Annotated in this window: 47 protein-coding genes (1 of these 47 running past the window's edge); 9 read left to right on the forward strand and 38 right to left on the reverse strand. The window is 69.6% G+C overall.

All coding sequences use genetic code 11. The features are described from left to right. Positions 1 to 463 precede the first annotated feature (463 nt). From tyrS to argC, 9 genes are all read right to left on the reverse strand, one after another. Entirely contained in the window at positions 464 to 1,729 is a 1,266-nt protein-coding gene (gene tyrS, locus Pka01_RS35710; RefSeq protein ID WP_203887476.1) for a tyrosine--tRNA ligase, read from the reverse strand. A 155-nt stretch (positions 1,730 to 1,884) separates the two neighbouring features. Beyond that, positions 1,885 to 2,583, reverse strand: a complete 699-nt coding sequence (locus tag Pka01_RS35715; protein ID WP_203887407.1) for a DNA-3-methyladenine glycosylase — start codon at positions 2,581 to 2,583, stop codon at positions 1,885 to 1,887. Next, positions 2,565 to 4,031, reverse strand: a complete 1,467-nt coding sequence (gene argH / locus Pka01_RS35720; RefSeq protein WP_203887408.1) for an argininosuccinate lyase — start codon at positions 4,029 to 4,031, stop codon at positions 2,565 to 2,567. The genes Pka01_RS35715 and argH overlap by 19 nt, the downstream gene beginning before the upstream one ends. A 383-nt stretch (positions 4,032 to 4,414) precedes the next feature. Continuing rightward, complete coding sequence (locus Pka01_RS35725; protein WP_203887477.1) at positions 4,415 to 4,939, reverse strand: arginine repressor; 525 nt, start codon at positions 4,937 to 4,939, stop codon at positions 4,415 to 4,417. Continuing rightward, complete coding sequence (gene argF / locus Pka01_RS35730; protein WP_203887409.1) at positions 4,936 to 5,883, reverse strand: ornithine carbamoyltransferase; 948 nt, start codon at positions 5,881 to 5,883, stop codon at positions 4,936 to 4,938. Before argF ends, Pka01_RS35725 begins: the two co-directional genes overlap by 4 nt. Next, the gene (locus Pka01_RS35735) at positions 5,880 to 7,067 is read right to left on the reverse strand and encodes an acetylornithine transaminase (RefSeq protein WP_203887410.1); all 1,188 of its coding nucleotides are present in this window, start codon (positions 7,065 to 7,067) and stop codon (positions 5,880 to 5,882) included. Before Pka01_RS35735 ends, argF begins: the two co-directional genes overlap by 4 nt. Then, positions 7,064 to 8,017, reverse strand: coding sequence for an acetylglutamate kinase (argB, locus tag Pka01_RS35740; RefSeq protein ID WP_203887411.1), 954 nt, complete (start codon positions 8,015 to 8,017; stop codon positions 7,064 to 7,066). Before argB ends, Pka01_RS35735 begins: the two co-directional genes overlap by 4 nt. After that, a complete protein-coding gene (argJ, locus tag Pka01_RS35745; RefSeq protein WP_203887412.1) occupies positions 8,014 to 9,168 on the reverse strand; it encodes a bifunctional glutamate N-acetyltransferase/amino-acid acetyltransferase ArgJ in 1,155 nt (384 codons plus the stop codon). Before argJ ends, argB begins: the two co-directional genes overlap by 4 nt. Positions 9,169 to 9,214: 46 nt before the next feature. Next, positions 9,215 to 10,234: an N-acetyl-gamma-glutamyl-phosphate reductase gene (gene argC, locus Pka01_RS35750; RefSeq protein WP_203887413.1), complete on the reverse strand. Its 1,020-nt coding sequence runs from the start codon at positions 10,232 to 10,234 to the stop codon at positions 9,215 to 9,217. 181 nt (positions 10,235 to 10,415) lie between these two features. Between argC and Pka01_RS35755 the strand changes: the two genes are divergently transcribed. The 5 genes from Pka01_RS35755 to Pka01_RS35775 all read left to right on the forward strand — a co-directional run bounded on the left by Pka01_RS35755 (position 10,416) and on the right by Pka01_RS35775 (position 17,719). Further along, on the forward strand, positions 10,416 to 12,068 hold the full coding sequence (locus Pka01_RS35755; protein WP_203887414.1) for a class I adenylate-forming enzyme family protein: 1,653 nt from the start codon (positions 10,416 to 10,418) through the stop codon (positions 12,066 to 12,068). 172 nt (positions 12,069 to 12,240) lie between these two features. Beyond that, entirely contained in the window at positions 12,241 to 12,606 is a 366-nt protein-coding gene (locus tag Pka01_RS35760) for a nuclear transport factor 2 family protein (RefSeq protein ID WP_203887415.1), read from the forward strand. Positions 12,607 to 12,671: 65 nt separating this feature from the next. Then, positions 12,672 to 13,979 carry an MFS transporter gene (locus tag Pka01_RS35765; RefSeq protein WP_239115920.1) on the forward strand — a complete coding sequence of 436 codons (1,308 nt, stop codon included), beginning with the start codon at positions 12,672 to 12,674 and terminating at the stop codon, positions 13,977 to 13,979. Positions 13,980 to 14,044: 65 nt separating this feature from the next. Then, positions 14,045 to 15,358 (forward strand): MFS transporter, encoded by a 1,314-nt coding sequence (locus tag Pka01_RS35770; RefSeq protein ID WP_239115922.1) that lies wholly within the window; start codon positions 14,045 to 14,047, stop codon positions 15,356 to 15,358. A 159-nt stretch (positions 15,359 to 15,517) separates the two neighbouring features. Then, positions 15,518 to 17,719, forward strand: a complete 2,202-nt coding sequence (locus Pka01_RS35775; protein ID WP_203887416.1) for a LamG-like jellyroll fold domain-containing protein — start codon at positions 15,518 to 15,520, stop codon at positions 17,717 to 17,719. A gap of 57 nt (positions 17,720 to 17,776) precedes the next feature. On the opposite strand, the gene Pka01_RS35780 is transcribed toward Pka01_RS35775, so the two are convergent. Next, positions 17,777 to 18,727 carry a hypothetical protein gene (locus Pka01_RS35780; protein ID WP_203887417.1) on the reverse strand — a complete coding sequence of 317 codons (951 nt, stop codon included), beginning with the start codon at positions 18,725 to 18,727 and terminating at the stop codon, positions 17,777 to 17,779. Between the two features lie 284 nt (positions 18,728 to 19,011). Between Pka01_RS35780 and Pka01_RS35785 the strand changes: the two genes are divergently transcribed. Continuing rightward, positions 19,012 to 22,188, forward strand: a complete 3,177-nt coding sequence (locus Pka01_RS35785) for a penicillin acylase family protein (protein ID WP_203887418.1) — start codon at positions 19,012 to 19,014, stop codon at positions 22,186 to 22,188. 507 nt (positions 22,189 to 22,695) lie between these two features. Here the strand turns inward: Pka01_RS35785 and Pka01_RS35790 are convergent. From Pka01_RS35790 to Pka01_RS35880, 19 genes are all read right to left on the reverse strand, one after another. Then, on the reverse strand, positions 22,696 to 25,266 hold the full coding sequence (locus tag Pka01_RS35790; protein WP_203887419.1) for a phenylalanine--tRNA ligase subunit beta: 2,571 nt from the start codon (positions 25,264 to 25,266) through the stop codon (positions 22,696 to 22,698). Continuing rightward, positions 25,266 to 26,366, reverse strand: coding sequence for a phenylalanine--tRNA ligase subunit alpha (gene pheS, locus Pka01_RS35795; protein WP_203887420.1), 1,101 nt, complete (start codon positions 26,364 to 26,366; stop codon positions 25,266 to 25,268). Before pheS ends, Pka01_RS35790 begins: the two co-directional genes overlap by 1 nt. A 116-nt stretch (positions 26,367 to 26,482) precedes the next feature. Next, the gene (locus Pka01_RS35800; protein ID WP_239115956.1) at positions 26,483 to 27,517 is read right to left on the reverse strand and encodes a sensor histidine kinase; all 1,035 of its coding nucleotides are present in this window, start codon (positions 27,515 to 27,517) and stop codon (positions 26,483 to 26,485) included. A 168-nt stretch (positions 27,518 to 27,685) separates the two neighbouring features. After that, on the reverse strand, positions 27,686 to 28,519 hold the full coding sequence (locus Pka01_RS35805; protein WP_203887422.1) for a TrmH family RNA methyltransferase: 834 nt from the start codon (positions 28,517 to 28,519) through the stop codon (positions 27,686 to 27,688). A 70-nt stretch (positions 28,520 to 28,589) separates the two neighbouring features. After that, the gene (rplT, locus tag Pka01_RS35810) at positions 28,590 to 28,973 is read right to left on the reverse strand and encodes a 50S ribosomal protein L20 (protein ID WP_203887423.1); all 384 of its coding nucleotides are present in this window, start codon (positions 28,971 to 28,973) and stop codon (positions 28,590 to 28,592) included. Positions 28,974 to 28,994: 21 nt separating this feature from the next. Beyond that, complete coding sequence (rpmI, locus tag Pka01_RS35815) at positions 28,995 to 29,189, reverse strand: 50S ribosomal protein L35 (RefSeq protein ID WP_203887424.1); 195 nt, start codon at positions 29,187 to 29,189, stop codon at positions 28,995 to 28,997. Between the two features lie 207 nt (positions 29,190 to 29,396). Continuing rightward, positions 29,397 to 30,074 (reverse strand): translation initiation factor IF-3, encoded by a 678-nt coding sequence (gene infC / locus Pka01_RS35820; protein WP_275414532.1) that lies wholly within the window; start codon positions 30,072 to 30,074, stop codon positions 29,397 to 29,399. Positions 30,075 to 30,299: 225 nt separating this feature from the next. Then, the gene (locus Pka01_RS35825) at positions 30,300 to 31,142 is read right to left on the reverse strand and encodes a shikimate dehydrogenase (protein WP_203887425.1); all 843 of its coding nucleotides are present in this window, start codon (positions 31,140 to 31,142) and stop codon (positions 30,300 to 30,302) included. Then, positions 31,139 to 32,275 (reverse strand): endolytic transglycosylase MltG, encoded by a 1,137-nt coding sequence (gene mltG / locus Pka01_RS35830; RefSeq protein WP_239115927.1) that lies wholly within the window; start codon positions 32,273 to 32,275, stop codon positions 31,139 to 31,141. Before mltG (Pka01_RS35830) ends, Pka01_RS35825 begins: the two co-directional genes overlap by 4 nt. A 189-nt stretch (positions 32,276 to 32,464) precedes the next feature. Beyond that, positions 32,465 to 33,499 carry an endolytic transglycosylase MltG gene (gene mltG / locus Pka01_RS35835; protein WP_203887427.1) on the reverse strand — a complete coding sequence of 345 codons (1,035 nt, stop codon included), beginning with the start codon at positions 33,497 to 33,499 and terminating at the stop codon, positions 32,465 to 32,467. Next, positions 33,496 to 33,993 carry a Holliday junction resolvase RuvX gene (gene ruvX / locus Pka01_RS35840; RefSeq protein ID WP_203887428.1) on the reverse strand — a complete coding sequence of 166 codons (498 nt, stop codon included), beginning with the start codon at positions 33,991 to 33,993 and terminating at the stop codon, positions 33,496 to 33,498. The genes mltG (Pka01_RS35835) and ruvX overlap by 4 nt, the downstream gene beginning before the upstream one ends. Before the next feature lie 28 nt (positions 33,994 to 34,021). Continuing rightward, positions 34,022 to 36,694, reverse strand: a complete 2,673-nt coding sequence (alaS, locus tag Pka01_RS35845) for an alanine--tRNA ligase (protein WP_203887429.1) — start codon at positions 36,692 to 36,694, stop codon at positions 34,022 to 34,024. Between the two features lies 1 nt (position 36,695). Further along, positions 36,696 to 36,956, reverse strand: coding sequence for a hypothetical protein (locus tag Pka01_RS35850; protein WP_203887430.1), 261 nt, complete (start codon positions 36,954 to 36,956; stop codon positions 36,696 to 36,698). Beyond that, positions 36,953 to 37,408, reverse strand: a complete 456-nt coding sequence (locus tag Pka01_RS35855; RefSeq protein WP_203887431.1) for a DUF948 domain-containing protein — start codon at positions 37,406 to 37,408, stop codon at positions 36,953 to 36,955. The genes Pka01_RS35850 and Pka01_RS35855 overlap by 4 nt, the downstream gene beginning before the upstream one ends. A 95-nt stretch (positions 37,409 to 37,503) precedes the next feature. Next, entirely contained in the window at positions 37,504 to 38,829 is a 1,326-nt protein-coding gene (locus Pka01_RS35860; protein ID WP_239115928.1) for a replication-associated recombination protein A, read from the reverse strand. Positions 38,830 to 38,845: 16 nt separating this feature from the next. Beyond that, positions 38,846 to 39,322, reverse strand: coding sequence for a DUF2231 domain-containing protein (locus tag Pka01_RS35865; protein WP_203887432.1), 477 nt, complete (start codon positions 39,320 to 39,322; stop codon positions 38,846 to 38,848). Between the two features lie 478 nt (positions 39,323 to 39,800). Further along, entirely contained in the window at positions 39,801 to 41,558 is a 1,758-nt protein-coding gene (aspS, locus tag Pka01_RS35870) for an aspartate--tRNA ligase (RefSeq protein ID WP_203887433.1), read from the reverse strand. After that, entirely contained in the window at positions 41,555 to 42,811 is a 1,257-nt protein-coding gene (hisS, locus tag Pka01_RS35875; RefSeq protein ID WP_203887434.1) for a histidine--tRNA ligase, read from the reverse strand. Before hisS ends, aspS begins: the two co-directional genes overlap by 4 nt. Beyond that, a complete protein-coding gene (locus Pka01_RS35880) occupies positions 42,811 to 43,512 on the reverse strand; it encodes an MBL fold metallo-hydrolase (RefSeq protein ID WP_203887435.1) in 702 nt (233 codons plus the stop codon). Before Pka01_RS35880 ends, hisS begins: the two co-directional genes overlap by 1 nt. 272 nt (positions 43,513 to 43,784) lie before the next feature. Here Pka01_RS35880 and Pka01_RS35885 point away from each other — a divergent pair, with 272 nt between their 5' ends. After that, positions 43,785 to 44,648, forward strand: a complete 864-nt coding sequence (locus Pka01_RS35885) for a peptidylprolyl isomerase (RefSeq protein ID WP_239115930.1) — start codon at positions 43,785 to 43,787, stop codon at positions 44,646 to 44,648. A 60-nt stretch (positions 44,649 to 44,708) separates the two neighbouring features. After that, positions 44,709 to 45,938 carry a DUF349 domain-containing protein gene (locus tag Pka01_RS35890; protein WP_203887436.1) on the forward strand — a complete coding sequence of 410 codons (1,230 nt, stop codon included), beginning with the start codon at positions 44,709 to 44,711 and terminating at the stop codon, positions 45,936 to 45,938. 368 nt (positions 45,939 to 46,306) lie between these two features. Here Pka01_RS35890 and Pka01_RS35895 read toward each other — a convergent pair whose 3' ends face one another. After that, positions 46,307 to 47,254 (reverse strand): helix-turn-helix domain-containing protein, encoded by a 948-nt coding sequence (locus Pka01_RS35895; protein ID WP_203887437.1) that lies wholly within the window; start codon positions 47,252 to 47,254, stop codon positions 46,307 to 46,309. Between the two features lie 236 nt (positions 47,255 to 47,490). On the opposite strand from Pka01_RS35895, the gene Pka01_RS35900 reads away from it, so the two are divergent. Beyond that, positions 47,491 to 48,501 (forward strand): alcohol dehydrogenase catalytic domain-containing protein, encoded by a 1,011-nt coding sequence (locus Pka01_RS35900; protein WP_203887438.1) that lies wholly within the window; start codon positions 47,491 to 47,493, stop codon positions 48,499 to 48,501. 212 nt (positions 48,502 to 48,713) lie between these two features. On the opposite strand, the gene Pka01_RS35905 is transcribed toward Pka01_RS35900, so the two are convergent. The 8 genes from Pka01_RS35905 to ruvC all read right to left on the reverse strand — a co-directional run. Continuing rightward, positions 48,714 to 50,894: a RelA/SpoT family protein gene (locus tag Pka01_RS35905; protein ID WP_239115934.1), complete on the reverse strand. Its 2,181-nt coding sequence runs from the start codon at positions 50,892 to 50,894 to the stop codon at positions 48,714 to 48,716. A 436-nt stretch (positions 50,895 to 51,330) separates the two neighbouring features. Then, a complete protein-coding gene (locus Pka01_RS35910) occupies positions 51,331 to 51,837 on the reverse strand; it encodes an adenine phosphoribosyltransferase (protein ID WP_239115936.1) in 507 nt (168 codons plus the stop codon). Between the two features lie 123 nt (positions 51,838 to 51,960). Continuing rightward, positions 51,961 to 53,073 (reverse strand): protein translocase subunit SecF, encoded by a 1,113-nt coding sequence (secF, locus tag Pka01_RS35915; protein WP_203887441.1) that lies wholly within the window; start codon positions 53,071 to 53,073, stop codon positions 51,961 to 51,963. Continuing rightward, positions 53,073 to 54,767 (reverse strand): protein translocase subunit SecD, encoded by a 1,695-nt coding sequence (gene secD / locus Pka01_RS35920; RefSeq protein ID WP_203887442.1) that lies wholly within the window; start codon positions 54,765 to 54,767, stop codon positions 53,073 to 53,075. The genes secF and secD overlap by 1 nt, the downstream gene beginning before the upstream one ends. A gap of 115 nt (positions 54,768 to 54,882) precedes the next feature. After that, positions 54,883 to 55,239, reverse strand: coding sequence for a preprotein translocase subunit YajC (yajC, locus tag Pka01_RS35925; RefSeq protein ID WP_203887443.1), 357 nt, complete (start codon positions 55,237 to 55,239; stop codon positions 54,883 to 54,885). Positions 55,240 to 55,545: 306 nt separating this feature from the next. Continuing rightward, positions 55,546 to 56,595: a Holliday junction branch migration DNA helicase RuvB gene (gene ruvB, locus Pka01_RS35930; protein WP_203887444.1), complete on the reverse strand. Its 1,050-nt coding sequence runs from the start codon at positions 56,593 to 56,595 to the stop codon at positions 55,546 to 55,548. 34 nt (positions 56,596 to 56,629) lie between these two features. Continuing rightward, on the reverse strand, positions 56,630 to 57,250 hold the full coding sequence (ruvA, locus tag Pka01_RS35935) for a Holliday junction branch migration protein RuvA (RefSeq protein ID WP_203887445.1): 621 nt from the start codon (positions 57,248 to 57,250) through the stop codon (positions 56,630 to 56,632). Positions 57,251 to 57,446: 196 nt separating this feature from the next. Next, positions 57,447 to 57,671 carry the final stretch of a crossover junction endodeoxyribonuclease RuvC gene (gene ruvC, locus Pka01_RS35940; protein WP_203887483.1) on the reverse strand. The gene runs 363 nt beyond the window's last position, so only the last 225 of its 588 coding nucleotides appear in the window; its start codon lies off the right edge, out of view — the gene reads right to left on this strand; the stop codon is at positions 57,447 to 57,449.

Here is a 57,671-nt window from a genome sequence, read left to right on the forward strand (position 1 = left end):
TTCCGCTTGTCCCATCCTCGAAGAGCCTGGCTCGACGGTGACCTACTCGGTCTCGCCGTACTTCGGCACCCTCTCAAGGAGGACCGCCCCGCTTCCGGGGCAACCATTCAAACTTACAGCGTCTCCCGCAACTTGTCAAAACCCGGAGGTTCCGCCGCATTACGATCAACCCGAGCTTGGCGATCAATCCGCACCCGGTTGCTTGTCTGAGTGGCTTGCCCTCTCGAGGTACGAGCCGCCTTGTCGGCGTCCCGTGTCCCTTGGGGCGAAGGAAACATTAGGCAACTCCCAGGCTTCCGTCAAATCACGGGCGGATGGCATGTTGTCGCAGGTCAGGAGCGTGATTTCGACCCGCGACACCCGGATGGCCATCAGACTGTTACCCCTGCCAAGAGGATTCTTGACCGCGAAAAAGGTGTCGCCCCGGGGCCGGTCGGCCCCGGGGCGACACCTGGCCCGCGGTTCAGACGACTTCGACGCCGCCGACGGTCCTCTTGCCACGGCGCAGCACGAGGTAACGGCCGTGAAGCAGGTCATCGGCCGACGGCACGTACTCCTCATCCGTGATCTTCACGTTGTTGAGGTACGCGCCACCCTCCTTGACCGCTCTGCGGGCCGCCGACTTGGACTCGACCAGGCCGCTTTCCCCCAGCAACTCGACGAAAGGCGCGCCCAGCGAGGTGACGGACGCCTTCGGGACCTCCGCGAGCGCGGATTCCAGCGTCTTCTCGTCGAGGTCGGACAACGATCCCTGGCCGAAGAGCGCCCGTGACGCCGCGACGACCCGCGCGAGTTCGTCGGCGCCGTGTACGAGGGTCGTCAGATCCTCGGCCAGCGCGCGCTGGGCCTCACGTGCGGCCGGCCGCTCCTTCGCTGACTGCTCGAGCTCAGCGATCTCTTCACGCGACCGGAAGGTGAACACCTTGAGGAAGCGCACCACATCGCGGTCGTCGGAGTTCAGCCAGTACTGGTAGAAGGCGTACGGCGAGGTCAGCGCCGGATCGAGCCACACGGCCCCGCCCGCCGTCTTGCCGAACTTCGTGCCGTCGGCCTTCGTGATCAGCTTGCCGGTCAGCGCGTGGACGTGGGCCCCTTCGACCCGGCGGATCAGGTCCACGCCCGCCGTGATGTTGCCCCACTGGTCGCTGCCACCGAGCTGCAGCGAGCACCCGTGCCGTCGGTACAGCTCCAGGTAGTCGTTGGCCTGGAGGATCTGGTAGCTGAACTCGGTGTAGCTGAGCCCTTCACCGCCCAGCCGCGCGGACACGGACTCCCTGGCCAGCATGCGGTTGACCGGGAAATGTTTGCCCACGTCGCGGAGGAACTCGATCGCCGACAGCTCGCCGGTCCAGTCGAGGTTGCTCACCAGCGTCGCCGCCGTCGGCCCCTCCTCGAATGAGAGGAATCTCTCGACCTGGACGCGGATCCGGGACAACCACTCGGCGACGATCTCCGTCGAGTTGAGCGTGCGTTCTGTGCTTCGCCCGCTCGGGTCGCCGATGAGCCCCGTCGCCCCGCCGACCAGGCCGATCGGCCGATGACCCGCCCGCTGGAACCGGGTGAGGATCAGCAGTGTGGCGAGGTTGCCCACGTGCAGCGACGGCGCCGTCGGGTCGAAGCCCGCATAGACCGTGATCGGCCCCTCGGACAGCGACGCGCGCAGCGCGTCGGCATCGGTGGTCTGCGCGATGATCTCGCGCCATTCCAGCTCGTCGAGGATGTCGGCGATCTCAGATGTCGGGATGAGATTGCCCGAAGATGCGGTCACGTTCCTGGCTCTCGCTCATCGATGGATGTACGGCACGGCGCCGCACTGGCTGCCTTTGATGTACGGCTCCGCTCGTACAAGCCTGCACGAGGCGAAACCCTATCGCCACTCATTACCTAGCCCGGCGGCCGCGTTCGCCTGCGCGGCGCGTGCGGCCGATAGGGCGACACGGTCGGGTCACCCTCGATCCAGAATCGCCACGGGGTCTCGGCTCCGGTGGACACACCCGTACGCGGCCCGGCGAGGATGAGCGCGGGATCCGGGGGTTCGCCGGCCAGCACGCCGATCGTCCCCCCGGAGCAGCAGTCGAGGCCGTTGTGCTCCCGTTCCAGCCCCAGGGCCACGGCGAGCCTCGCCGGTCCGCGGGCGAGGTCCCGGTCCGAGATCCGCTTCGTCCCGCCGCCGGATCCGCCGGCGGCGGCCGTACCCGGGGGGAAGCGCCTGGCCCGGGCGACCTCCGCTCCGGCGACCACCTCGCCCGCCCGCATCAGCACGGCGGAACCGACGCCTTCGGGCCGGCACACGAGATTGGCGCAGAAATGCATGCCGTACGTGAAGTAGACGTAGACATGCCCGGGCGGGCCGAACATGACGGCGTTCCTGGGGGTGAGCCCCCGATAGGTGTGCGCCGGAGGGTCCTGGCCGGGCTCGCCGTACGCCTCGACCTCGGTCAGCCGAACTGCCACGGGACCATGGACGATCACACGTCCGAGCAGGTCGGGCGCCACCTGCTCGGACGGGCGGTCGAAGAAGTCGCGGTCGAGCGCCGTCCCGGCGAGCGAAGACGACGGCCCGGTCAGCTGCCGCTCGCCCATGCCGCCTGGCCGTCGACGATCTCTCGCAGGCTGACGAGCTGGTCGCGCACCCGGTCGGGGGCCGTGCCGCCGAACGCGCTGCGCGCGGCGAGGGCGCCCTGGACGTTGAGCACGTCACGAACACCTGGCGTCCCGTCGGCCGAACCGGCGGGCTCCGCGGCGAAGTGCGGCGACACCTTGGCGAGCTCCTCGTCGGTGAGATCGCCGAGATCCTTGTCGTTGACCTGGCACCACACCACCAGGTGGCCGACCGCCTCGTGCGCGTCCCGGAAGGCGACGCCGCGCCGTACGAGCAGCTCGGCGAGGTCGGTCGCGAGCGCGAATCCCTCCGGGGCGCTGGCCGCGAGCTTGGCCGTGTTCACCCGCATCGTCGACACCATGCCCGACACCGCGGGGAGCACGAGGAGCAGGGTGTCGACGGCGTCGAACACGGGCTCCTTGTCCTCCTGCAGGTCGCGGTTATAGGTGAGCGGCAGGCCCTTCAAGGTCGTGAGCAGCGACATCAGCGACCCGATCAGCCGGCCGCTCTTGCCTCTGGCCAGCTCCGCGACGTCCGGGTTCTTCTTCTGCGGCATGATCGACGAGCCGGTGGAGTAGGCGTCGTCCACCTCGATCCACCTGAACTCCTGGGACGCCCACAGCACGATCTCCTCGCCGAGGCGCGAGAGGTGCACGCCGATCATGGCCGCGCAGAAGAGGAACTCGGCCGCGAAGTCGCGGTCGGCGACCGCGTCCATCGAGTTCGGCGCGGGGGCGTCGAAGCCGAGCTCGGCCGCGACCGCCGCGGGGTCGAGAGGCAGGGACGAGCCCGCCAGCGCGCCGGAGCCGAGGGGCGAAACGGCCGCCCGCCGGTCCCAGTCCCTCAGGCGGTCGACGTCCCGGGTCAGGGCGTGCACGTGGGCGAGCAACTGGTGGCCGAAGGACACCGGCTGCGCGTGCTGCAGGTGCGTCATGCCGGGCGCCGCGGTCGCCGCGTGCTCCTCGGCCTGGCTCATCAGCGCGGTCTCCAGCTCGACCAGCCGCGACACGATGGTCCGGACATGGTCGCGCAGGTAAAGCCGCAGGTCGGTGGCGACCTGGTCGTTGCGGCTGCGACCGGCGCGCAGCTTGCCGCCGAGCGAGCCGAGACGCTCGAGCAGCCCGCGCTCCAGAGCCGTGTGCACGTCCTCGTCGGCGACGGTCGGACGGAACTCGCCCCGCTTGCAGGCGCTCTCCAGCTCGTCGAGCGCACCGAGCATGCGCTCGAGCTCCTCCGCGGTCAGCAGCCCGGCACGGTTCAGGACGCGGGCGTGCGCGCGCGAGGCCAGCAGGTCGTACGGCGCGAGCCGCCAGTCGAACTGCACACTCACCGACAGGCGCGTGAGCGCGTCCGCGGGTCCCCCCTCGAACCTGCCGCCCCAGAGCCGCATCGGCTTGTTGTCCGCCACCGTGGTCCTCCTCGATTCCATCCTGCTGTGAGGGACCCGCATGCCGTACGGGCATTGCGGTCCCGGTATCGCCGCGGGCCGATCACTGCGGCGTGCACGGGCGCCTTCGCGTGCCGTACCTGCCGATAGTGACGCGTCGTGCGGCGTCGTGGCGCGTCAGGCCACGTCGGCTCATCCGCGACCTTAGCCGACGTATGCCCCCGTCCCACACGAGATCAGGGGCGTGCCGGAAAGTCTCAGTCCGCTCGGGCTTCCCGCGCGTCGGCGATCTTGCCGGGTAATGCGACCGTGCATGATCACCGACCGGGAAGTTCCAGGTCAGCGGGCATTTTCACGAATCTGTGCATGATCACACCCATGGGGGGCGGGGCAGGCAGGGCGGGGCGGGGCGGCGCGGGGGGTGATCATCCGTTCAGGCGGCGGGTGGTCAGGCTCAGCAGGGAGCCGGCCAGGGCGTCACCGCCTAAGGGGTCCCTGCTGATCACCAGGATCGTGTCGTCGCCCGCCACCGTGCCGAGGATCGACTCCCAGCCCGCATGGTCGATGGCCGACGCGAGGAACTGCGCCGCACCCGGCGGCGTACGGAGGATCACCAGGTTGGCGGACGCCTCCGCCGACACCAGGAGTTCCTCCGCGATCCTTCTCAGCCTGGCGTCCGGGTTCTCCGCCGAGCCGTTCACGTTGCCCGCCCGGTAGCGCGGGATCCGGCTGCCTCCCTCCCCCGGCAGGGCGTAGACCAGCGTCCCGTCGTCGGCCCGCAGCTTGAGCGCCCCCAGTTCGTCGAGGTCGCGCGACAACGTCGCCTGGGTCACCTCCACCCCGCTCTCCGCCAGGAGCTTGGCCAGCTCCGGCTGCGAGCGGACCTTGTGCCGGGTGAGCAGGTCGACGATGCGGGCGTGGCGCGCGGCCTTGGTCAGCGGAATGGTCACGACGACGCCCCGCTCCGCGACACCAGCCACTGCAGGAGCGCCTTCTGCGCGTGCAGCCGGTTCTCCGCCTGGTCCCACACCACGCTCCGCGGGCCGTCGATCACCTCGGCGGTGATCTCCAGGCCCCGGTAGGCCGGCAGGCAGTGCAGCACGATCGCGTCCGGCGCCGCCCCCGCCAGCAGCGCGGAGCCGACCTGGAACGGGCCGAACGCCGCGATCCGCTCCTCCTTGCCGTCCTGGCCCATGGACACCCAGGTGTCGGTCGCGACCACGTGGACGCCGTCGACGGCCGCCGCCGGGTCGCTCACCGCGGTGACCGAGCCGCCCGTCGACGCGGCGATCTCGGCGGCCCGGTCGAGGATCAGCGCGTCGGGCAGGTAACCGGGCGGCGCCCCGATCCGCACGTGCATCCCGGCGGTCGCCCCGCCGAGCAGGTAGGAGTGGGCCATGTTGTTGGCCCCGTCGCCCAGGTAGGCGAGAGTGACCCCGCGCAGCGCGCCCCGGTGCTCCCGGATCGTCTGCAGGTCGGCGAGGATCTGGCACGGGTGGAACTCGTCGGTCAGCGCGTTGACCACCGGGACGGCCGAGGCCGAGGCCATCTCCTCGATGCGCTCCTGGCCCGAGGTGCGCCAGACGATGGCCGCCACCTGGCGCGACAGCACCCGGGCGGTGTCCTCGATCGGCTCGCCCCTGCCCATCTGCGACGAGCCGCCATCGATGATCAGCGGGATGCCGCCCAGTTCGCCGATGCCGACCGCGAACGAGACGCGGGTCCGCGTCGACGGCTTGTCGAACAGCACCGCCACCGTCGCCGGTCCCTCGAACGGACGGTGGCCGTACCTGTCCTTCTTCATCGCCTCTGCGAGGTCGAGCACCTCGGCCTGCTCCGCGGGCGACAGGTCGTCGTCCCGCAGGAAGTGCCTGGGCCTTGCCTGGCTGTTCATCGGGCGGCCTCCAGAATGCCCGGGAGCGCGTCCAGGAAGGACTCGACCTCCGCCATGGTGATCACGAGTGGTGGCGCGAGCCGTACGGCGTCGGGCTGCAGGGCGTTGACCAGGAAGCCGGCCTCCTGCGCCGCCGCCTGGACCGTAGCCGAGCGGTCGGCGGTCAGCACGGCCGCCAGCCACAACCCGCGGCCACGCACCCCCGCGAGGAGCGGATGGTCGACGGCGGCGATGCCCTCCGCGAGCCTGCGGCCGACGGTCGTGACGTGCTCCAGCAGGCCGTCCCTTTCGATCGTCGCGAGCACCGCGAGCGCCGCCGCGCACGACACAGGATTGCCACCGAACGTCGACCCGTGGTCGCCCTTGTCGAAGATCGTTCCGGCCGGGCCGATCCCGACGCACGCCCCGATCGGCATGCCGCCGCCGAGGCCCTTGGCGAGAGTCAGGACGTCGGGGATGACGCCGTCCGCCTGATGGGCGAACCAGTGCCCGGTGCGCCCGATGGCCGACTGGATCTCGTCGGCGACCAGCAGTGCCCCGGTCGCCGAGCAGATCTCCCGGGCCGCGCGGAGGTAGCCGTCCGGGGGCGGCACCACCCCGGCCTCACCCTGCGTGGGCTCGAGGAAGACCGCGGCGCACTCCCCGGTGACCGCGTTCTTGAGCGCGTCCGCGTCGCCGTACGGCACGAACCTGACGTCGACGGGGAACGGGCCGAACTGGTCGCGGATCGCCGGCTTGCCGGTCAGCGACAGCGCGCCCATGGTCCGGCCGTGGAAGCCCATCTCGGCGGCGACGAAGTAGCTCTTCCCGTGGGCCTTGCCGTACTTGATGGCGAGCTTCAGCGCCGCCTCGTTGGCCTCGGTGCCGGAGTTGGCCAGGAACACGCGGGCGGGCGCGCGCAACAGGGCGGCCAGTCGTTCCGCGAGCTGGACCTCGGGCTCGTGCAGGAACAGGTTCGACGTGTGCGCCAGCGTCGCCACCTGCCGCGACACCGCCTCGACGAGGGCGGGGTGTCCGTGGCCGAGCGAGCTGACCGCGATGCCGCCGATCAGATCGAGGTAGCGCCTGCCGTCCACGTCCCACACCACACTGCCCTCGCCGCGCGCGATGGCGACGGGAGGCACACCGTAGTTGGGCATGAAGACCGATTCGAAGCGCTTGCGCAGCGCGTCGGAGTGGCTCACCGCGAATCCCTCCCCTCGAGCGCGTCGAGCGCTCCCGGGCCGGCGTCGGAGTCGGGGACGACCATGGTACCGATGCCCTCGTCCGTGAAGATCTCCAGCAGCAGTGCGTGCGGCACGCGCCCGTCGAGCACGTGGGCCTGGGGGACGCCGCCCTCGACGGCCGTGAGGCACGCCTCCATCTTGGGCACCATGCCGCTCGACAACGTCGGGAGGAGCTCGGCCAGGTCGGCCGCCTTGATCCGGCTGATCACCTCGTGCGCGGGAGCGTCCGGCCGCCAGTCGGCGTACAGCCCCTCGACGTCGGTCAGCACGATCAGCTTGCACGCCTTCAGCGCGACGGCGAGGGCGGCGGCGGCCGTGTCGGCGTTCACGTTGTAGACGCCGGTGCCGTCGGGACCGTCGTCACCGCGGGCGATCGACGACACGACCGGGATGCGCCCGTCGTCGAGCAGCGCCTGTACGGCTCCCGCGTCGACTTCGACGATCTCGCCCACCTGGCCGATGTCGATCTTCACTCCGTCGACGACGGCGTGCTTGCGCTCGGCGGTGAACAGGTGCGCGTCCTCCCCCGACATGCCGACGGCGAACGGGCCATGCCTGTTGATCAGGCCGACCACGTCCCGGTTGACCTGCCCGACGAGGACCATCCTGACGACCTGCATGGCCTCGGGGGTGGTGACCCGCAGCCCGGAGACGAAGTGACTGTCGATGCCCTGCAGGTCGAGCTGCGCCTGGATCTGGGGGCCGCCGCCGTGGACGATGACGGGCCGCAGCCCGGCGTACTTCAGGAACACGACGTCGTCGGCGAACTTCGCCCGCAGGTGCTCCTCGGTCATCGCGTTCCCGCCGTACTTGATGACGACGGTCGCGCCGTGGAAGCGCGCCAGCCAGGGCAGCGCCTCGATCAGCGTGTGCGCCTTGTCCAGGGCCCCGTTGGTTCTCACGTTCATGACGAGTACGCCGAGTTCTCGTGGACGTACGCCGCCGTGAGGTCCGTGGTGTGGACGGTCGCCGAGTGCGGCCCGGCGGACAGGTCGACGGTGATCGTCACGTCGCGCGGACGCAGGTCGACCTTGGACCGGTCGTCGCCGGCCGCGCCGCCGCGGCAGATCCAGATGCCGTTGATCGCCACGTTGAGCCGGTCGGGGTCGAACGCCGCGTCCGTGGTCCCGACGGCGCTGACGACCCGGCCCCAGTTGGGGTCCTCGCCGTGGATCGCGCACTTGAGCAGGTTCGACCGGGAGACCGCGCGGCCGACGGTCACGGCGTCCTCCTCGGACTCCGCGCCCACCACCTCGATCGCGATGGCCTTGCTCGCACCCTCGGCGTCGACCAGGAGCTGACGGGCGAGGTCGGCGCAGACCGTGGTGACCACCTTCTCGAAGCCCGCCAAGTCGGGCCGGACGCCGGAGGCGCCGCTGGCCAGCAGCAGCACGGTGTCGTTGGTCGACATGCATCCGTCGGAGTCGAGGCGGTCGAAGGTCACCGTGGTGGCGGCGCGCAGGACCCTGTCGAGGTCCTCGGAAGCGATGTCGGCGTCGGTGGTCAGCACGCAGAGCATGGTGGCCAGCGCGGGCGCGAGCATGCCCGCGCCCTTGGCCATGCCGCCGACCATGTAGCCGCCGTCCCCGCGACGGAAGGCGATCTTGCTGACGGTGTCGGTGGTCCTGATGGCGTCGGCCGCGGCCAGGCCTCCGTCGCGGGAGAGCTGGTCCGCCGCGGCGTCGACCCCGGACAGCAGCGCGTCCATGGGCAGCCGCTCACCGATCAGGCCGGTGGAGCACACGGCCACCTCGGCCGCGGAGTCGCCGATGACCTCGGCCACCTTCTCCGCCGTCGCGTGGGTGTCCTGGAAACCGAGCGGCCCGGTGCACGCGTTGGCTCCTCCGGAGTTCAGCACCACCGCTCCGACCCGGCCGCCGCTCAGGACCTGCGCCGACCAGAGCACCGGCGCGGCCTTGACACGGTTGCGGGTGAATACGCCCGCCGCCGCCCGCGACGGGCCGTCGTTGACCACCAGGGCCAGGTCGCGGTCGTCGCCGCGCTTGATGCCGGCGTCGACTCCCGCGGCGCGGAAGCCGAGAGGCGCGGTGACGCTCACGCGGGCTCTCCTCCTTCATGGATCGAGCTCATGGGGTGCATGGCGATCATGGGGCGACTCCGTTAAGGGGTAGACCGACTTCTTCCGCCAGGCCGAGGGCGAGGTTGACGCTCTGGATCGCGCCTCCCGCCGTGCCCTTGGTGAGGTTGTCGATGGCGACGACGGCGATCACCCGCCCCGCCCGCTCGTCGAGGGTGACCTGCAGTGCGGCCGTGTTGGCTCCCACCGTCATCGCGGTGGCGGGCCAGACCCCCTCGGGAAGCAGGCGCAGGAACGGCTCGTCCTTCACCGCCGCCTCGTACGCCTCCCGGAGCGCGGCGGCCGTGAGGCCGGGCGTGGCGGGAGCCGTACAGGTGGCCAGGATGCCGCGGCTCATCGGCGCGAGCGTGGGCGTGAAGGACACCCGCACCGGCCGGCCCGCGACCGCGGACAGGTTCTGCTCCATCTCGGGCGTGTGCCGGTGGACGCCGCCGACGCCGTACGCGCTCACCGATCCCGCCACCTCACTGGCCAGCAGGTGGACCTTGGGCGAGCGGCCCGCGCCGGACGTTCCGCTCGCGGCGACCACGACGACGTCGGGCTCGGCCAGCCCCGCGGCGAACGCCGGGAACAGCGCGAGCGAGACGGCGGTGGGGTAGCAGCCGGGGACGGCGATCCTGCGTGCGCCACGCAGCAGTTCTCGCTGCCCCGGCAGTTCGGGCAGGCCGTAGGGCCAGGTGCCGGCGTGCGTTCCGCCGTAGAACTCGGCCCAGTCGGCCGCGCGGGCGAGCCGGAAGTCCGCGCCGCAGTCGACCACCAGCGTGTTGTCGCCGAGCTCGGCGGCGACGGCCGCCGACTGCCCGTGCGGGAGGGCCAGGAAGACCACGTCGTGGCCGCTGAGCACCTCGGTCGTGGTGGGCTCGATGACCCGGTCCGCGAGAGCGGGCAGGTGGGGCTGATGCCGTCCGAGGCGGTCCCCCGCGCTCGACGCCGCGGTCAGCGCCCCGATCTCCAGAGGATGCCCGAGAAGCAGGCGGAGCAGCTCGCCCCCCGCGTATCCGCTCGCTCCGGCGATCGCCGCCCTCATCCGCTCCCCCTGCATGACTATGCGAACTAGCTCATGTTCTTGCCTGTTAGCGAGTATGCATCGAAGGGAATGAGCATGCAAGTCGAGTTCCAGAGTATGGACGGTTTCGGCCCTGGCCCCCGTACCGGCCGGTCGGTATTGTGACATTCCGGTTAACTACACCCCCCGGGAGCGCGCCAGCATGACAGCGATTGAACAGGTCCAGGCACAGCTCACGGCGCCGGGCCAGCTCTTCGAGATGGAAGAGATCCAGGTCGCCGGAAACACGATCCGTGCGTGGAAGCATGCACCGGCCACCTTCCGCGCGCTGCTGGAGACGAGCCGCTTCCACGGGGAGCAGACCTTCGTCGTCTACGAGGACGACCGGCTGACCTTCGAGGAGCACTTCCGCCTGGCCGCGACGCTGGCGAACCGGCTCGTGGACGACTACGGCATCCGCAAGGGCGACCGGGTCGCCATCGCCATGCGCAACTACCCCGAGTGGATCGTCGCCTTCTCCGCCACGCTCGCGGCGGGCGCCGTCGCCGTGCCGCTGAACGCCTGGTGGACCCGGCCGGAACTGGAATACGGCCTCAGCGACTCCGGGGCGAAGCTGCTGATCGCCGACGGCGAGCGCGCCGAACGCCTGTCCGGCTGCGAACTGCCGACGATCGTCGCCCGCGCCGACGACGCGAACTGGGCGAAGGTGATCGGCGAGGTCTCCCCCGGCGTGACGCTCCCCGACGTCGAGGTCGGCCCGGACGACCCGGCCACCATCTTCTACACCTCGGGGACCACGGGCAGGTCCAAGGGCGCCCTGGGCAGCCACCGGAACCTGGGCCAGGCCCCGATGACCGTCGCCTACGCGCTCATGAGCAGCGTCGCCCTCGCGGGCAAGGACCCGGCCGAGGCCGCCGCGGTGCGCCGCGTCACGCTCCTCACCGTCCCGCTGTTCCACACGACCGGCTGCTTCGCCGTACTCATGCCGACGTTCTTCACCGGCGGTCAGCTGGCGCTCATGTACAAGTGGGACCCGAAGCGCGCCCTCGAGCTGATCGAGCGCGAGAAGATCACCACCATGAGCGGCGTGCCGACGAACGCCTGGCAGCTCCTGTCCCACCCCGACTTCGGCAAGCACGACATCTCCTCGCTCACCGCGATCTCGTACGGCGGCGCGCCCGCGCCCCCCAAGCTGCTGGAGCGCATCACCGAGCTGCTCCCCAACCGCACGCCGGGCAACGGGTACGGCATGACCGAGACGACGGCGCTCGCGGTCTACAACAGCGGCCGCAACTACGTGGCCAAGCCGGAGAGCATCGGCCTGCCCGCCGCGGTCATCGACATCAAGGTCTGCGACCCGCAGGGCACGGAGGTGCCGGTCGGCGAGGTCGGGGAGCTGTGCATCCGCGGACCCATCGTGATCATGGGCTACTGGAACCGGCCGGACGCCACCGCCGAGACGTTCGTGAACGGCTGGCTCCACACGGGCGACCTCGCCCGCCTCGACGATGAGGGCTTCGTCTACATCGTCGACCGGGCCAAGGACATGGTCATCCGGGGCGGCGAGAACGTGTACTGCGCCGAGGTCGAGGCCGCCATGTTCGAGCATCCCGCCATCGACGACGCCGCCGTGATCGGCATTCCCGACGACGAGCTCGGCGAGCAGGTCGGCGCGGTGGTGCGGCTCAAGCCGGGCGCCTCCGCCTCGGCCGAGGAGCTGCAGTCGTTCCTGACCGATCGGATCGCGAAGTTCAAGGTGCCCGTGCGGATCTGGTTCCGCGAGACCGAGCTCCCGCGCAACCCGGGAGGCAAGATCCTCAAGACCCACCTCCGCAGGGAGACGCTCGGGCTCTGACGTCCGCTCGACCGCGGGTGGCCCCGGCAGGCCAGGGCCACCGCCGGGCGCCCCCACGGCGGGCGTGACCGGCGCGCGGAGGAGCCATTACCTGCGGCGTAATCGACCGCCTTCGCGGGCTCATGTCACATTTCCGTTGTCGCACCTGGACAACGGATGAAGGAGCCCCAAAATGACCGACTTCAACGCCGTGGCCGAGCGGTACATCGCGGCCTGGAACGAGACGGACGCCGACGCCCGCGCCAAGGCGGTCGCCGGCCTGTGGACCGAGGACGCCGTCCTCACCGACCCGCTGACCACCGTCACCGGGCACGACGGCATCGACGCCGTGATCGCCGGTGCGCAGCAGATGTTCCCCGGCTTCGTGTTCACGCTCGGCGGCAAGGTGGACGGCCACCACGACATCGCCAGGTTCACCTGGCATCTCGGCCCTCAGGATGCTGCCGAGCCGGTCGTGACCGGCTTCGACGTGATCGTGATCGCCGACGACGGCAGGATCAGCAACGTGCACGGGTTCCTCGACAAGGTCCCCGCCTGACGTGCGGCGACGCGGCGGGAAACCTGTTTGCCCCTGACCTGGGGCGTCGATCACAATGAGCGTTCGTGCCGGAACCTCCTCCACGAACGCTCAGGGCCCTCGCCCGCCGCCTGCGACTGGACCTGACTCCGCTCCGGGGGTCACGGGACTTCCGTCTCCTGCTCGGGTCCAGCCTGATCACGATGATCGGCTCGGTCGTCACGATGGTGGCCGTGCCGTACCAGATGAAGCAGCTCACCGGGTCCTACGTCGCGGTCGGACTGGTCGGCCTCGCCGAGTTCGTCCCCATGGTGGTGTGCGGGCTGTGGGGCGGCGCGATCGCCGACGCGCTCGATCGGCGCAGAATCGTCATCTCCTCGGAGGTCGGGCTCTGCCTGACCTCCGTTCTGCTTCTGGTCAACGCGCTACTGCCCGAGCCGCAGGCATGGGTGCTCTATGTCGTGGGAGCCCTCGCCGCCGGGTTCGCCAGCGTCAGAGGCCCCAGCGAGCAGGCCCTCATCAACCGGGTGCTCCCACTCGACCAGATGACCGCCGCTTTCGCCATCCAGGGCCTGGTCCGGAACACCGCGATGATCGCCGGGCCCGCCGCGGGCGGGATCGTGGTGGCCTCGTTCGGTCCCGCCACGTCGTACGGCATCGACGTCGTGACCTTCCTGATCTCCCTGGTCCTGCTGGTCAGGGTCCGCACCGTCGCCAGGTCCGGCGAGGCAACCCCCGCGTCGCTGCGCTCGATGGCCGAGGGCGTCCGGTACGCGCTGCGCCGTCCCGACCTGATGGGCACCTACCTCGTCGACATCGGCGCGATGGCCTTCGCCTTCTCGAACGCGCTCTTCCCCTTCCTCGTCGACGACCTCAACGCTCCGAAGGCCCTCGGCCTGCTGTACGCGGCGGGCGGCGTGGGCTCCGTCGTGGCCTCGCTGACCTCCGGCTGGACCAACCACGTGCACCGGCACGGCCTCGCCGTCATTCTCTCCGCCACCGCATGGGGCGTGGCGGTGGCGATCGCGTCCGTGATGCCCAACGTGTGGCTGGTCTTCCTCTTCCTCGCGATCGCCGGCGGGGCCGACATGGTGAGCGGCCTGTTCCGGGGCACGATCTGGAACCAGACGATCCCTGACGCCTATCGCGGGCGGCTGGCCGGGATCGAGCTGCTGTCGTACTCGACGGGGCCGATGCTCGGCGACGCCAGGGCGGGCTTCATGGCCCAGCTCGGCGGGACGCGCTTCTCGCTCGGTGCGGGCGGGCTGCTCTGCGTGGGCGTAGTCGCCCTGATGGCCACGGCCTTGCCGAGATTCCGCGGCTACGACGCGCGCACCGACGAGCACGCCCTCGCCGAACGGGCCCGGCGCGCGGGGGCGCCCGCCACCGCCTGACGTCACGGCCGGGCACAGGCGGCCTGGTTTGCCCCTCGCTTTCCACGTCGCCAAAATGGACGATCGTGTCGGAAACACCTGAACGGTCGCTCAGAGCCCTCGCCCGCCGGATGCGCCTGGATCTGAGCCCGCTCCGGGACTCCAGGGACTTCCGCCTGCTCCTCGGGGCCAACCTGGTCACCCAGATCGGCACGCTCATCACGATGGTGGCCGTGCCGTTCCAGATGAAGGAGCTCACCGGCTCTTATCTCGCGGTGGGGCTGGTGAGCCTGGCCGAGTTCGTCCCCATGGTGATCTGCGGACTGTGGGGCGGGGCCATCGCCGACGCACTGGATCGGCGCAAGATCGTGATCGTCTCGGAGGTCGGGCTCTGCCTGACCTCCGTTCTTTTGCTGGTCAACGCGCTGCTGCCCGCGCCGCAGGCGTGGGTCCTCTACGTGGTCGGCGCCCTCGCGGCCGGATTCGGCAGCGTGCGGGAGCCCAGCGAGCAGGCGCTCATCAACCGGGTGCTCCGGCTCGACCAGATGAGTGCGGGATTCGCGATCCAGGGGGTGATCGGAAACACGGCGATGATCGCGGGCCCCGCGGCGGGCGGCCTGATCGTCTCATCGTTCGGGCCCGCCACGTCGTACGCCATCGACGTGGTGACGTTCGTGCTTTCACTGGTGCTGCTCGTCCGGGTGCGCCCGGTCAGCCGCCTGGACGAGGCCACCCCGGCCTCGCTCCGATCGATGGTCGAGGGAGTGCGGTACGCGCTGAAGCGGGCCGACCTGATGGGCACCTATCTCGTCGACATCGCCGCCATGGCGTTCGCGAGCTCCAACGCGCTGTACCCCTTCCTGGCGGACGATCTGCGCGCGCCGAAGGCTCTCGGCCTGCTGTACGCGGCCGGCGGCGTGGGCTCGGTGGTCGCGTCGCTCACCTCGGGCTGGACCAGCCACGTCCACCGGCACGGCCGCGCGGTCATCATGGCCGCGACGGGCTGGGGCGCCGCGGTGGTGGTCGCGGCCTTCATGCCGAACGTCTGGCTGGTCTTCCTGTTCCTGGCGATCGCCGGCGGCGCCGACATGGTCAGCGGGCTCTTCCGTCACACGATCTGGAACCAGACCATCCCCGACGAGTACCGCGGGCGACTGGCCGGCATCGAGGTGCTCTCCTACTCGTCGGGACCGATGCTCGGCGACGCCCGGGCCGGCTTCATGGCCCAGTTGGGCGGCACGCGCTTCTCGCTGGGAGCCGGCGGAGTCCTCTGCGTGGGCGCGGTCGCGCTGATGGCGACCCTCCTGCCGAAGTTCCGCGCCTACGACGCGCGCACCGACGAGTACGCGCTCGCCGAACGGGCCCGGCGCCGACGAACCCGCCACCGCCTGATCGCCTGAAGGGGCGTCGTCCCCGGCTGAGTGCGTCGCCTGACCGGATCAGGACACCGGACACCCCCAACCTTCCGCCGCGAGGCCGAGTCCAATCAAAGACGGCACGACCGTCGAAGCAGGTTCGTCTGCCTATGGGGGCGTCAGTTGAACGTGTCACATCGTGCCATGGCCGCCATCACCGGCCTCCTGATCGTCTGTCCGCTACTCACGATTCCCGCGACGGCGCACGCGTCCGCCGCGAAGTCCGGTCTCGTCGCCGCGTTCGGCATGGACGAGGCCCAAGGCACCAAGGTCGGCGACGCGTCGCCGAAACGCAACGACGGCCGGGCGACCACGACGACCTGGGTGCGGGGCAAGTACGGGGCCGGTCTGTCGTTCGACGGCTCAAGCTCGGTCCGCGTGAAGGACTCGGCGAGCCTCCGGTTGTCGTCGGAGATGACTCTGGAGGCCTGGGTCAACCCGGCCACGACGAGCGGGTGGCGCACGGTGCTGCTGAAGGAGCAGGACCGGGGCATCGCCTACGGGCTGTTCTCCAGCGATGACAGCGGCGTTCCCGCCGCCGGCTTGCGCACGGGAAGCTACCGGGAGGTGAGATCGACCGGCTTCCTCGGCGAGGGTGGCTGGACCCACCTCGCCTCGACCTACGACGGCAAGAGACTCCGGCTGTACATCAACGGCGTGCTGTCTCGGCAGACGTCTGTCACCGGCGACATCCGATCCCGCGGCGGTGATCTCACGATCGGCGGCACGAGCGTCTGGGGCGGAGGCTCCTTCGAGGGGACTCTCGACGAAGTGCGGATCTACAACAAGGCTCTGACCGCGGCCCAGATCCAGACCGACATGAACACCCCGATCAACCCGAGCCGGCCGCCCTCCGGCCCCTCCGGGCTAGAGGCGACGGTGCACTACTCCTTCGTCTCGCTCGACTGGCAACCCCCGATCTTCGGTGGCGACGCCTCGAGTTATGAGATCCATCGCTCGGCGACCCCGGGATTCACCCCGTCCGACGACACCTGGATCGGCACCACCACGATCCCGTACGCGACCCGCTTCCGCGACGAGGGCCAGCCTGCCGGCGTCTACTACTACCGGGTCGTCGCCCTCGAAGGCGGCTCCCCGGTCGGCCCGCCGTCGAACGAGGTGTCGGCCACGGTCGAAACGCCCGGCGACCCCCCGTCCGCTCCCGGCACGCTCACAGCGGGCGGTCGGTCCGACTGGGCTCGGCTCACGTACGGCCCCGCCACCGCCGCATGGGGCATCAGCCACTACCAGTTGCACCGCTCGACGACCCCGGGATTCACTCCGTCTCCGCGGACCCGGATCGCGGACATCAATCCCTTGGTCTACGAGGACTACGGACTCGCCGACGGGGTCTACTACTACCGGATCATCCCCGTGGACTACGCCGGGCAGGTCGGTCAGCCGTCGAACGAGGCCTCGGCCAGAGTGCCCGACCAGCCGCCCACCGCTCCGACGCTCACCGTTCAGGCAGGCGCGGGCAGAGCGGAGCTCTCCTGGACGGCGGCGTCGGATGACGACGGGGTTACCGCCTACCGGGTCTGGCGGGGAATCGAACTGCTCGGCACGGTGACGGCGCGCACCTACGTCGACATCGGCCTTTCCGCCGGCAGGTACTCCTACTCGGTCGAGGCGGTGGACACTGCCGGCCAGCCGGGAGAGATGTCGAACGTGGGGTTCGCCGAGGTGACGCAGTGCCCGCCCGCTGCCTGCCTGGTCGCCGCCTATGGCTTCGACGAGGGCGCAGGCACGACCTTCGCCGACGGCTCCGGCTCCGGGAACGACGGCACGACGACCGGCACCACGTGGGCCGACGGCAGGTTCGGCAAGGCGCTGTCCTTCTCGGCGGACACCGCCGACGCGGTCGTGCCGGACTCACCGACGGTGCGCCTCGACACGGGCATGACCCTGGAGGCATGGGTCTATCCGACAGAGATCACGTCGGAGCACTCGATCGTGTTCAAGGGAGACCAGCAGAGATCCTCCTACGGACTGTCCGCCTCTGACATCGGCAACGACGAGGTTCCGACAGGCCCGTCCGTGCGCTTCAACGATTACCGGATCATCGTCTCCCCGACGGCCCTCCCCGCGAACGCCTGGAGTCATGTGGCGGCGACATTCGCCGACGGCACCGTCCGGATCTACGTGAACGGCGTCGAGGTCGCGCAGGAAGGCGACCTGCCGACCTCCTTCGTCCAGGAGACGGGCCCGCTCACGATCGGCCGCAACGAGCAATTCGGGCAGCACTACAAGGGCCTGATCGACGAGATCCGCATCTACAGCACCCCCCTCACCGCGGAGCAGATCCAGGCCGACATGAACACCCCTGTCGGCGCACCACCCCGTTGACCCTCCTCGTACGGCTCCCGCCCCCGCTGCGGGAGCCGTACGGGATCGGCCCCGGGGTCAGCGGGGAGCGAGCCGCGTGGCCTCCTGGTTCAGGCGATCGTCGCCGTCCGCCTGAAGCAGCCCGTTGTTCACGGAGGGCCTGCAGAATTCCTGGACCATGACGGCCGCCGGAGGCCCGTCGGCGTAGCCGAACACGAGACGGAGGATGACGCCGGGATCGTCGCCCTTGGTCTGCTGGCAGCTGTTGTCGCTCGGGCGGGCGTCCAGGTCGTTCAACTTGCTCGCCAACGGCCCGGCGACGTCGGTTCCGTACTCGGTCCGGAGCGCCTGTCCCCCCTGCGGGTCGAGCCGGCAGACCACGACCGATGTGGGCTCGTCGGGGACCATTCGCTCGTTCTGCCCCCGGCGTCCCATCCACGACTCGCACAGGTCCTTGCCGTCGGCCTGCGGGGTTCCCTGACGGTAGGCGGCGGTGATGCGGTCGCCCACATACGAGCGGCTGCTGGCGGTGCCGTTCGTCGTCGTCACGCAGTGGTTGACCTCTTCGGCGGTGCCCACCCAGAGCGACCGTCCGTCGGCGTAGGTGAACCGGATGAGGTAGTTCGTCATGGGTCCGCCCATGGCCGTGCACGCGCCGTCCGACGAGCCGACCGGCAGGTACCCGAGGTCTCGGCCCAATTGGCCGGCCGTTTCCGTCAGCGTCCGCGTCCCGGCCAGTTGCTCGCCGCCCGGGTTCGTGTTGTTTCCGGGATACGCGCAGATCATGGCCTCGACGGGAGCGCCCGGCACGAGCGATTCGCCCGCTCCGGCGACGCCCGGGGGCGCGGGCACCCAGCCCCCGATCTGCCCACCCCATCGTTTCGGGCACGGCTTCGGTGCGGCGGGCGCCGCCCCGGTCGATTCCGTCGCGGAGCGCGCGGGCGTCTGCGGGACGGCGCGGGAGGGCGGTTCCACCTGCCCGCACGCAGTCAGGACGAGCGCGACGCCGAGGAGCACGAATAGCCTCATGCACCCAACACGCCGTGGCCTCCCGCCGGGTTCAGCCGTGCCGCGATATGTGTCCGATCGGAAAGGTCTTCGTGACACTACGACCGCAACCACGGCGGTCGGGTTTCCTGCCTGCCATCAGTCACAGACGCCCTTCACTACCCCATTGCCCCATTGGTTACCACCGAGTATCGTCCCGAAGTGAGCCCAGCTCATGTTCGCGCGCGTGAACAGTGTCGCCAAGATGTCGCCAGATGTCCCCTGACGTCCCTTCACCCCCCGACCACGCGAAGGGTAGTTCCCGCATGCACGCGCGCCTTCGACGGGCGATCACGGCCGCCGCCGCGTTCGCCCTGCTCGCCGTCGGCCTCCCGGCCCTCCCAGCCTCGGCGGCCCCGACGTTTCCCCCGGACGACTACTGCCTCGGCCAGTGCGCCGACATCCTGCCTCCCGGCCAGAACGGCAACGCCACCCTCATCGAGATCATCGGCAACCAGGGCTTCGGCACCTTCCCCACCCACAGCACCGACCAGCTGAACAAGTACGCCGGCCTGATCTCCGGCTACACCGGGCTGACCGACGACCAGATCACGAACTTCTTCAACGACAGCTCGTTCGGCGTGCCCGCCGGTCAGGTGGAGAGCACGATCAGCCCGCGGTCCGACGTCACGATCGTCCGGGACAAGGCGACCGGTGTCCCGCACATCACCGGCACGACCCGGGCGGGCACGATGTTCGGCGCAGGCTACGCCGGCGCCCAGGACCGCCTGTGGCTGATGGACCTGATGCGCCACGTCGGCCGGGGAGAGCTGACCCCCTTCGCCGGCGGCGCGGCGGGCAACAGGGACCTTGAGCAGAGCGTCTGGCGCAACTCCCCGTATACGGAGGCCGACCTCGAGGCGCAGGTCGACAGGCTCAGGAGCGAGGGCCCCCGGGGCGCGCAGCTCTACACCGACGTCCAGAGCTACATCGCCGGGATCAACGCGTACATCGACTACTGCATGGCCAACAGGAACTGCCCCGGTGAGTACGTGGTGACCGGCCACCTCGACGCGATCACGAACGCGGGCGGGCCCGTCGACTTCAAGATGACCGACCTGGTCGCGATCGCGGGTGTGATCGGCGGGCTGTTCGGCGGGGGCGGCGGGGCCGAGATGCAGTCGGCCCTGGTGCGGGTCGCGGCCCGGGCCAAGTACGGCACGGCCGCCGGCGACCAGGCCTGGCAGGCCTTCCGCGAGCAGAACGACCCGGAGACCGTCCTGACCCTGCACGACGGGCAGAGCTTCCCGTCCGGAGCCGCCCCCGCCGGGGCGCCCGGGGTCGTGCTGCCCGACGCCACGACCGCGCCCGTCGACATCACCGAAAACGAGAAGGGCACGGCCACCTCGTCCACCACGGCCGCGAAGAGCGCCCTCACCGGCCTGACCGTCGACAACAGCAAGCCGAGCATGTCGAACGCCGTCGTCGTCTCGGCGGACAAGTCGGCGAACGGCCACCCGATCGCCGTCTTCGGCCCGCAGACCGGTTACTTCGCACCGCAACTGCTCATGCTGGAGGAACTGTCCGGCCCCGGCATCCGGGCACGCGGCGCCGCCTTCTCCGGACTGAGCCTCTACGTCCTGCTCGGCCGCGGCACCGACTACGCGTGGAGCGCCACCTCGAGCCTGCAGGACATCACCGACACCTACGCCGTCACGCTGTGCGACCCGAACGGCGGGACCCCCACGACGTCGTCGGACCACTACCTCTACCACGGCACCTGCACGGCCATGGAGACGCTGAAGAAGACGAACTCCTGGAAGCCGAGCACGGCCGACGCCACCGAGGCGGGCTCCTACGACCTCGTGATCAAACGGACCAAGTACGGCCTGGTGAGCTGGCGCGGCACGGTGGGCGGCGTGCCCACGGCCTTCACGACGCTGCGCTCGACCTACCAGCACGAGGCCGACTCCGCGATCGGCTTCCAGATGTTCAACGATCCCGACGAGATGGGATCGCCCGCCGCCTTCCACAATTCCGCGTCGTCGATCGGCTTCGCGTTCAACTGGTTCTATGTGAACTCGAACGACACCGCGTACTTCATGTCCGGGAACAACCCGGTGAGGTCGGCCGTGTCCGACCCCAACCTGCCCATGACGGCCGACGCCGCACATGAATGGGAAGGGTTCGATTCCGCCACGAACGCCGCCGCCTACGCGCCGCCGAGCACCCACCCCCAGGCGGTCAACCAGGACTACTTCGTCAGCTGGAACAACAAGCAGGCCAAGGACTACGGCTCAGCGGACGGCAACTTCAGCTTCGGGTCCGTCCACCGCGGGGACCTGCTGGACGCCCCGGTGAAGGCCGCCCTGTCGTCCGGGACCCTCGACCGCAGCGGCACCGTGAAGATCATGGCCTCCGCCGCGACCACCGATCTGCGCGGCCTCAATGTCCTGCCCAACCTGCTCCGCGTACTGAAGAGTTCAGCGGTGACCGACCCGACGCTCGCGTCGGCGGTGTCGAAGCTGTCGTCGTGGGCGTCCGCAGGGGCCAAGCGGGTGGAGACCTCCCCCGGCAGCAAGACCTACGCGAACGCGGACGCCATCCGCATCTTCGACGCGTGGTGGCCGAAGCTCGTGCGGGCCCAGTTCAAGCCGGGCCTGGGCGACGGTCTCTACCAGTCCCTCGTCAACGCGCTGCAGATCAACGAGTCGCCGTCCGGACTGCAACAGGGTGACGTCTCCTCGTTGCCCGGCTCGGCCAACGAGGCGCAGCCCCACAAGGGCTCCTCGTTCCAGTACGGCTGGTGGGGCTACGTCGACAAGGACCTGCGCAACGTGCTCGGCGACCCGGTGGCCGGTCCCCTGCCGGCCAAGTTCTGCGGCGACACGGTGGCGGCCTGCCGTACGGTCCTGCTGAACAGCCTGACCGCGGCGCTGGCCGAGCGGGCGACCACCACCTACCCCGGAGACGCGTCCTGCGCCGCGGGCAACCAGTGGTGCGCCGACGCCATCCAGCAGTCGCCGCTGGGCGGAGTGAAGCACCCGCTGATCACGTGGCAGAACCGGCCGACCTACCAGCAGGTGGTCTCGTTCCCCGCTCACCGCGGGGACTCGGTCGCCAACCTGGCGGCGGGCGCGACGGCCACCGCGAACGGCACCCAGAGCCCGAACACGCCGGCGAAGGCCATCGACGGCGACCCGTCCACCCGATGGGCGAGTGAGTGGGTGGACAACCAGTACATCCAGGTGGATCTCGGCTCCGTCAAGAGCGTGGGAAGGGCGATCCTCCGCTGGGAGACTGCCTACGCCTCGTCCTACCGGATCGAGACGTCGACCGACGGCGCCACCTGGACCCCGGCCTACTCGACGACCAGCGGGAACGGCGGCACCGACAACGTGTCGTTCACTCCGGTCGACGCCAGATACGTCCGGATGCAAGGCGTCAAACGCGGCACCACCTACGGCTACTCCCTCTGGGACCTGGAGCTCTACGCCAAATGACCGACCAGTCCCGCGTGACAAACAACCCCGCCTGACAAACAACCCCGCGTGACAAACAACCTCGCGTGACAAACAACCCCGCGTGATCATGCACACCCTCGGGGACGGCCGGTCTGACCGGCCCATCCCCTCAGCGTGATCATGCACAGATTCGGCGACAGCCGCCCTGAGCTGCCGTTTCCCCCGCCGTAATCATGCACACCTTCGGAAAACCCTCCGCGAGCTGGCATGACATGCGTGGTGATCATGCAAATCCAACGGGTTTGCATGATCACCACGTGCAAAAGACCTGCACAGCGCATGCGTGGCCGAATCTGCGCATGATCACGAAATGCATCGCGCCTGGTCAGCGGTCGTACGGGCGAATCCGTGCATGATCACAAACAAGGTCGGGGCAGGTCAACAGGCCTGCCACCGACCTTGTGCATGATCACACCCCGGGGTGAGTGTCACACCCCTGAGCGAGGATCACACCCTGGGGTGAGTGTCACACCCGGTGGGGGTGATTCAGGCGCCGCGGAGTTGGGCTCCGGTCCGCTCGGCGGCGCGGGCCACGGCGGCGTCACGAGCCGCCGTCGTCTCCTCCACCGTGAGCGTGCGGTCCGCGGCTCGGAACCGCAGGCTGTAGGCCAGCGACTTGTTGCCCTCACCCACCTGCTCACCCGTGTACACGTCGAACAGCCGGATCGACTCGAGCAGTTCCCCGGCCCCCGCACGCAGCGCGCTCTCGACCTCGGCGACCGGCGTGTCCACCGGGACGGTCAGCGCGACGTCCTGCGTGGCCACCGGATAGGCGGACACGGCGGGCGTCTGCACCGGACCCGGCAGCGAGAGCGCCGACAACTCCAGCTCCATCGCCGCCGTACGCGGAGGCAGGCCGTACGCCTCGATGACCCGCGGGTGCAGCTCGCCCGCGTGGCCGACCGTCACCTGCTCACCGGTGGCGGCGTCGGTCACGGTCAGGACGGCGCAACGACCTGGGTGCCACGGCTCGTGCTGGTCCTGCCCGACGCCGAGCTCGACGCCGGCCGCCCGGGCCAGCGTGCGCGCGGCCTCGACGGCGTCCGCCCAGGACGCCTGCCGACCCGCACCCCACCAGCCGGACCGCTCGAACTCCCCTGCCAGGACCACGGCGACCCGCAGCGGCTGTCGCGGGAGCGCCTGCTCGATCTCGGCGAGCTCCGCGGAGGTCGGCCTGCGATCGACCGCGAGCACCGGGGCGGCCGCAGGAGCGTCCGCCTCCGGCCGGTAGACCAGCCCGATCTCGAACAGCGCGACGTCGCCGAACCCGCGGCCCACATTGCGGACGAGCGTCTTCAGCAGCCCCGGCAGAAGCGTGGTCCGCATGAACGGCTCGTCCTCGCTCAGCGGGTTGACCAGCCGGGTCACCCGCCTGCGCGCGTCGCCCTCGGGCAACTGCAGGGCGTCGAGGTCACGCTCGCCGATGAACGGATACGACAGCACCTCGACGTATCCCGCCGCGGCCAGCGCGCGCCCAGTCCTGCGGCGGCGGCGCTGCCCTTCCGTCAGCCCCGCCCCCGCCGGCGCGGCGGGCAGCACGGACGGCAGGTGCTCGTACCCCTCGAGCCTGATGACCTCTTCCGCCAGGTCGTTGGGGTCGGTCAGGTCAGGACGCCACGTCGGCGGCGTCACCGTGATCAGGTCGTCCCCCTGGACGGCGAGCTTGTCGGCCAGGTCGCCGCTGGTGACAACGCCGGTCGCGGCGACACCCTGGCCGCCGCGGACTCCCGCGACGCCACCGTCGGCCACCGTGCAGCCCACCTGCTCGAGCCGCCGGACCACGGTCTCCCGTGTGTACGGCAGGCCGGCGACGCGACCGGGGTGACCGGCCGGGATGGTGATCGTGACGGGATCCGCCTCGACCTGGGCGTGGGTGACGCCCGGCTCGGCCGTGGCGCCGCCCAACTCGACGAGGAGCTGTACGGCCCGCCACGACGCGATCAGCGGAAGCTCCCGGTCGACGCCGCGCTCGAACCGCTTGGACGCCTCGCTCACCAGATTGTGCCTGCGGGACTCCCGCGCGATCCCCGTCGCGGAGAAGTGCGCGGCCTCGATCACGATGTCGCCCGACGTTCCGGAGATCTCGGTGTGCAGGCCGCCCATCGTGCCGGCCATCGAGATCGGGCCCGAGTCGTCGGTGATCAGGATGTCGTCCTCGTTGAGCTTGCGGACGACGTGGTCGAGCGTCTCCAGCGTCTCGCCCGCGCGCGCCCGCCGCACGACGATGCCGCCGGACAGGCGGGAGCGGTCGAACGCGTGGAGCGGCTGCCCGAGCTCGAGCATGATGTAGTTCGTCACGTCCACGGCCAGGGAGACCGGACGCATGCCCGCGCGCACGAGCCGCAGCCGCATCCAGAGCGGGCTCTCGGCCGCCGGGTCGAACCCGGAGACCGAGCGCAGCACGAAGCGGTCGCAGGCCGTGGGGTCGCCGATCGACGCCGGCCACGACTCGCCCTCCACGACGGGAGGCTCGACGGTGCCGGGGTCGCGGAACGGCACGCCGAAGGCGATGGCCGCCTCGCGCGCGACGCCGCGGATCGACAGCGCGTAGCCCCTGTCGGGGGTGATCTCCAGCTCGAGCACGTCGTCGCGCAGGCCCAGCAACTCGACGACGTCCGCGCCGATGGGGGTGTCCTGCGGCAGCAGGAGGATGCCCGGGGACGACTCGGCGATGCCGAGCTCGGCCTCCGAGCAGATCATCCCGTCGGACAGCCTGCCGTACGTCTTGCGGGAGGCGATCTCGAAACCGCCGGGGAGCACGGCACCGGGCAGGGCCACCGGCACGACGTCACCTTCGACGAAGTTGACGGCGCCGCAGACGATCTCGCGGGGAGCCGCCTCCCCCACCTCGACCCGGCAGTGCCGGATCGGCTTCTTGAAACCGGCCAGTTCCTCGATCGCGAGGACGCGGCCGACGACCACGTTCTTGATCTCGTGACCGTGCGCGGTGATCGACTCGAGCTTCAAGCCCCCGGCGGTGAGCTTGTCGGCGACCTCGTGGGCCGTGACGGCGGGGAGATCGACATACTCCCGCAGCCATGAAAGCGGGACCTTCATCAGACCTCCATCCCGAACGGCAGGGTGAACCGGACGTCGCCTTCGACCATGTCGCGCATGTCCTCGGCGTTGTGGCGGAACATCAGCGTGCGCTCGATGCCCATGCCGAACGCGAACCCGGAGTAGACCGAGGGGTCGACGCCGCAGGCGATGAGGACCCGCGGGTTGACCATGCCGCAGCCGCCCCACTCGATCCAGCCCTCGGACTTGCACGTACGGCACGCCGGGTTGCCCGGCACGGCCGACGACCCGCGGCAGACGAAGCAGAGCAGGTCCATCTCGGCCGACGGCTCGGTGAAGGGGAAGTAGTTCGGCCGGAAACGGGTGCGGATGCCCTCACCGAACATCACCTCGGCGAACCGGTCGAGGGTGCCCTTGAGGTGCGCCATCGTCAGGCCCTTGTCGATCGCCAAGCCCTCGACCTGGTGGAAGACCGGGGTGTGGGTGGCGTCGAGCTCGTCGGTCCTGAAGGTCTTCCCCGGCGAGACCACGTAGACGGGCAGGGGCCGCGCCAGCAGCGCGCGGATCTGGACGGGCGAGGTCTGGGTCCGCAGCACCTTCCCCGACTCGGTGCTCTCCACGAAGAACGTGTCGTGGTCGGAGCGGGCGGGGTGATCGGGAGCGATGTTCAGCGCGTCGAAATTGAACCATTCGGCCTCGAGCTCGGGCCCCTCGGCCACCTCGTAGCCCATCGCGACGAACGCGTCCGCGATACGTTCCTGCAGCGTGGTGAGCGGGTGACGGGCGCCGCGAGGAGCACGGTCCCACGGCAGCGAGACGTCGACGGTCTCCTCGACGAGGACGCGCGCGTCGCGCTCGGCCTCGAGCTCGGCCTGGCGCGCGGCGAGCGCCTCGCCGATGGCCTTGCGGGCCGTGCCGATCCGCTTGCCCGCCTCCGCGCGGGCCGCGGGCGGCAGGGCGCCGATCTCCCGGTTGGCCAGCGCGATCGGCGAACGGTCGCCTGCGTGCGCGAGGCGCGCCTTCTTCAGATCTTCGAGGTCACGCGCCGCGGCGATCGCGGCGAGGGCGTCGGCCTGTGCCCGCCCGACTTCGTCGGCGTGCAACGGCGTCACCTCGACCGGGTCATAGGTGTTCGACAAGAGAGAGCTCCGTATCCAGGGCGTGCGAGCGCCGGGCGCCCAGCATGGTCGAGTTTAGTGGGATCAGCCCACCGGGCCGTCATCCGCGCCGCGCGTGCCGCGCGGAACGGCGCAGCTCAGGCGAAGTCAGGAGCCCCGGTGGGCAAGATAAATCGGAACTCCGCGCCGCCCTCGGGGGCGCGCTGCACGTTGATCGTGCCGCCGTGCGCCTCGATCAGGCCTTTGACGATGAACAGGCCGAGCCCCGTGCCGCCCCTGCGGCGCCCGTTGCCCCGCCAGAACTGGCGGAAGACGCGCCCGACCAGCTCGGGCGCGACGCCCTCACCCTGGTCACGCACGGACACGGCTACTCCCCATTCGACTGGCTCGACCACTACGGACACCGTACCCCGTCCGTGCCGTACGCCGTTCTCCAGCAGGTTGGCCAGAATCTGGTCGATCTTGTCCTGGTCGAACCAGGTCTCGGGGAGATCCCCGCGGACCTCGATACGGAAACGGTCCTCGGGCTCCCCCGCGGCCACCCGGCCGGCGATGATTTTCCTGGCCCGGGCGGGGATGTCCACGACCTGCCGGTGCACCTGCAGCCGGCCCGATTCGATCCTGGACACGTCGAGCAGCTCGGTGATCAGCCGGGTGACGCGGTCGGCGTCGGCGTTGACCGTCTCCAGCATGACCAGCTTCTGGGCGTCGGTGAACCGCTCCCACTTGGCGAGGAGCGTCGCGGTGAACCCCTTAACGCTGGTCAGCGGGGACCTGAGCTCATGGGCGACGGTGGAGACGAGGTCGGCCCTGCTCCGCTCGACCCGGGCCCGGGCGGACGCGTCCCTGATCGTGATCACAACTCGGATGACGGGGCCGCCCCGCTCGGGTGCACGGACGAACCGGGCGGCCACGAGTAACTCCTGGCGGCCGGGGAGGCTGAGCGGACGCTCCGGCTGCCGGCTGCGGGTCCTCAGGCCTCCGCGCGGGTCGAGCCATTTCCACCAGTCGCGGCCTTCGAGGTCGCGGAAGGGCAGGACGTCGACGACGTTCCTGCCGACCACTCTTTGCCGGTCGACGCCGGTCAGTCGCTCGGCCGCCCGGTTGACGACGAGGACCCGGCCTCCGTGGTCGGCCACGACCAGTCCATCGGGCAGCTCGTCTACGCAGATGTACGCACTCCCATCGGAAACCCCGTGAAGGGAACCGCTGGGGGTGTCGCCACCTCGCACGAGACCGCCTCCTCAGCCCTCGGGAGCCTCGCGGGACGGAACCACGCCGCCTGACTCAGCGCGACTCCACCGCCGACAATAGCGGGTTTCCCGGCACCGTCAGCAGCCTCAGCGGGGCGAGGTGGTGGGATGTTCCACAGAATGTAAGTTCTGCCGTTGCGCGCGGGCGGAAGAGTACAGGCACACCGCTGCGGCGGTGGCCAGATTGAGGCTCTCCGCCCGTCCGTAGATCGGCACCCGGACGACCTCGTCGGCCAGTGCGAGAAGTTCGGGCGGCAATCCCCAGGCCTCGTTGCCGAACAGCCACGCGGTGGGGTGGCTCAGATCGACCTCGTCGAGCGTCGACGTGCCCGCGCCGTCGGCGGCGAACACCCGCAGCCCCGCGTCCTTCGCCTGCCGTACGGCGTCGGCGACGGGGGCGCCGGTCGCCACCGGCAGGTGGAAGAGGCTGCCCGCGCTGGCCCGGACGCACTTGCCGTTGTAGGGGTCGACCGAGGCGTCGGTGAACACGACCGCGTCGGCTCCCGCCGCGTCGGCCGTGCGCAGGACCGTGCCGGCGTTCCCCGGGTCGCGCACATGGGCCAGCAGGGCGACCAGTCGGGCTCCCGTGGGTACGGCCTGCCCGAGGGGGACGTGGACGAACCGGCAGACGGCCAGGATCCCCTGCGGCGTGATCGTCTGGGTCAGGTCGGCCATCACCTCACCGCTGGCGCGGTGGACCGGAACGCCCGTCGCGGCGGCGGCCGCGATGATGTCCGGGTGGCGCGACTCGGCCTCGGCCGTGGTGAACAACTCGACGGTGACGCCCTCGATCGTGAGGGCCTCGCGAACCGCCTGTGGCCCTTCGGCCAGGAACGCCTTGTCCCGGTCGCGGAAGGCGCGCTTGGTCAGCCGCCGGGCCGCCTTCACGCGCGGCGACCTGATGTTGGTGAGCTCCGCCATCCCTGACCCCGACCTCCCTTGACGTGAGTGAGGGCCCGCCGGATCACGGCGGGCCCTCACTTGAGCAGTGCTATCCGGCGACCGGCGCGTTCACGTCGGCCGGGAGCGCCTTCTTGGCGGACTCGACCAGCGCGGCGAAGGTCGGGGCGTCGTTGACCGCGAGATCGGCGAGGATCTTGCGGTCCACCTCGATGCCCGCGAGGCGCAGACCCTGGATGAACCGGTTGTAGGTCATGCCGTTCGCCCGGACCGCGGCGTTGATGCGCTGGATCCACAGGCGGCGGAAGGTGCCCTTCTTGTCCTTGCGGTCCCGGTACGCATAGGTCATCGAGTGGAGCATCTGCTCCTTGGCCTTGCGGTACAGACGCGACCGCTGCCCCCGGTAACCACTCGCCCGCTCGAGGACGACCCTGCGCTTCTTCTTGGCGTTGAGCGCCCGCTTCACGCGTGCCATTTGACTATCTCCCCGGGGTCGTTACTTGGCGAGCAACTTCTTGATCTTCTTCGTGTCGGCGTCAGACATGACGACGACACCCTCGAGACGGCGCGTACGGGTGGACGGCTTGTACTCGAAAAGGTGCTGCCGGTTGGCACGACGGCGAACGATCTTGCCGGAACCGGTGAGCCGGAACCGCTTCTTCGCACCGCTGTGCGTCTTCATCTTCGGCATCTCAGCCGTCTCTCCCTCGTTGTCAGTACCGCCGGTCCAGGGCTGGTGCCCCGGCCGACGGCATGCTGCACTCCTCGAGACCGTCTCGGTCTCGGCTTTCCGCGCTCCGTCTGATGGTCAGAAAGAGCTCGTCACTCCGCCTGTGTGAGATCGCTCCACCCGCGTCACGGCCGTCCGCTCCGTCGGGATCACTCCGCTTGCGCGGGGTCACTCGACGGGCGCGACCGCCTCGTCAGGCAAGTCCACCGGGGCGTCCGCTCCGCGCTGTGCCCGCGCCGCGGCGCGCTCGGCCTTGGCCTCGGCCTTCTTCTTGTGGGGCCCGATCACCATGATCATGTTGCGGCCGTCCTGCTTGGGCTGCGACTCGACGAACCCGAGCTCCGTGACGTCCTCAGCGAGCCGCTGCAGCAGCCGGAAACCCAGCTCAGGCCGGGACTGCTCGCGACCCCGGAACATGATCGTGACCTTGACCTTGTCCCCCGCCTTGAGGAAGCGCACGACGTGACCCTTCTTGGTCTCGTAGTCGTGCGGATCGATCTTCGGCCGGAGCTTGATCTCCTTGATGATCGTGTGTGCCTGGTTACGGCGGGCCTCGCGCGCCTTCATGGCCGACTCGTACTTGAACTTGCCGTAGTCCATGAGCTTGCAGACAGGCGGGCGGGCCGTCGCGGCGACCTCGACGAGGTCGAGATCGCTTTCCTGGGCCAGCTTCAGCGCATCCCCGATGGAGACGATGCCGACCTGCTCGCCGTTCGGGCCGACGAGGCGGACCTCCGGCACACGAATACGATCGTTGATGCGGGGCTCGGTGCTGATGGGACCTCCAAAAGGCTTCCGCTTGGTGCTCGACCGTGCAGGGCAAAAGCAAAAAACCCCGCACGTCACGCATGCGGGGTCACTGAGCTCTCCTGCCGAAAACTCCGGTGTGATCCTTGACCCGTCTGCCTTTCGGCGGATCAGGTGGGAGGAGGACCTCCGCTTGCGCGTCCAGCTGGCATGCCGGACCGATCGATGTTTTACGTTACCACAAGCACGCCCGATCGCCGAACTATTCCCCCGGCGATACGGGCCCGGCACCCTTCCTCATCGTCAGGGTCAGGATCGTCAGGGTCAGGTCGCGCGCCGGGCGATCTCCGCCTCGCCGGCGGCGCGCATGGCCTCCACGGGTACGTCGCCGTAACCGGTCATGAGCTCGACCTGCCTGGCCGCCTGGTGCAGCAACATCGAAAAGCCGCTCACCACGGTCCCCCCGCGCCCCTGTACGGCTCTCGCCAGCGCGGTGGGCCAGGGCGAGTAGACCACGTCGAGCAGGGCGCCCTTCTCGGGCAGGCCCCTCGCGATCTCGTCGGCGAAACCGTCCGCCACGCCGGAGGGCAGGGTGGAGACGATCAGATCCGCGTCCACGGCGGTCCTGTCGAACGTGGCGAAGGTCCGCACGGTCAGCGCGACGCCGAGCCGCTCCGCGACCTCCAGGGTCTCGGCCGCGCGGCCGGCGTCCCTGACGACGAGGGTCGCCCGCGGCAGGCCCATCTCCCTGACGGCCGCGATCGCGGAGGCGGCCGTCGCGCCGCCTCCGAGGACCGTGACGGCCGAGGGGGCCGACACCCCCGTCTCCGCCAGCGCCTGGACGATCCCATGCACGTCGGTGTTCTCCCCGTGGCGCGCGCCGTCCCTGAAGACCACGGTGTTCGCGGCACCCACCCGGACCGCCAGCTCAGAGACCGTCTCGAGGAGCGGGAGGACCGCACGCTTCAACGGCATCGTCAGCGACAGGCCGGCCCACTCCGCGCCCATCGTCTCCACCAGCGCGGGCAGCCCGTCCTCGGTGCACTCGAACGCGTCGTATCTCCAGTCCCGCAACCCCATCGCGGCGTACGCCGTCCGGTGCAGGACCGGGGACAGCGAGTGCCCGATCGGAGAGCCGAGGACCGCGGCCCGGTGGCCCGTCGTCATCCGTAGTTCCGGTTGAACTCGTCGCGGAGCTGCCAGAACTCCGACTCCTTGTCCGTGAACTTGGTGATGCCCTTCTTCGGGTCGGTGGTCACGAACCACAACCAGGCGCCGTCGGCCGGGTGGAGGGCGGCCTCGATCGCGTGGTCGCCGGGGTTGGAGATCGGTCCCGGCGGCAGTCCCTCATACCGGTAGGTGTTGTACCGGGACTTGCTCTGGGTCTCGGCCTCCGTCGCGGCGATGCCGTACTTGTTGAGGCCGTACATGGTCGTGCTGTCCATCTGGAGCTTCATCGGCGGGTTGAGCTGGAGCCGGTTGTAGATGACCCGGGCCACCTTCGGCATGTCGTCCACGCTGCCCGACTCGGCCTGCACGATGCTCGCAACGATCATGATGTCGCGGGGGCTGTAACCGATCGCCTCGGCCTGGCTCTCGAGGTCGACCTTTTCGGCGGTCTGGGTGAACCTGTCGACCATCGCGGTGAGGATCTCCGACGGGCTCATCTTGTCGTTGATCTCATACGTGGCCGGGAACGCGAAGCCCTCGAGCTGCTTGTTGGCGTACTTGGGCAGGCCGATGTCGCCCTTGGCCGCCTTCTTGAACTCGTTGACGGACTTGCCGGTGGCCTTGGCGAGCTGCTCGTAGATCTTGCTGAGCCGCAGCCCCTCCTGGAAGGTCAGGTCGTCGCGGATGCGGTTCTTCGGATCGAGCAGTTCGACGGCGCCGGCCGCGGACATCCCCTTGCGCAACTTGTACTGGCCGGGCTGCAGCGACGCCCCCTTGCCCGCGTCGCCGATCGCGTTGACGAACGCACGCGCACTGGCCACGACGCCCTGCTTCTCCAGGTCGACGGCGACGTCGGAGGCGGTGGCACCCTCGTCGATCTGGACGACGACCTCCCCCGTGCCCGGGCCTGGGAAATCCTTCACGGTGACCACGTCGCGGACCCAGGTGTACCCGAAATACCCCACGCCGGCGAGGATCAGCAGGATCACCAAAACGGCGAACACACTGGCGGCCGCACCCTTGCGACGCTGCCGCTTCCTCCGCTTGCGACTGCGCCGCTGCTGGCTGCGGCTGCCACGAGTCCGGCGGCCGGGACGCTCCTCGTCCTCGTCGCCTAGCAGGAAGTCCATGCCCAGATCGTTCATAGTTGCGTCGGCCAATCTCTCGGTACGACCGGCTCCGCGTCAAGCGAGTGTGCCAAACCGAGGGGGGTTCCGGCAGGTGGGGTGGGCGGTCGCTCGTCCCGTGTCGTGCTCGACGTTACACGGGGCAGGGACACCCGATATGTGAAACCTCGTGAGGACGACCGACCTCATCGGCTAGTTCGTCCCCAGGTTCTTGTTCAGCTCCTCCCGATATTTCAGGAACTCGGCCTCTTTGTCAGTGAATTTGGTGATTCTACGGCCTGGATCGGTGGTCACGAACCAGTACCAATCGCCTGAAGCAGGATGAAGCACCGCCCGCAGCGCCTTCTCCCCGGGGTTGCCGATCGGCCCCGGCGGGAGGCCCTCGCGCGCGTACGTGTTGTACGGAGAGGCGACCTTGGTGTCCTGCATCGACACCTTCAGCGTGTGCCTGCGCAGGACGTAGTTGACCGTGCTGTCCATCTCGAGTTTCGCGCCACGGTCGAGCCGGTTAAAGATCACTCTAGCGATCTTCGGATAGTCCGCGTCCTGCCCGCCCTCGGCCTGGACGATGCTCGCCATCGTGACGGCCTGGAGCGGGGTCAGCTTCCGCTCGGCCGCGAGCCGTTCCAGGTCGACGTGCCGCGCGGCCGCGCGGAACCGGACGATCATTTTGCGCAGCAGGTCCGCAGCAGTGGCCGTCGGCTCGACCTCATACGTGGCCGGGAACAGGAATCCCTCGACCTGCCCCTTGGCGTACGCGGGAAGCCGCAGCTTGTCGGGTTCCGCGACGGCCTTGGTGAAGTCGGAGAGCGGTAGCCCGGACCCCTTGGCGAGCGCGGCGAGTACGTCCGCCAGCCGCATGCCCTCCGGCACGGTCACCTTCCGGATCACCCGGGACGCGGGTGTGAGCAGCAGATCCAGGGCCGCGGCGGCCGCCATGCGCCGCTTCATCCGGTACTGGCCGGGGTGGAGGCTCGCCTCCTTCGATCGCCGCACCACCTCGTCGACGAACGACTGGGTGCTGGCGACCACCCCCGCGTGCTTGAGCGTCTCGGCGATCTCGCCCGCGCTCGCCCCTGGAGTGATCTCCACCGTGACCGAACCGGTCCCGGCGCCCTCGAAGTCCTCGGCGCCGGGCGCCGTCCGCACGACCGACTGGACGCCGAACGCGATGGCGGCCGCGACCAGGACGGCGCCACCGAGCACGACGCCCGTCGACCGCCTCACCTGGCGGTCCCGCCGCTCGCTTCCTCGCCGGGTTGCCCGCCCGGCGGCTCGAGGGGACGGCCCGGCGGTCTGCCGGTCGTGCTTTCGAAATCGAGCGCGGCCTGCAGCAGCACCACGGCCGCCGCCTGATCGATGACGTCGCGCTGGTTCTTCGCCTTCACCCCGCTCGAGCGCAGCCCCTGCTGCGCCGTCACGGTGGTCAGCCGCTCGTCGTAAAGGCGGATCGGCGTCGGAGCCAGCCTCACGGCGAGTTCGGCGGCGAAGGCCCGCGCCGCGGAGGCGGCGTGACTCTCCCGCCCCGACAGCGACGTCGGCAGCCCGACGACGACCTCGATCGCCTCATGTTCGACGGCGATCTCGGCGATCCTGCCGAGATCGCCCCGGCCTCGCCGTACGGTCTCGACGGGCGTGGCCAGCAGCCCGGAAGGGTCGCTGCGGGCCACGCCGATTCTGACCGACCCGACGTCGACGCCGAGCCTCACGCCCCGCCTCATGAACAGATCTCCACGCGCGCGGGACCCGTCAGGCGAGAGAAGAGGAGATCGTCTCCTCGACCGCGCGCAACGCGTCTCCGATCGCCTCAGGACGCGATCCTCCGCCCTGCGCCACATCGTCCTTGCCGCCACCGCCACCCCCAAGCGTCTTGGCGGCGACGCCGACGAGCCGACCGGCCTTCAGACCGCGCTCACGTCCCGCCTCGTTCACCACGGCGACGACGACCGGGCGGTCTGAGGGCACCCCGGCAACGACGACGACCGCACCGCGGTCGCTCGGGAACCGGCCGCGCACATCAAGGGCGAGCTTACGCAGATCATCGGCGGAGGTGCCATCAGGCGCGCGGTGGGTCACCACGGACACTCCGCCGAGGTCGCGCGCCTGCGCAACGAGCTCGCCCGCGACGGCGAGGACCTGGGCCGACTTGAGCCGCTCCAGCTCCTTCTCGGCCGCGCGCAGGCGGGAGACGATGCCGTCGATCCGCTCGGGCAGCTCCTCCTTGGGAGCCTTGAGCTGCTCGCTCAGCTGGTTGACCAGCACGCTCTCCCTGGCCAGGAAGCGGAAGGCGTCGATGCCGACGAGCGCCTCGACGCGGCGCACGCCGGCGCCGATCGAGCCCTCGCCCAGCACCTTGACGAGGCCGAGCTGACCCGAGCTCGCGACATGGGTGCCGCCGCACAGCTCACGGGAGTACTCGCCGACTTCGACGACGCGTACCTCGTTGCCGTACTTCTCGCCGAAGAGCGCGAGCGCGCCCATGGCGCGCGCCTCCTCCTGCGAGGTGTAGAACGCGTTGACCTTGAGGTCGTTGATCAGGACCGCGTTGACCTCGTCCTCGACGTCGCGCAGCACCGTCGGTGAGACCGCTCCCGCCGCGGTGAAGTCGAAGCGGAAACGCCCGGGCGAGTTCTCCGAGCCCGCCTGCGCGGCGGACTCGCCGAGCGCGTTGCGGAAGCCCCGATGGACCAGGTGCGTCGCGGTGTGGCTGCGGGAGATCGCCCGGCGGCGCTCGATGTCGATCTCGGCGTGGGCGTGGTCTCCCACCCGGACCTCGCCGTGCCTGACCTTCCCGCGGTGGACGATGAGCCCGGCCACCGGGGTCTGGACGTCGACGATCTCGACTTCCGCGCCGTCGGTCCGGATCACACCCTGGTCGGCGAGCTGACCGCCACCCTCGGCGTAGAACGGGGTGCGGTCGAGCACGATCTCCACCGTGGATCCCGCGCCGACCGCCGGCACGTTGGCGCCCTCGACGAGGAGACCGACGACGGTCGCCTCGGCCGTCGTGTGGTCGTACGCCAGGAAGTCGACCTTGCCGGACTTCTCCAGGATGTCGCCGAACACCGAGATGTCGGCGTTGCCGGTCTTCTTCGCCGCCGCGTCCGCCTTGGCCATGGCCCGCTGTTCCGACATGAGGCGCCGGAAGCCGTCCTCGTCGACCTGGAGGCCCTGCTCGGCCGCCATCTCCAGCGTGAGGTCGATGGGGAAGCCGAAGGTGTCGTGCAACTGGAACGCCTGCGCGCCGCTGAGCTCGGTCGACCCCTTGCGCTTGCTCTCCTCGACCGCGACGTCGAAGATCGCCGTACCGGTGCGGAGCGTGCCGAGGAACGACACCTCCTCGGCGTCGATGACCGTGTGGATGTTGGGCGCGTCCGCCTTCAGGTCGGGGTACTGCTGGCCCATCACGTCGATGGTCACGTCGGTCAGCTCGTGCATGTACCGCTCCTCGCCCGCGCCGAGCAGGCGGAGGTTGCGGATCGCCCGGCGGAGCATGCGGCGCAGCACGTAGCCGCGGCCCTCGTTGGAGGGCAGCACGCCGTCGCCGACCAGCATCACGCCGGCGCGCATGTGGTCCGCGACCACCCGGAGCGAGACGTCAGAGCGGTGGTTGCGGCCGTACCGGGTGCGGGTGAGCTCGGCCGCCCTGGTGAGGATCTTGTAGGTGGTGTCGATCTCGTAGATGTTGTCGACGCCCTGCAGGATCGCCGCCATGCGCTCCAGGCCCATGCCGGTGTCGACGCTCTTGGCGGGCAGCTCGCCGACGATGTCGAAGTCCACCTTGCTGCGGACCGCACCGAGCTGGAACTGCATGAAGACGTTGTTCCAGACCTCGAGATAACGGGTCTCGTCGGCGACCGGGCCGCCTTCCCTGCCGTAGTCGGGGCCGCGGTCGTAGTAGATCTCGGAGCACGGGCCGCCGGGACCGGGCACGCCCATGTGCCAGTAGTTGTCCTCGAGGCCGCGCCGCTGGATGCGCTCGAGCGGCACGCCGGCCTTCTTGTGCCAAATGTCCAGCGCCTCGTCGTCGTCGAGGTAGACGGTCGCCCACAGCCGGTCTTCCGCGAAGCCGAAACCGCCCTCGGACTGGGGCTTGGTCAGCAACTCCCACGCGAACGGGATCGCGTCTTCCTTGAAGTAGTCACCGAACGAGAAGTTGCCCAGCATCTGGAAGAAGCTCGCGTGCCGGGTCGTCTTGCCGACCTCGTCGATGTCGTTGGTCCTGATGACCTTCTGCGCGCTCGTCGCCCGCGGGTACGGCGGCTTGCGCTGCCCGAGGAAGTAGGGCTTGAACGGGACCATGCCCGCGTTGACGAGCAGCAGCGTCGGATCTTCGGCGACCAGGCTGGCCGAGGGAACGACGGTGTGTCCGCGCTCCTCGAAGAAGCGCAGGAAGCGGCGTACGATCTCTGCCGACTCCATTTCAGCGGCCATCCTTTACGTCGTCGAATCTGGTGGGTCTTGTCTCAACAGTGTCGAGCCCGAATGTGGCCCGCAACTCGGTTTCCCTGCGCGCCGCCAGGCGGAACACGTCGCCGGCGAACTCACCGGCCTGCCCGGCGTAGCCCGCCATCCGGTCGGCCGTGCGCCTGGCCACATGGTCGGGCCGCAATGCCTGAAGCTTACGCATAGCCCAGAGCGCGAGGTACGCGCCCAGGGCCATGTAGAAGAGCCGCCGGATCATCCGCTTCGCCTCCCCGTCAGGCCGCGCGATCCGCTCTCACCCCGCGACACCTGGGCGTCGAGGGCTCGGCGCGGGCCGGGGACGCGCTCGTCCGCCGCCCGGCCGCCGCGTCTTGCCAGCGCGGCACGGATGCCGTGACCCAGCGCGGAGATTTTGATCACAGGCCCGGCGAGAAGCGTGGACGCGACCCCGGTGATCTTCACCATGTTGCCGCTGACGTCCTTGACGTTGTCGGTGATCGCCTCGACGGCGACGAGCTGGCGGTTGGTCTCGGCGACCGTCCGGCTCACGTCCTCGAGGAGCGGCACCACCCGATCGCTCAGCTCCGACACCATCTTGGTCGTCTCGACCAGCAGCCGGGCCAGCTTGACCAGCACGACGGCCATGAAGCAGACCAGAATCGCCCAGAAGGTCGCGACGATAAGGCCCGCGAGCTCTCCCGCGGTAAGCATTGCCGATCTCCCTAGATCACCGGAGCTGGAATGGCAAGACCCTATCGCGAACGCCCTGCCCGCCGACGCGCACTACACGCCCGCCCGGCGATGCCTCACGTTCCCGCCGGGTCGCTCTCGCCCCGGAGGAAAGCGCGGATCTTCGTCCATCTCTCGGCGAAACGGGCCTCGGCCCCGTGGCCCGTCGGCTCGTAGTAGCGGCGTTCCCTGAGCTCCTGCGGCGCGTACTCCTGCCTGACCAGGCCGTGCTCGAAGTCGTGCGGGTACTTGTAGCCCTTTCCGTGGCCGAGCTTCGCGGCCCCCGGATAGTGGGCGTCGCGCAGATGACCGGGCACCTGCCCGATCAGGCCGCGCCGTACGTCGTCGGAGGCGGCGCCGATGGCCTTGACGACGGCGTTGGACTTGGGCGCCAGAGCGCAGTGGATCACCGCCTGGGTCAGGTTGATGCGACCCTCGGGAAGCCCGATGAACTCGACGGCCTGGGCGGCGGCCACCGCGACCTGGAGGCAGGTGGGGTCGGCCATGCCCACGTCCTCGGACGCGAAGATCACGATGCGGCGGGCGATGAAACGGGGGTCCTCCCCCGCCTCGACCATCCGCGCCAGATAGTGCACGGCCGCGTCGGCGTCCGACCCGCGCATGCTCTTGATGAAGGCGCTGATCACGTCGTAGTGCTGGTCGCCCTGGCGGTCGTAGCGGACCGCGGCCTTGTCGGCCGCCTTCTCCACCACCTCGACGGTGACGTCGTCCGCGAGCAGCGCTGCGGCCTCCAGGTACGTCAGCGACCGGCGGGCGTCGCCCCCCGCCAGCCGTACGAGGTGGTCGAGGGCGTCGGCCCGCAGGGTCGCCCGGCCGGCGAGGCCGCGCGGGTCGGCGACGGCGCGCTCCAGGACGGCCCGGATGTCGTCGTCGGACAGCGGCTCAAGGGTCAGCAGCAGCGACCGGGACAGCAGCGGGGAGATCACCGAGAAGAACGGGTTCTCCGTCGTCGCCCCGATGAACGTGACCCAGCGGTTCTCCACGGCGGGGAGCAGCGCGTCCTGCTGGGCCTTGTTGAACCGGTGCACCTCGTCGACGAACAGGACCGTCTGCCTGCCGGTCATCCCCAGCTCGCGACGGGCCTGGTCGATGGCCGCACGGACGTCCTTGACGCCCGCCGACACCGCGGAGACCTCGACGAACCGCCGCTTGGTGGCGTTGGAGACGACGTAGGCGAGTGTCGTCTTGCCCGTCCCCGGCGGCCCCCACAGGAACAGCGACATCGGGGCCTCGCTCTCGACCAGCCGCCGCAGCGGCGTGCCCGATCCGAGGAGATGCCGCTGGCCGATCACCTCGTCGAGACCTCGTGGCCTCATGCGAACGGCCAGCGGCTCCTGGCTCTTGTGGGCCTCTTCGGCCGCCGAATCGAACAGGCTATCCACAACGCCGAGACTACCGTCAGTACGCCCAGACCGCCCTCGCACCGCTGTCTCCGGCGCGGAACACGTAGTAGGCGACGACGAGCGCCAGCACGACCGTGGCGACGGACAGGACGAGGCTGACGGCCCTGGCCGAGCCGACCGGAGCGGTCCCGGGCTCACGGTGGGGACGCGTCAGGAAGACGAGCACCAGCGCGACGACGCCGAGCCCGATCGTGGAGAACAGCAGGGGGTTGGCGAAGCTCGAGTGCTCGAGGACGGGCGGGGGGATCTGGCCCTTGAACAGGCGCGCCTCGAGCGCCTCCCCGCTCTGCCTGGCGGAGAAGACCGCCAGCGGGGCGGCCACGGCGACGACGACGAGGGCCCAGTCGAGCTTCCCGCGGAAGCGTGGAAGGACGACGTAGGCGATACCCAGCAGCACGAGCAGTGGAGTGAAGACCACCGCTGCGTGGATGATCAGAGGGTGGGCGGGGAGACCGAGTATCTCGTCGAACATGTGCATCGCTCCTGAACTGGATCCAAGCGTGGCTTCACTCTCATACGGATTCCAGCGGCAAGTGGTTCTCCCAAGAACCCAAGTTCATCCCGAATTTCGCAGATTCCCCCACTCCCCCACTGGGCGTGATCATGCAGACCTTCGGGAAAAGCGGCTCCCACCTGCCCTTTCCCCGTTCGTGATCATGCACGCCTTCGGAGAAATGACCCCTCACCTGCGGCTTCGCCGTACGTGATCTGGCAATCAGCGTGTCGTTGCCAGATCACGTACGGCATCGCCGCAGGTCAGGGAGGAGATCCGCGAACCTGTGCATGATCACACCGAACGTCGGCCCATGTCAGCGGCCATGCTCACGAATCCGTGCATGATCACACCTGACGTCGACGCACGTCAGCACACACATCCACGAGCCTGTGCACGATCACACCCCCAGGTGGGGGTCACACCCCCAGGTTGGGGTCACCCCCCCGGTGGGGGGTCACGTGGCCGGCTTGGCTTCCTTCTGCTTGGCGTCCACGCCGGCCTCCTTGCGCTGTGCACCTGTGATCGGCGTGGGTGCGCCGGTCAGCGGGTCGAAGCCGGACGCGGTCTTCGGGAAGGCGATCACGTCCCGGATCGACTCTCCGCCCGCGAGCAGCATGCAGACCCGGTCCCAGCCGTAGGCGATGCCTCCGTGCGGCGGCGGGCCGTACTTGAACGCCTCCAGCAGGAAGCCGAACTTGCTCTCGGCCTCCTCCTTGGAGATGCCGAGCACGTCGAAGACCCGCTGCTGCATCTCGGCCCGGTGGATACGGATCGAGCCGCCGCCGATCTCCATGCCGTTGCAGACCATGTCGTACGCGTAGGCGAGCGCCTCGCCGGGGTGGTCCTGGAAGTTGTCCGCCCACTCGGGCTTCGGCCCGGTGAAGGGGTGGTGGACCGCGGTCCAGCCGGTCTCACGGCCGACCTCGTCGAAGACGGGCTCGAACATCGGGGCGTCGACGACCCACAGGAACGACCACTGGGACTCGTCGATCAGGTCACACCTGCGGCCGATCTCCAACCGGGCGGCACCGAGCAGGTCACGCGAGGGCCCGGCCGCACCCGCGGCGAAGAAGATCGCGTCGCCCGGCTTCGCGCCGGTCGCCTCGGCCAGCCCGGCGATCTCCGTCTCGGAGAGGTTCTTGGCGACGGGGCCGCCGAGGCCGTCCTCCTGGACCAGGACGTACGCCAGGCCGCGGGCGCCGCGGGCCTTGGCCCAGTCCTGCCAGCCGTCGAGCTCCTTGCGGGTCTGGGACGCGCCGCCCGGCATGACGACCGCCCCGATGTACGGCGCCTGGAAGACCCGGAACGTGGTGCCGGAGAAGTACTCCGTGAGGTCGACGAGCTCGACGCCGAAGCGGAGGTCCGGCTTGTCCGAGCCGTACCGCGCCATGGCGTCCGCGTAGGTCATCCGCGGCAGCGGGGTCGGCAGCTCGTAGCCGAGTGTCTCCTTCCAGATGCGCCCGATCAGCGCCTCACCCAGCTCGATCACGTCGTCCTGGTCGACGAACGACATCTCGATGTCGATCTGGGTGAACTCGGGCTGCCGGTCGGCGCGCAGGTCCTCGTCGCGGAAACACCGGGCGAGCTGGTAGTAGCGCTCCAGGCCGGAGACCATCAGGAGCTGCTTGAACAGCTGGGGCGACTGGGGCAGTGCGTACCAGTTGCCCGGCTGGAGCCGCACGGGCACCAGGAAGTCGCGGGCGCCCTCAGGCGTGGAACGCGTGAGGTTCGGCGTCTCCACGTAGACGAAGCCGCGCTCGCGCATGACCTCGTTGGCCAGATAGGTGGCCTGGGACCGGATCCGCAGCGACTGGGCGATCTGCTGCCGCCTGATGTCGAGGTAGCGGTACTTCAGCCGCGCCTCCTCCGACACCTCCGTGTTGCCCTCGATGGGGAACGGCAGGGGGGCCGCCTCGCTCAGCACCTCGACCTCGGAGGCGACGACCTCGATCTGACCCGTCGGCAGTTCGGGGTTCTCGTTCCCCTCGGGACGGACGCGGACCTCGCCCGTGACCTTGACGCAGTACTCCGAGCGCAGGTCGTGGGCGTGATCCTCCTCGCGGAAGACGACCTGGGCGGAGCCCGACGCGTCACGCACGTCGATGAACACCACGCCGCCGTGGTCGCGCCGGCGCGCCACCCACCCCGCCAGCGTCACCTGCTGGCCTTCATGCTCCTTACGAAGCGTCCCTGCTTCGTGAGTGCGGATCACGCGAGTTTCCCCTTCAAAACGTCGACGACCTCGGCCAACGGCACCGCGGTCTGCTCACCTGTGGTCAGGTCTTTCACTTGTACGGCTTCCGCCTCGATGTCCCGCTCGCCCAGGATCAGAGCGAAGCGGGCGCCGCTGCGGTCGGCGGCCTTCATGGCGCCCTTGACGCCCCGGCCGCCGAAGGACATGTCCACCGCCACGCCGTCCCTGCGCAGCTGCGCGACCAGCGAGAAGATCCGGCGCCTGGCCTCCTCGCCCAGGGGGACGGCGAAGACCTCGACGTGCCCGGGACGCTCGGAGATCAGCCCTTCCGCCTCCATCGCGAGGACCGTGCGGTCGACGCCGAGTGCCCAGCCGACGCTCGGCAGCGCGGGGCCGCCGACCATCTCGCTGAGGCCGTCGTAGCGGCCGCCCCCGCCGACCGCGGACTGCGCGCCGAGCCCGTCGTGCACGAACTCGAAGGTCGTCCGCGTGTAGTAGTCGAGCCCGCGGACCAGCCGCGGATCGTCGGCGTAGGTGAGGCCGGCGGCGGTGAGCAGGCTGCGGACCTCCTCGTGGTACGCCTTGCAGGCCCCGCACAGGTGGTCGGTCACGAGGGGCGCGTCCACCAGTTGCGCCTGGACCTCCGGACGCTTGTCGTCGAGGACCCGCAACGGATTGATCTCGATGCGCTGCCGGGTGGCCTCGTCGAGATCGAGCCCGCGCAGGAAGTCCTGCAGCGCGGCCCGGTAGGCGGGCCGGCACTCCTTGCAGCCGAGCGAGTTGATCAGCAGCCGCACGTTCTTGAGGCCGAGAGAGGCGTATCCGTCGCAGGCCAGCACGATCAGCTCCGCGTCGAGCGCCGGGTCCTCCGCACCGAGCGCCTCCGCGCCCACCTGCGAGAAGTGCCGGTAACGGCCGGCCTGCGCCTTCTCATAACGGAAGTAGCTGCCGGAGTACCAGAGCTTGATCGGAAGGGCCCCGCCGTACAGGCCGTGCTCGAGGACGGCGCGCACGACGCCGGCCGTGCCCTCGGGGCGCAACGTCAGGGACTGCCCGCCCCTGCTCTGGAAGGTGTACATCTCCTTGGTCACGATGTCGGTCGACTCGCCGACCCCCCGCGCGAACAGGCCGGTGTCCTCGAAGGCCGGCGTCTCGACGTACCCGTAGCCCGCGCGGCGGGCGGGCGCGCTGAGCGCGTCGCGCACGATGAGCGCCCACTCCGAGCGCGGCGGCATCCAGTCGAAGGTGCCCTTGGGCGCCTGAAAGCTCATTACAGTCCCCTGCTAGGGCCGCTGGGCGGCACCACTTCCCTGAGAAAGGGGTTGGTGGCCCGCTCGCGGCCGATCGTCGTCTGTGGTCCGTGACCGGGCAGGACCAGCGTCTCGTCCGGCAGCGTCAGCGTTTTCGCGAGGCTGCCGAGGATCGTCGCGTAGTCGCCGCCCGGGAGATCGGTGCGGCCGATGGAGCCGGCGAACAGCAGGTCTCCCGAGAACAGGACATCCGCGTCCTCCGCGGAATCCGTACCCGTCAGGGGCGTCCTGAACGTCACCGACCCCCTCGTATGGCCGGGTGCGTGGTCGACCGTGATGTCCAGACCGGCGAGCCGCAGGGTGGCTCCGTCGGACAGCTCCCTGACGTCGTCAGGCTCGCTGAACTGCAACCCGCCGAAAATCTGACCCGCCTGAGCCGAGAATCCCTTGCCGGGGTCCGACAGCAGCTCGCGGTCCTCCGGATGGATCCACGCGGGAACGTCACGCGCGCCGCAGACCGGCGCGACCGACCAGACGTGGTCGAGGTGCCCGTGGGTGAGCAGTACGGCCACGGGCTTCAGCCGGTGCTCCCTGACCAGTTCGTCGAGGCCGTCCACCGCGTCCTGACCAGGATCGACGACGACGCACTCCTCGCCTGGGGCGGGAGCGACGACATAGCAGTTGGCCTGGAAGGACCCTGCGGGAAACCCGGCGACGAGCACGGAAGCGCCTCTACGTCTCGTGACGATGTATCAAGGATTACGCGAGCGAATGTAACCGAAGGGTACCGGTGCGGGTCGGCGGGCTGCGAACCAATACCCGTGTGCCGATACGATTCGCCCACCTCAATAGTCATTCTTGGAGCAGTCGAGCCGGATGCCATAGAGCGACGCGCCGTTCGCGGAGATCTTCCGTCACCGCGTACGGCGGCGCTCCCGGGCGGAGCGGCATCCGACGAGGCGACAAACGGAACCAGGCAGTTCGGGAGGACGCAGTGGTCACCGGCAAGGACCGTCAGAGGCAGCTGGCCCGCGAGCACTACCAGCGGCAGATGCAGACGCGGGTCGAGCGTCAGCAACGGGCGCGTCGGGTCGCGATCTTGGGGACCAGCACGGCCGTCGTGGTCGTGATCGGTGGCATCGTGGCCGCGATCGCGCTGCTAGGCGGGACCGACGGTGATGTGGCCACCGCGTCCGCGGCGCCGACCGCGAGCGCTCCCGCCACCGACGCCGCCGCCGCGGCCGAGCCCAAGGCGTACGACCCGGCGACCGGAACGTGCGGCTACGTCGCCGACCCGGGCAGCGGTCAGATCAAGGACGTCGGCCTGCCGCCGGCCAAGGTCAGCACCGCCGCGGCCACGATGACCATCAAGACCAACCTCGGCGACATCGTCGCCAAGCTGGACGCGGCCAAGGCGCCGTGCACGGTGGGTTCGTTCCGCTACCTGGCCTCCAAGAACTACTTCAAGGACACCAAGTGCCACCGGCTGGGGACGGACTTCCCGATCCTGCAGTGCGGCGACCCGCTCGCCAAGGCGGACGGCAAGAACCCGACGGACGGCCAGGGCGGCCCCGGCTACCGGTTCGTCGACGAGAACCTCGAAGGCGCCAAGTACACGCGTGGCGTGCTGGCCATGGCCAACAGCGGCCCCAACACGAACGGGAGCCAGTTCTTCATCGTGTTCGGCGACACGGGGCTCAACGCCGCCTACACACCCTTCGGTACCGTAACAAAAGGACTAGAAATCCTCGATAAGGTCGCCAAGCAGGGCATACTTCCCGGCGGTACGGGTGACGGCACGGGCGCTCCCAAGCAGCCCGTGGAAATCAAAGACGTGACAATCACGGGCAAGAGCTGACGTAATACAACCAAGGGCATTTCGGGCCCTGGAGGGCTGATTCAAGTGCGGGAGGACGCGGTGACCACCGACCCGTGGGGCCGGGTAGACGCTGACGGCACCGTCTACGTGCGTACGGCTGAGGGAGAACGGGCCGTCGGGTCCTGGCAGGCGGGCGAGCCTGAAGAGGCCCTGGCCTACTACCGCCGAAAGTTCGACGAGCTGGCCGGGCAGGTCCAGCTCCTGGAGCAGCGGGTGAAGGGCACCGACCTGGCGCCCGCTCAGGCCGAGTCGAACATCGCGAAGCTGCGGGAGGCGGTCGCCGAGGCGCACGCCATCGGCGACCTCGCGTCCCTCCAGGACCGCCTCTCGGCGCTCACCGACATCGTCGGCAAGCGCCGGGAGGAGGTCAAGGCCGCCCGCGACCAGGCTCGCGTCCAGGCCCGGGAGACCAAGGAGCGGATCGTCGCCGAGGCCGAGCGCATCGCCGAGGACGCCACGCACTGGAAGTCCGGCGGCGAGCGGCTGCGGCAGCTCATCGACGAGTGGAAGGCCGCCGAGCGCATCGACCGGGCGACCGAGGCCACCCTGTGGAAGCGTCTGTCCACCGCTCGTACGGCTTTCGCGAAGCGTCGTAAGGCCTACTTCTCGTCCCTGGACGAGCAGCGCGACGCCATCCGGAGCTCCAAGGAGCGGATCGTCACGGAGGCCGAGGCCCTGGCGTCCTCGACCGACTGGAACGCGACGGCGGCGGCCTACCGCGAGCTCATGCGGCAGTGGAAGTCCGCGGGGCGCGCCTCCCGCGAGGCCGAGGACGAGCTGTGGGGCCGGTTCAAGGGCGCCCAGGACCAGTTCTTCCAGGCCAGGTCGGCGGTCTTCGCCGAGCGTGACGCGTCGTTCGCGGCCAATGCGGAGATCAAGGAGACCCTGCTGGTCGAGGCCGAGCGGCTCCTGCCCGTCACGGACTCCCGTGCGGCGCGCAGCGCGTTCAGGAGCCTGCTGGAGCGCTGGGAGGCCGCCGGACCGGTGCCCAGGGAGATGCGGGACAAGCTCGAGGGCGGCCTGCGCCGCGTCGAGGACGCCGTCCGCAAGGCCGAGGAGAACGAGTGGAAGCGCTCGAACCCCGAGGCCCGCGCCCGCGCCCAGGACACGGTCAACCAGCTCCGCCGCTCGATCGAGCAGCTCGAGGCGCGCCTGTCGAAGGCGCGGGCCGGCGGCAGGGACAAGGACGTCAAGGAGGCCGAGGAGGCTCTGGCCGCCCGCCGTTCCTGGCTCGAGGAAGCCGAGCGCACCCTGGCCGAGTTCTCCTGACGCTCCCCCCGCGCGTGATCATGCACAGGTTCGGAGAAGGTCTCGCCGACCTGCCCCGACCTTGGGCGTGATCATGCACGGGTTCGCGGAAAGAGCCGGCCACCTGCCCTCACCCCGTTCGTGATCATGCACACATTCGACGAAACCGCTGCCGAGCAGCGGTTTCGTCTTTTGTGATCATGCACGAATTCGCGGATCCCCCGCCTGAGTAGGCCGTACACGGTTCGTGATCATGCACGGGGACGCCCGCAAGGCACCCTGGGAGCACACCGGACGTAGCCGGACCCTCGCCCCGGGCTCCCTGTAAGCCGAAACGATCAGAAGTGATCCGCGGCGGTCTGCAGGGGGCTGCGGTGAAGAAGCCGAGGTCAGGCTTGGTCCCGCACGGCGGCCGACCAGTCCCGGGAGGCGTCCGTGCCCCAGCTCGCCAGCAGGCGCAACGCATCCTCCGACGCGGAACCGGGCTCGGCATGGTAGATCGCCAGCGACTGCTCCTGATCGTCAGGGAGCGTGAAGGTCTCGTAGCGGAGTGCCATTTCACCCGCCAGCGGGTGCATCACTCGCATGCTGCCGTGCGTCTTCTTCTTGACGTCGTGGGCCGCCCACAGCGTCCGGAAATTCTCGCTCTTCATGGAGAGCTCCCCGATCAGCGCCGCGAGCAGCGGATCCTCCGTGTGCAGACCGGCGTCCAGCCTCAGATGGCCCACCACGTCGTAAGCCTTGGACTCCCAGTCGACGAAGAACCGCCGGGCCGCCGGGTCGAGGAAGGTGATCCTGGCCCAGTTCCGCTCCTGCGGGGCACGCGCCGCCCAGTCGCCGAATAGCGCGGAGGCCGTGCGGTTCCACGCCAGCACATCGGTGCGGCGGCCCCACACGTACGCGGGCACGCCCTCCATCGCCGTCAGCAGGTCCATCAGCGCGGGTCGCACCTGCTGACGCCGCAGCGCGTGCCGCTGCTTCGGCTTCGGCTTGGCGAGGTGCAGCAGATGGGCGCGTTCCGTCTCGGAGAGTTTGAGCGCACCGGAGATCGCGTCCAGCACCTCGATCGAGACGTTGTGGCCGTTGCCCTGCTCGAGACGGGTGTAGTACGCCACAGAGACCCCGGCGAGCTGCGCCAGCTCCTCCCGCCTCAGACCCGGCACCCGGCGCCGGCCGTACCCGGCCAGCCCCACGTCGGCCGGCTTCAGCCGGGCCCTGCGCGTGCGCAGGAACTCGCTCAGCTCCGTACGCGGGTCGAGGTGCCGCTCAGGGCCGGGTCCCGAGCCTGGGCCCGGCACGGCTGCCGGGTCGGTGCGCAGGTCGGGGTGGGTGGCCATGCCCTCAGTATCGCGCCAGGTATCCGCCGGCGGGGCCCGGCAGCCTGACCCTGCCGGTGGTAGTCACGCGGGACGTAGGCGAGGCGGTGGTCTGGGCAACGCCGTACGGCCGGAGCAGCCTGAATGCCGCCCCATGAAAACCGCCCGGGGCCGTTTCTCGGAGACCGACGGAGAGGGTGTCCTTCCGGCCGGAGTCCCCAACAACGATCAACAAGTAACAGAATCGAGGCCTGCTCATGCTTACGGCCATTGCCACCGCGATCAATGAGCCGCTCACGTTCACCGAACGCGAGGTTCCCGAACCCGGCCAGGGCGAGGTCCTGGTCGAAATCACCGCGTGCGGGATCTGCTACACGGACCTGGACCTGCTCCAGGGTCACTGGCCCATCGCCCGTTTCCCGGTCGTCCCCGGCCACGAGATCACCGGCGTGGTGGTCGCCACCGGTCCCGGCGTGTCGTGGCCGGAGGTCGGCGCTTCCGTGGGCGCCCAGTTCCTCGGCGACTCCTGCCGCCACTGCGACTACTGCGTGCGCGGCGAGCAGATCCTCTGTCCAGGCAAGCGCATCACGGGCATCGTCATTGACGGCGGCTACGCCGAATACGCGGTCCTCAAGGCCGACTTCGTGACCCCGCTGCCGGAGGGGCTCGATCCGGTCGCCGCGGCACCGCTCATGTGCGCGGGCGTGACCGCCTTCAACAGCCTTCGGCGGGGCGGGATCACCGCCGGCTCGCGCGTCGCGGTCATCGGCGCCGGCGGTGTCGGCGCGCTGGCGATCCGCTACGCCGTCGCCATGGGCGCCCGCGTGGCCGTCATCGGCCGGTCGAACCGGGCCGAGGCGGCGGTGAGGGAGATGGGCGCCGAGCGGTTCATCGCCGCCCGGGACTCCGACCCGGCCGAGGCCCTCAGAGCCTGGGACGGCGGTGCGAACCTGATCCTCAACGCCTCCCCGTCCACCTCGGCTGCCGCGGCGACGCTCACCGGCCTGGCGCCCGACGGCATGCTGGTGCTGTGCGGGTACGGCCCCGAGCCGCTGGTCCTGCCCACCCAGCCGATGGTCCTCAACCGGCTGCGCGTCATGATCAACCCGTCCGGCTCACCGCACGACACCCGCGACGCCCTCGCCTTTTCTGCGGCACACGACATCCTGCCCGAGTTCACCCCGGTCGGCCTGCGCGACGCCAACGCGGCGCTCGAGGCAATGGCCAAGGGCCAGGCCGGGCGGCGGTCGGTCATCACCTTCGACTGACCGCATCCGCGGACCATGGACGACGTCCAGGGTGCATGATCACGGACCAGATCAGGCCTGTTCAGGGATGTTCGGCGCGAATCCGTGCATGATCACGGGAGATGGAACCGCTGGTCATCCGTGGTTTCCCCGAAGATGTGCATGATCACCACACGGGTTGGGGCAGGCCGCGGGGCCATTCCGCGAGCCTGTGCATGATCATCAATGGAGACTCAATTGGTGACGCGGTAGACGTCGTAGACGCCTTGGATCGTGCGTACGGCCTTGAGTACGTGGCCGAGGTGCTTGGGATCGCCCATCTCGAAGGTGAACTTGCTGACGGCCACCCGGTCCCGGGAGGTCGCCACCGACGCCGACAGGATGTTCACGTGGTGGTCCGACAACGTCCGGGTGACGTCGGACAGCAGGCGGGGCCGGTCCAGGGCCTCCACCTGGATCGCGACCAGGAACAGCGAATCGTCCTGCGGCGACCACGACACCTGCACCAGGCGATCCGCCTGGGCACTCAACTGCTCCACGTTCGGACAATTCGTCCGATGTACCGAAACTCCATGCCCTCGCGTGACAAATCCGACGATGTCGTCGCCGGGTACCGGCATGCAACATCGGGACAGCCGCACCCAGACGTCCGGATCGCCCGCGACCATGACGCCGGCGTTCGAATTGCCCCTGGGACGTCCCTTGAGCCTCGTGGGGACCGCAGCCTCCGCCAGGTCCTCCTCGGCCCCCTCGACCCCTCCGAGCGCCTGTACGAGCTTCTGAACGACGGACTGGGCCGCGACGTGGCCCTCACCCACGGCCGCGTACAGCGCCGACACGTCGGGGTAGCGCAGATCACGGGCGAGGGCGAGCAGTGCCTCGCCGGACATGAGGCGCTGGAGCGGCAGGCCCTGCTTGCGCATCGCCCGCCCGATGGCCTCCTTGCCGGCCTCGATCGCGGTCTCTCTGCGCTCCTTGGAGAACCACTGACGGATCTTGTTCCGAGCCCGGCCGCTCTTGACGAACTTCAGCCAGTCGCGGGACGGCCCGGCGTCCGGCGACTTCGAGGTGAAGATCTCGACGGTGTCCCCGTTGCCGAGCCGGGACTCCAGCGGCACCAGCCGCCCGTTCACGCGGGCGCCGATGCAGCGGTGGCCGACCTCCGTGTGCACGGCGTACGCGAAGTCCACGGGCGTGGCGCCCTCGGGAAGGGCGATCACCTGCCCCCGTGGTGTGAAGACGAACACCTCGGACACCGACAGGTCGAAGCGCAGCGACTCGAGGAACTCGCCCGGGTCGGAGGTCTCCTTCTGCCAGTCGAGCAGCTGCCGCAGCCAGGCCATGTCGTTGACCTGCTTGGCCTTGGCCGGCCCCGAGCCGTTCGTCTCCTCCTTGTACTTCCAGTGCGCGGCCACGCCGTACTCGGCGCGGTTGTGCATCGCCCGCGTGCGGATCTGCAGCTCGATCGTCTTGCCTTCTGGCCCCATGACCGTCGTGTGCAACGACTGGTACATGTTGAACTTGGGCATGGCGATGTAGTCCTTGAACCGCCCGGGCACGGGCCGCCACTGCGCGTGGATCGTGCCGAGTGCCGCGTAGCAGTCGCGGACGGTGTCGACGAGCACCCTGATGCCGACCAGGTCGTAGATGTCGTCGAACGCCACGTCCTTGGCGATCATCTTCTGGTAGATCGAGTAGTAGTGCTTCGGCCGCCCGCGCACGGTCGCCTTGATCTTGGCTTCGCGCAGTTCCGCGGAGACCTTCTCGATGACCTCCTGCAGGAACAGGTCACGCCTCGGCGCCCGCTCCGACACCATCCGGGCGATCTCGTCGTACCGCTTCGGATAGAGCATGGCGAACGCGAGGTCCTCCAGCTCCCACTTGATGGTGTTCATGCCGAGCCGGTGAGCCAGCGGCGCGAAGATCTCGAGCGTCTCCCGCGACTTCTGCTGCCGCTTGTGCTCCGGCATGTACCGCATGGTGCGCATGTTGTGCAGCCGGTCGGCGAGCTTGATGACCAGGACCCGGATGTCGCGCGACATCGCGACGACCATCTTCCTGACGGTCTCGGCCTGCGCGGCGTCACCGAACTTGACCTTGTCCAGCTTGGTCACGCCGTCGACGAGCAGCGCGATGTTGTCGCCGAAGTCGGCTCGTAACTCGTCGAGGCCGTACGCGGTGTCCTCGACGGTGTCGTGCAGCAGGGCGGCGCACAGGGTCTCGTCGTCGGTCCCCAGCTCGGCCAGGATGCTCGCCACGGCCAGCGGGTGGGTGATGTACGGGTCGCCGCTCTTCCGCTTCTGGTCGCGGTGGTGGTAGGCGGCCATGTCGTAGGCACGCTCGATCAGGCGCAGGTCGGACTTGGGATGGGTCGCCCGGACCGTCTTGAACAGCGGCTCCAGCACCGGATTCATAGCACCCCATTGCCCCCCGAACCGGGTCAGCCGCCGTCGTACGGCAGGTGCCGGTCTCTCTTCAGCGCCCCCCGATGCGTCGGGCACCGCGTCAGCGGGCACGTCAGCCGGCTCGGGGGCGGTGCGCGGGTCGGTTCCGCGTCCAGCCCGCGCGCTGTCAGGCACGACCACATCACGGGGCACACAGACTCCTCACGTCGAGTCCAGATCCCTCAGTGTATCCGTGCCGCCACAGCACTCTTCGCCGCCTGTTCACGGCCATGATCCGCAGCCTTTCCTCGGCTGTGGTCCGCGGCCTTCTCACGGGCGTCGTCGACCGGCCGCTCGATCGCCACGCGAGGCGGAAACCCGCCGTCCGCGCCCCGGCGACCCGGCGGGCGCCGGCATCGACCCACGGGCCATCCCACGCCCGCGACCCGGCGGCCCCGCACCGTGCTCACACGCTCAGCAGCGCACGTACCTCGATGCCGGGCAGCCGGTCCCGTCCGGACAGGAACGACAACTCCATCAGGAACGAGACCGCGGCCACCTCGGCGCCCGCCCGCCTGACGAGTTCCACGGTCGCCTCGGCCGTTCCCCCCGTGGCCAGCACGTCGTCGACGATCAGGACCCGCTCACCGGGGGCGAAGGCGTCGGCGTGCACCTCGATGACCGCCGAGCCGTACTCGAGGTCGTAGGAGGCCTCGAGTGTCGCGGCCGGCAGCTTGCCCTTCTTCCGTACGGGGACGAACCCGGCGCCGCTCCGGTAGGCGACCGGCGCGGCGAGGATGAACCCCCGCGCCTCGATGCCGACCACCTTGTCGAAGGCGAGGCCGTCCGCCAGCTCGTCCACGACCTGCGTGAACGCCGTGTGGTCGGCCAAGAGCGGGGTGATGTCCTTGAACACGATCCCCGGCTTCGGGTAGTCAGGAATGTCCCTGATCAGGGCGCTCCAGTCAGTCACGACGCCCACCCTAGAGCACATCCGGCGGCTGATCCGCGTCCGCCGAGCCCACCGCGACCCGCTGGAAACAGCCGCGCCCCCGCCGCCCGGGTGGGCGGCGGGGGCGCGTCAGCGTTCGGACGACTAGCGCTTCTTGCGCTGCTTGCCGGACACGGCGCCGTTCTGAGCTCCCTGCCCGCTCTGAGCGCCCGCGCCGTTCTGAGATCCCGCCACGACGGGTTCCTTGCCCGACCGGCTCCCGCCCGCGGCGCCGGCGGTGGCCGCGGCGGCCTTGGCGGCCGACACCTGCCGGGCCGCAACGCGCCGGGCGAGCGCCTGCCACTGCGGTTCCCGCTCCTTGAGCGTCACCAGGATCGGTGTGGCGACGCACAGCGAGGAGTAGGTGCCGACGAGCATTCCGACGAACAGGGCCAGCGACAGGTCCTTCAGCGTGCCGGCACCGAGCAGCGTGGTCCCGATGAACAGGATCGCCGCCACGGGCAGGATCGCGACGAGCGAGGTGTTCAGCGACCGGATCAGGGTGTGGCTGAGGGCGTTGTTCGCCGCCTGCGTGTAGGTCATCTTGGCCGACGTCCCGATCTTGCCCGTCACCTCCTTGATCATGTCGAAGACCACGACCGCGTCGTACAGCGAATAACCGAGGATCGTCAGGAAGCCCAGCATCGTCGCCGGGGTCACCTCGAAGCCGGACCACGCGTAGATGCCGGCCGTGATCACGAGGTCGTGCACGAGGGCCACGATGGCGGCCAGCGCCATGCGCCACTCGAAGGCGATCGAGAGGTACAACATGATCAGGCCCATGAAGACCACGAGGCCGATCCACGCCTTCTGGGAGACCTCACCACCCCAGGTCGCTCCGATGACCTGGGAGCTGACCTGGTCCTCCGGCACGCCGAACTGCTTGGACACCGCCTGCTGGACCTTCGTCACCTCGGCGCCGTCAAGGCTCTCCGTGGTGACCCGCCAGTTCTTGTCCCCGGCCTGCTGGACGATCACCTGGTGCGGACCGGCGCCCTCGACGCTGTCCCGGACCTGCTCCACGGTCGACCCCGGCGTCCGGGCGAAGTCGAAGACCGACCCGCCCTTGAACTCGACTCCGAGATTGAGGCCGTGGATGATGAGCCCGACGATCGAGAAGATCAGAAGGAAGGCCGACAGCCCGTACCAGATCCTGCGCTTGCCGACGAAGTCGATGTTGATGTCGCCTCGGTAGAGGCGACTGATAACACCCGGCATCACGCCTCCTGCAGGGTCTGCTCGGCAGGGCTCGTACGGCCCATACGCTCCGCGTCGAGTCCGGACAGTTTGTGGCCCTTGGCGAAGAACCGCATCCGGGCCGCCAGCGACATCAGCGGCTTCGTGAAGAGGAAGACGACCACGACGTCGATCAGCGTGGTCAGCCCCATCGCGAACGCGAATCCGGCGACGTCGCCCACCGCGAGGGCGAAGAGCACGATCGCGGCGATGAACATGACCGCGTCCGCCACCAGGATCGTGCGCCGGGCGCGCCGCCAGGCGACCTCGACGGCCGAGCGCAGAGTGCGGTGGCCCTCCTTGATCTCGTCACGTATTCGTTCGAAGTAGACGATGAACGAGTCCGCCGTGATACCGATCGAGACCACCAAGCCGATGATGTGCGGCAGCGACAGGCGGAATCCCGCGTTGTGACTCAGCAGCACCACCGTGGAGTAGGTGACCGCCGTGGCCACCGCGAGGCTGGCCACACCGATCAGGCCGAGGCCGCGGTAGTAGAGCAGCAGGTAGAGCACGACCACGAGCAGTCCGATGCCGCCCGAGATCAGGCCGCCGCGCAGCTGGTCCTGTCCCAGTGTCGAGGAGACCGACACGACCTGGCTCTGCTTGAACTTCAGCGGTAGCGCGCCGTACTTGAGCTGGTCGGCGAGAGCGGTGGAGCTCACCTGGGTGAAGTTGCCGGAGATCCGGGCGCTTCCACCGGGGATCGCCTCTTCGATCGTCGGTGCCACGATCACGACACCGTCGAGCACGTTCGCCAGCTGGTTGCGCGGCGGCGTGAGAGTGGTGATCCGCCGGGTGATGTCGGCGAACTGCGACGCGCCCTTGGACTTGAACGTGATGTTGACGATCCACTCGCCGGTCGTGGAGTCGGTGCCCGCCTGGGCGCCGCTGACCTCGGTGCCCTGCACGGCCGCCTTGTCCAGGATGTAGCGCGCCGAGCCGTCGTCGCTGCAGGCGACGATCTGCTTGTTCGGGTCGTCCTGAACGCCCTGGCCCTTGTTCTTGGCGGTGCAGTCGATGTCGCGGAACTGCGTCAACAGCGCCGGGTCGATGCCGCTGGTGTCCTGCCCGGCCAGCGGATCCTCGGTGGCACCCGGGCTCGGCGGAGGCGGCGTCGGCGTGGCTTCGGCCTTCGCCCCGCTCTTCGCCTTGTCGTCGCCCTTGGCCTTGTCGGCCTTCGCCCCGCCCTTGGGATCAGCGGAGGCGGACGGCGAGGGAGCGGCGAGGGCCGAGGACAACGCCCTGCCCGCGGGAGTCCCGCTGGCGTTGGGAGTCGGCGTCGCGCCGCCGCTGGGCGTGGCGCTCGGAGCGCCCGAGCCGCTGGGTGTGGGAGCCGCCGTCGGCATCTGAACCGGCTGGTTCGTCGCCGCGGCCACCGCGAGCACCTGGCGCATCCGCAGCTCGGCGGTCGTGGACACGAGCCCGAGCGCCTCCTGCTGGCCGACTCCCGGGATCTGGATCACGATGTTGTCGTTCGCCCTCGCGACCTGGGCATCGGCGATGCCGTTGCCGTTCACGCGCGCCCGGATGATGTTGACGGCCTGGTCGATGCTCTCCGATGGCGGCGGCTTCCCATCGAGGGTCACCGGCGACAACGTCACCGTGGTCCCACCGGCCAGGTCGAGGCCGAACTTGGGGACGAACGCCTTCTGCAGGGCGATCGTCGCGCCCATGGCGAGAATGATCGCCAGAAGTACCAGGAGCGTGCGTCCCGGCTTGATCTGGCTACTGGTCGGTGGGGCCACTGGTGGTCAGTTCTTTCGTCAATAGGGTGTGCGATCAGCCTACTCAGGACTGCTTGCTACTCGAATCATCGTCGCCCGCCGTCGTGTCGGGGGTGTCGTCGACTGAGCCCGTCTCCTCCTCAGAGGTTCCCTCCGCGGGCGGGACGACACGGCCGATCGCCGCCTTGACCCACCGGGTCTCGACACCGGGCGCGATCTCCAGGATGACATCGTCGTCCTTGAGCGCCGACACGGTGCCGAACAGCCCGGTCGTCGTCATGACGCGGCTGCCGGGGACCAGGTTGTTCTGCATCTGGACCTGCTCCTGCTGCCGCTTTCGCTGCGGACGGATCAGCAGGAAGTAGAAGACCACTACCAGCAAGATCAGCGGCAGAAACGTCCCAAGCGGGTTGCTACCCACGGAGCCACCCTTCCTTACGTGATTAACCGGCCTGACGCCGGAGGTTTGATGCGCATTGCCACGTGGCCGCCGCGACGCTACACGGGTCGGCGTAAGCGGCCAGTCAAGCCACGCAGTGTATGCGAGCCGTTCTTGACCCGGCAACGAGCACACGTTCCGGCTCGCGGGAAAGTTCCTGTTTCATAGCCTTCGAAACCGATTCGTAATCGCACTCACCCCACACGTCACAGTTGTGCGACTTTTCCCCGAAGTTTTTCCTTTCATTTTCCTTCGCGTACGGCTCACGCCACCCCCGCGCCGGGGCGTCTACGCCTCGTCGAACAGTCCGGAAAAGACGGACGCGCCGAAAGCGTCAGGAGGAGGAGTCAGACCGAGGTGAGCCCAGGCCGACGCCGTCGCGACTCGGCCTCGCGGAGTGCGGGCGATCAGGCCCTGCCGTACCAGGAAGGGCTCGGCCACGACCTCGACGGTCTCGGGCTCCTCCCCCACCGCGACGGCGAGGGTCGACAGGCCCACGGGTCCGCCCCCGAACTTCCTGAGCAGCACGCCGAGAACCGCCCGGTCGAGCCGGTCCAGCCCTTCCGCGTCGACCTCGTAAAGATTCAGTGCGGCGGAGGCTATCTCTCGGGTGACGACACCCTCGGCGCGCACCTCCGAGAAGTCCCTGACCCTTCTGAGCAGCCGGTTCGCGATCCGAGGCGTGCCCCGGGACCGCCGGGCGATCTCATGGGCGCCCTCCTCCGGCAGGCCCACCGACAACAGGCGCGCCGACCGGTGGAGGACCTGCTCAAGCTCGCTCGCGTCGTAGAAGTCCATGTGCGCGGTGAACCCGAACCGGTCGCGCAGCGGGGCCGGCAGCAGGCCCGCGCGGGTCGTCGCCCCCACGAGTGTGAACGGCGCGATGTCCAGCGGGATCGAGGTCGCCCCCGGCCCCTTGCCGACCACGATGTCGACCCGGAAGTCCTCCATGGCGAGGTAGAGCATCTCCTCCGCGGGCCTGGCCATCCGGTGGATCTCGTCGATGAACAGGACCTCGCCCTCGGACAGGGTCGACAGGATCGCGGCGAGATCGCCCGCGCGCTCGAGCGCGGGACCGGAGGTCACCCGGAGCGGCGCGCCGAGCTCCGCCGCGATGATCATCGCGAGCGTGGTCTTCCCGAGGCCGGGCCCCCCGCTCATCAGCACGTGGTCAGGCGGGCGATTGCGGCGAACGGCGCTTTCCAGCACGAGCGACAGCTGCTCGCGGACCCGCGCCTGGCCGATGAACTCGTCGAGACGCTTGGGCCGCAGCGCGGCCTCCAGCGACTGCTCGTCGTTGTCCGGCTCGGGTGACACGAGATCACGTTCGAAGCTCATCCACGCCCCCGGGTCGCGAGTCTCATGGCCGGCCTCATCGGACGCTCAGCGCGCGCAGCGCCGCCTTGAGCAGCACCGCGACCTGCGGCGTGCGGCCCGCCGCCACCTCCGCGTCCGCCTCTGCGCCGACGACGGCGACCGCCTCGTCCGCGTCCTTGGCCGAGTAGCCCAGCCCGACCAGGCCGGAGTGGACCTGCTCGCGCCACGCCGGCTGCCTGGCCTTGCCATTCAGGGCGGCGGCGACCGTCTCGTCGGGGGTGCCGAGCTTGTCCTTCAGCTCCAGCACGATGCGCTGGGCGCCCTTCTGCCCGATGCCGGGGACCATCGTCAGCGCCTTGAGGTCGGCGCCGGCCACGGCTACCCGCAGCGCGTTCGGGGTGTGCACGGCCAGCATCGCGAGAGCGATGCGCGGCCCCACGCCGCTGGCCGTCTGCAGCAGTTCGAACACGACCCGCTCGTCGTCGGTGGCGAAGCCGTACAGCGTGAGCGACTCCTCCCGCACGACGAGGGCCGTCGCGAGCCTGGCGGTCTCGCCCACGCGCAGGGTGGCGAGCGTGCCGGGTGTGCAGTGCACCAGGACGCCCACCCCGCCGACCTCGATGACGGCGGCGTCCGGCGCGACGGCGGTCACCTCCCCCGCCACGGATGCGATCATTCGCCCGTCCCCTCCCCGTTCCTGACGGAACGGTCACGACGCCGTGCCGCCGGCCCGCCGGCGTGAACGTCACCGCCTGCCACCCGCCTGGAACGCGATCTCCGCTGCGGAAGCCCCGGCAGGCCACGTCCGCGAGCCGCACCCAGTCCTATCAGAGCCCGCAGACAGAGTGCCGCCCCCACCGCGGATCGGACGCTCACGGTCCGGTCCCTTCGCCGGTACGGCCGGCGGGCGAATGCCGGTAGCCCGCGGCCAGCGCGACCGCGGTGGTGCCGCGCGACCGGGCGAGCGCCTCGGCCAGCCGGTTCTGGACTCCGCCTCGCCACACGTGGCAGATGGCCAGCGCGAGGGCGTCGGCGGCGTCCGCGGGCTTCGGCATCGCGTCGAGCCGCAGGAGCCGGGTGACCATCGCGCCCACCTG

The sequence above is a fragment of the Planotetraspora kaengkrachanensis genome (assembly GCF_016862895.1).
Taxonomy (GTDB): Bacteria; Actinomycetota; Actinomycetes; order Streptosporangiales; family Streptosporangiaceae; genus Planotetraspora; species Planotetraspora kaengkrachanensis.

Excerpts from the sequence above, each read along its gene's own strand:
- Pka01_RS35715 (WP_203887407.1), bottom strand. The coding sequence starts at position 2,583 with ATGGGCGAGCGGCAGCTGACCGGGCCGTCGTCTTCGCTCGCCGGGACG.
- argH (WP_203887408.1), bottom strand. The coding sequence starts at position 4,031 with ATGGAATCGAGGAGGACCACGGTGGCGGACAACAAGCCGATGCGGCTC.
- argF (WP_203887409.1), bottom strand. The coding sequence starts at position 5,883 with ATGAACAGCCAGGCAAGGCCCAGGCACTTCCTGCGGGACGACGACCTG.
- argB (WP_203887411.1), bottom strand. The coding sequence starts at position 8,017 with ATGAACGTGAGAACCAACGGGGCCCTGGACAAGGCGCACACGCTGATC.
- argC (WP_203887413.1), bottom strand. The coding sequence starts at position 10,234 with ATGAGGGCGGCGATCGCCGGAGCGAGCGGATACGCGGGGGGCGAGCTG.
- Pka01_RS35755 (WP_203887414.1), top strand. The coding sequence starts at position 10,416 with ATGACAGCGATTGAACAGGTCCAGGCACAGCTCACGGCGCCGGGCCAG.
- Pka01_RS35760 (WP_203887415.1), top strand. The coding sequence starts at position 12,241 with ATGACCGACTTCAACGCCGTGGCCGAGCGGTACATCGCGGCCTGGAAC.
- Pka01_RS35775 (WP_203887416.1), top strand. The coding sequence starts at position 15,518 with ATGGCCGCCATCACCGGCCTCCTGATCGTCTGTCCGCTACTCACGATT.
- Pka01_RS35780 (WP_203887417.1), bottom strand. The coding sequence starts at position 18,727 with ATGAGGCTATTCGTGCTCCTCGGCGTCGCGCTCGTCCTGACTGCGTGC.
- Pka01_RS35785 (WP_203887418.1), top strand. The coding sequence starts at position 19,012 with ATGCACGCGCGCCTTCGACGGGCGATCACGGCCGCCGCCGCGTTCGCC.
- Pka01_RS35790 (WP_203887419.1), bottom strand. The coding sequence starts at position 25,266 with ATGAAGGTCCCGCTTTCATGGCTGCGGGAGTATGTCGATCTCCCCGCC.
- Pka01_RS35805 (WP_203887422.1), bottom strand. The coding sequence starts at position 28,519 with ATGGCGGAGCTCACCAACATCAGGTCGCCGCGCGTGAAGGCGGCCCGG.
- rplT (WP_203887423.1), bottom strand. The coding sequence starts at position 28,973 with ATGGCACGCGTGAAGCGGGCGCTCAACGCCAAGAAGAAGCGCAGGGTC.
- rpmI (WP_203887424.1), bottom strand. The coding sequence starts at position 29,189 with ATGCCGAAGATGAAGACGCACAGCGGTGCGAAGAAGCGGTTCCGGCTC.
- Pka01_RS35825 (WP_203887425.1), bottom strand. The coding sequence starts at position 31,142 with ATGACGACGGGCCACCGGGCCGCGGTCCTCGGCTCTCCGATCGGGCAC.
- mltG (WP_239115927.1), bottom strand. The coding sequence starts at position 32,275 with ATGGACTTCCTGCTAGGCGACGAGGACGAGGAGCGTCCCGGCCGCCGG.
- ruvX (WP_203887428.1), bottom strand. The coding sequence starts at position 33,993 with ATGAGGCGGGGCGTGAGGCTCGGCGTCGACGTCGGGTCGGTCAGAATC.
- alaS (WP_203887429.1), bottom strand. The coding sequence starts at position 36,694 with ATGGAGTCGGCAGAGATCGTACGCCGCTTCCTGCGCTTCTTCGAGGAG.
- Pka01_RS35850 (WP_203887430.1), bottom strand. The coding sequence starts at position 36,956 with ATGATCCGGCGGCTCTTCTACATGGCCCTGGGCGCGTACCTCGCGCTC.
- Pka01_RS35855 (WP_203887431.1), bottom strand. The coding sequence starts at position 37,408 with ATGCTTACCGCGGGAGAGCTCGCGGGCCTTATCGTCGCGACCTTCTGG.
- Pka01_RS35865 (WP_203887432.1), bottom strand. The coding sequence starts at position 39,322 with ATGTTCGACGAGATACTCGGTCTCCCCGCCCACCCTCTGATCATCCAC.
- hisS (WP_203887434.1), bottom strand. The coding sequence starts at position 42,811 with ATGAGCTTTCAGGCGCCCAAGGGCACCTTCGACTGGATGCCGCCGCGC.
- Pka01_RS35895 (WP_203887437.1), bottom strand. The coding sequence starts at position 47,254 with ATGGCCACCCACCCCGACCTGCGCACCGACCCGGCAGCCGTGCCGGGC.
- Pka01_RS35900 (WP_203887438.1), top strand. The coding sequence starts at position 47,491 with ATGCTTACGGCCATTGCCACCGCGATCAATGAGCCGCTCACGTTCACC.
- Pka01_RS35905 (WP_239115934.1), bottom strand. The coding sequence starts at position 50,894 with ATGAATCCGGTGCTGGAGCCGCTGTTCAAGACGGTCCGGGCGACCCAT.
- secF (WP_203887441.1), bottom strand. The coding sequence starts at position 53,073 with ATGCCGGGTGTTATCAGTCGCCTCTACCGAGGCGACATCAACATCGAC.
- secD (WP_203887442.1), bottom strand. The coding sequence starts at position 54,767 with ATGGGCGCGACGATCGCCCTGCAGAAGGCGTTCGTCCCCAAGTTCGGC.
- ruvB (WP_203887444.1), bottom strand. The coding sequence starts at position 56,595 with ATGAGCTTCGAACGTGATCTCGTGTCACCCGAGCCGGACAACGACGAG.
- ruvA (WP_203887445.1), bottom strand. The coding sequence starts at position 57,250 with ATGATCGCATCCGTGGCGGGGGAGGTGACCGCCGTCGCGCCGGACGCC.